We start from the raw sequence: 57,671 nt of genomic DNA, 5'->3' as shown, positions 1-57,671 counted from the left end.
ATGTTCAAGAAGACCCTTCTGGCCAGCGCTCTGGGCGCGGCCATGTTGACGGCTGCCCTGCCTCAGGCGGCAGTTGCTGAGACTACCCTGCGTATGGCCTATGACGCCGATCCGGTGTCATTGGACATCCACGAGCAGCTGTCTGGCGGTATCCTGCAGCTGTCACACATGGTCTTTGACCCGCTGGTGCGCTGGACCAAGGACTTCGAGTTCGAGCCTCGCCTGGCGACCGACTGGGAACAGATCGACGACACCACCATGCGCATCACCCTGCGCGAAGGCGTCACTTTCCACTCCGGTAACCCATTCACCGCGGAAGACGTCGCCTGGACCGTTGATCGCCTGAAGCAAAGCGGCGATTTCAAGGCCATCTTCGAGCCCATCGAAACCGTCAATGTCATTGACGATCATACCGTCGAGATTGTCTCCAAGCGGCCCAACCCGCTGCTCCTCAACATGGCGACCTATATCTTCCCGATGGATAGCCAGTTCTACTCTGGCGAGACAGAGGACGGCAAGGCCAAGGATGAGATCGTCAAGAACGGTAACTCCTATGCCTCGCGCAATGTGTCGGGTACCGGCCCATTCCAGGTGACCAACCGTCAGCAGGGGGTCAGGGTCGACTTCGAGCGCTTTGATGACTACTGGGACAGCGAGTCTCCGGGTAACGTCGATAACATCACGTTGACGCCGATCAGCGAGAATGCCACCCGTGTGGCCGCCCTGCTGTCCGGCGATGTCGACTTCATCGCTCCGGTGCCGCCCAACGATCTCGAGCGCATCGAGAGTGACGAAGACACCAACCTGGTGACCATGTCCGGCACTCGCATCATCCTGTTCCACATGAACCAGGACCGGGTCGAGGCGTTCCAGGACCCCCGCGTGCGCCAGGCCTTCGTCTACGCGATCAACCAGGAAGGCATCGCCGATCGCCTGATGAAAGGCTTTGCCACCCCGGCTGCCCAGTTCTCGCCTGACGGCTATTCCGGCCACAACCCGGAGCTCGAGCCGCGCTTCGACCTGGACCGGGCCAAGGAACTGATGGCCGAAGCAGGCTATGAGGACGGTTTCTCCATCACCATGATGGCGCCCAACAACCGCTACGTGAACGATGCCAAGATCGCCCAGGCGGTTGCCGCCATGCTGGCTCGCATCAACGTCACCGTGGACCTCAAGACCCTGCCCAAAGCCCAGTACTGGGGAGAGTACGACGACCGCGCCGCCGACATGATGATGATTGGCTGGCACTCGGATACCGAGGATTCCGCCAACTTCCACCAGTATCTGACCGAATGCCCCAACGCCGACACCGGGGCGGGTCAGTACAATGCGGGCAACTACTGCAACCCGGAACTCGACCAGCTCATGGTCGACGCCAACCTGGAGCTGGATCTCGAGAAGCGTGGCGAGATGCTGCAACAGCTGGAGCAGGGGTTGTACGACGATGCCGCCTTCATTCCCCTGCACTGGCAGGACCTGGCCTGGGCCTCGGCCGCCAATGTCGACATTGAGCCGGTGGTCAACGTGCTGAACTTCCCCTATCTGGGTGACCTGGTCATCAACGAAGAGTAAGCCTACGGGCACCGCACCCTGGTGCCCTTCGCTCCCATTCAGTGCGCTCAGCTTCGTGACAACCTCGCGGAGCTGAGGGCCTGTACCCTGGTAACGCCAAATGATCGCATTTTTGATCAAGCGCCTTTTTCATGCGCTGCTGGTGATGTTCGTCATCAGCGTGATTGCCTTCGCCATTCAAGACAATCTGGGTGACCCGATCCAGCAGATGGTCGGACAATCGGTACCCGAGAGCGAGCGTGAAGCGCTGCGTGAGGAACTGGGCCTCAACGATCCGTTTTTCGTGCAATATCTGCGTTTTGCTGCCAATGCCACCCAGTTTGATTTCGGCTATTCCTACGTCTATAACGAGCCGACCACCGAGGTGATCCTGCGCCACCTTCCAGCCACGCTTGAGCTGGTCTTCGCCGCCACCCTGTTGATCATCGCCCTGTCGGTTCCCATTGGGGTCTACAGCGCCATCAAGCCTCGCGCCTGGCTGTCCCGGTTCTTTATGGGGGTGTCGATCATCGGTATCTCCATCCCGGTGTTTCTCACCGCGATTGTGCTTATTCAACTGTTTGCCATTGGCGTCAGTTTCACCCCCTTTCCGGCCGACACTGGCTGGGGCGCCTGGCTTAACGGGCTAGTGTCTACCGAAGGCGGGATGCCGGCCTATGGACGTGGTGATCCTGTCCATGTGTTCGGTACCTGGAGCACCAACTTCGCTTCCCTGGAAGGCCTGACCTACCTGGTGCTGCCGGCGATTTCCCTGGCGTCGATCATGCTGCCGCTGTTCATTCGCCTGATTCGTGCGGAAATGCTGGAAGTGCTGCAGTCCGAGTACGTCAAGTTCGCCCGTGCCAAGGGAATCTCGATGCGTCGCATCTACTTCCTGCATGCGCTCAAGAACACCATGCTGCCGGTCATCACCGTTGGTGGCGTGCAGATCGGTACCTTGGTGGCCTACACCATTCTGACCGAGACGGTGTTCCAGTGGCCCGGCATGGGCCTGATGTTCCTCGATGCCATCGAGCGCTCGGACATCCCATTGATCGTGACCTACCTGATGATCGTCGGCCTGATCTTCGTGATCACCAATACTCTGGTCGATCTGGTCTACGGCCTGGTCAACCCCACCGTCAAGCTGACAGGTAAGCCCGCATGAGCACCCACAGCACTGCGACCAGCACTCGGTGGGAGCGGTTTCGCGACTCCTACCTCTTGTACAGTTTCAAACGCGATGTGATCGCCCAGGTCAGCCTGCTGGTGTTCGTCGTCATGGTCCTCGCCGCCCTGCTGGCTCCATGGCTGGCCCCGGCCAACCCCTATGACCTGGCCCAGATCGATATTCTGGCCTCAGAACTACCGCCTTTCTGGATCGATGGCGCCGACCCCCAGTATCTGATGGGTACCGACTCCCAGGGCCGCGACATGCTGTCCACCATTCTCTATGGCATGCGGGTATCGCTGGTCATTGGTTTCGGTGCGGTGGCCTTGCAGGCAGCTTTGGGCGTGTGTTTCGGGCTGTTGGCCGGCTATCTGGGAGGACGTGTCGACGCCTTCCTGATGCGCCTGGCGGATATTCAGCTGTCCTTCTCCACGCTGATGGTGGCCATCGTGGTTGGCGCCTTGTTCAAGGCGATCTTTGGCGGTGCCACCTACTCGGACTACGCCATGTGGCTGCTGGTGCTGATCATCGGCCTCGCGGAATGGCCACAATATGCGCGTACCGTGCGTGCCTCGGTGCTGGCGGAGAAGTCCAAGGAATATGTGGATGCAGCGCGTGTCATGGGCTTGCGCAGTCGACGCATCATGTTCCGCCATATCCTGCCCAACACCCTGTCACCGATCTTCGTCATCTCAACGGTCCAGGTGGCCAATGCCATCATCTCCGAAGCTGCGCTGTCCTTTCTTGGGCTTGGCATGCCCGAGACGCAGCCTTCCCTTGGCTCGCTGATCAAGTCCGGTTTCGATTATATCCAGTCGGGATCCTGGTGGATCACCCTGATCCCCGGCCTGGTACTTGTGGTGCTGGTGCTGGTCATCAACCTGCTCGGCGATTGGCTGCGTGACGTGCTCAATCCACGACTGTACAAGGGCTAGGAGGACAACCATGGCACTACTCGACGTCAATCATCTCGACGTGCGCTTCGCCCTTCGTCAGGGCGACGTCAAGGCGCTGCGCGACGTCTGCTTCAGCCTGGACCGTGGTGAACGCCTGGGCATCGTGGGGGAATCAGGTGCTGGCAAGTCCGTTGCCGCCTTCAGCCTACTGAATCTGATTGCCAAGCCCGGCTACATTGCGGGGGGCAGCATCACCTTTGACGGGCTCGAGCTGACGGGACTCAGTGACCGCCAGCTACGCAAGGTTCGTGGCCACCGGATCTCGATGATCTTTCAGGATCCGATGATGACCCTCAACCCGGTGCTGTCGATCGGCGAGCAGATGGTGGAGTGCTTGAAGGCCCACCGCCGTATCTCCAGCCGCGAGGCTCGCGCCATTTCCCTGCGCAAGCTCGAACAGGTACAGATCCCTTCTCCAGAGAAACGGCTGGATCAATATCCCCACGAACTGTCTGGGGGCATGCGTCAGCGCATCATTATTGCCATCGCCCTGCTGCTGGACCCGGACATCATCATCGCGGATGAGCCGACAACGGCACTGGATGTCACGATCCAGGCAGAGATCATGGCGCTGCTGCTCGAGCTTTGCGAAAAGCATAACGTCGGCCTGATCCTGATTACTCATGATCTGGGGGTGGTCAGCCAGGTCACGCAGCGCATGCTGGTCATGTATGCCGGGCGTGTCATTGAGCAAGGCCCGACCCGAGAAATCATCAACGACCCCCAGCATCCCTACACCCAGGGTCTGATCAATGCCTTGCCGCAAATGGCGACGCCGGGAGAACGGCTCAACCAGATTCGCGGCAGCATGCCGTCGTTGAGCCAGCTGCCGAGCGGCTGCCCGTTTCATCCACGCTGTGACTTTGCAACACGTCAGGACGGCAGCGAGCGCAGTCGCTGCAAGACTGAGGTACCGGCCTTCGTCAGCTCCGGCAACTGTCAGGTGGCCTGCCACATGGTGGCCGAGATGCAGGATGCCGAGCGCATCGAGGTCAGGGAGGAAAACTCATGAGCCAGACGACTCAAGCCGCCATGGCGCCGATGCATCAGGATGCGTCGACTCAGCGTGAACCCGCCCCAGGCTGTGATAGCCTGCTCGAGATCCGGGGGCTGGAGAAGCGTTTCTCGCTGTCCGGTGACTTTCTTGAACAGCTCAAGTTCCGGCGAGGGCGTATTGTGCGTGAACAGCATCACGTGCATGCCATCAACGGCGTTGACCTCGATATTCGCCGCGGTGAGTCCCTGTGCGTGGTCGGCGAGTCGGGCTGCGGCAAGTCCACCGTGGCACGCACGGTCATGGGACTGCTGTCACCCAGCGCCGGTGAGATTCGCTACGCCGGAGAGCGTATCGACCATCTGGATAGCAAGGCACTGCTGCCCTACCGCCAGCGCATGCAGATGATCTTCCAGAACCCCTACGCCTCGCTGAACCCGCGCATGACCATTCAGCAGACCTTGGAAGAGCCCATCCGCCTGCATCATCCCGACTGGAAGCCGGCTCAGGTGGTCGAGAAGGTCCACGAGGTCATGTCATCGGTCGGCATCGCCCCGGATTGGGGTTCCCGTTATGGGCATGAGTTTTCCGGAGGCCAGCGACAGCGTATTGCCATTGCTCGGGCACTGGCGGTGGATCCTGAGTTCATCGTTGCCGATGAGCCGATCTCCGCGCTGGATGTCTCGATCCAGGCTCAGGTGCTCAATCTGTTGATGGAGGCACAGCGCGAGCATCATCTCACCTATCTGTTCATTACCCACGACCTGGCAGTGGTGGAACATTTCGGCACTCGGGTGGCCGTGATGTATCTGGGCCGGGTCTGTGAGGTAGCACCTACGGCGACGCTGTTTGCTCGCCCACGTCACCCCTACACCCAGGCCCTGATGTCGGCGATTCCACGACTGGAAGACGACCGTCCCCAGCACCTGCGGTTGCAGGGGGAAGTGCCGACGCCGGTCAATCTGCCCTCGGGGTGCGTGTTCCACGGCCGCTGTCCCCATGCCAATGATCGCTGCCGTCGGGAAATCCCGACGTTGATCGCCACGGATGACGGCGGGCAAGTGGCCTGCCATGGTGTCGAGGAAGGTCGTCTTACGTGATGCCCGCCTTTTGCTATGACGTCTGTGGCAGTCGTAGTACCTCCGTTTTCGTCATGCCGGGTACGCCCGGCATGACGTTATCTGGCACAATCGTCGCATTGCTGGACAGGTGACCCTTCCATGGAAATACGTTGGCTGGAAGATTTTCTCGCCTTGGCCCGTACGCGACACTTTTCTCGCGCCGCCGAAGAGCAAAATGTGACCCAACCTACCTTCTCTCGCCGCATCAAGTTGCTGGAAGAGGAGATGGGCACGACGCTGATCAATCGCCAGACCCTACCGCTATCACTGACGCCCGCGGGTGAGGCCTTTCTCGGCATGTGCCACGACGTGACCCGTCGCGTCGACCAGACTCGTCAGAGACTGGCACAGATGGCGGAGGAGCAGGCAGGACAGCTGCGTCTCGGTGCGCCCCAGAGCCTACTTGCCCAATTCCTGCCACAATGGCTTCAGCACTGGCGCGAACCACCGCCCATACAGCCTTATCTGCGTGCCACCGCCTGGCTGGTGGGTGACTACTTCCAGGGCTTGGCCTCCGGAGAAATCGACCTGGCGTTATGCTACTGGCCGACCACGGGCAGCCCGCTGGAACTGGCCAATGAGGATACCGACTACTGCGTCATCGGGCGTGAACGCTTCATTCCCGTCAGCCTTGCCGATGACCGAGGCCAGCCCAGGTTCGCTCTCGGAGGCGGCAACGACGCGGGTAAAGGGATCGGCAAGGAGTCTGGTAAGGGGCGTTCCTTGCCATTGATCGCCTATCATCCTCGAGGCATGATCGATGCGGCGATACGCGCCCACCTTGATCGACTGGGAGATTCCCCCACCCTGACAGTGCTCAACGAGAGCATCCAGAGTGGCAATATCCGAGAACTGGTCAGCCTTGGCTATGGCCTAGGGTGGTTGCCAGAACGCAGCTTGTCCCAGGCCCTCGCGAGCGGCGAGTTGGTGCCTGCAGGAGATGAGCGCTGGGTCGTGAGCTTTGATATTCGACTCTACCGACATCTCACGACACGACGTGCAGCGGTCGATACCGCGTGGCAAGTCCTGCGCGCACGGGCGCTGGTGCCCTAGTCTTCTGATGTAGCCTTCCTGATGTAGTCTTACTGATTCCTGGCAGGTAAATGATCGTTGGGTTACTGCCAGGACTTTAGCCACAGGACACCTTGACGTGAATGTCAGCGGTCACTGCAGCGCCGCTGGCTGACTGGAGATATTCCTTTGCCCCAACCCACAGCCGACCCTGCGTCGATCAACGCCGATGGCTCGGCAAGCCTGGTACCCTCTCGTTTTCGTGCCGCTCGATGGCTATCCAACCCCCATGTACAGACGCTGTTACCCCGCCTGCTGCGACCGCAACGGGTTGAGTGGCGCCAGGAATTCTTCACGCTGCCGGACGGTGATGAAGTTGAGTTGGCATGGGTGACGCCTGAACCGCCGGATGTGCAGGCCCCTCTGTTTGTGCTGTTCCATGGCCTTGAGGGAGGCATGGGCTCCCCCTATGCCCACGATCTGCTGGCGGCGGCCAGAGACCAGGGCTATCGCCCGCTGCTGATGCACTTCAGAGGCTGTGGGAGTCGACCCAACCGCCTGCCCAGGGCGTATCACAGCGGCGACACCGGGGATGCTAGGGTTTTACTGGATAGCCTATCTCGGCGCTTTCCCGGGGCGCCCAAGGTCGTTGCCGGCGTCTCCTTGGGCGGGAACATGCTACTGCGGCTATTGGCCGAACCAGAGTGTGATGCACTGGGTCTTCATGCGGCCTTGGTCATCAGCGCGCCGCTGGACCTTGCCGCATGCGCACAACGATTGGGTGAAGGCTTCTCGCGGGTCTACGAACGCCATCTGCTCGGATCACTGAAGCGCAAGGTATTGCCTCGACTGGAGCGCGGGGAGCTTCCCCTTGTCGCGACGGCGGAACAAGTAAGAAAGCTCAAGCGCCTGCGCGACTATGACGACCTGATCACGGCACCGCTGCACGGCTTTCGTGATGCCGAGGACTACTACACCAGGGCCTCCAGCGGTCCCGTGCTGGATCGCATTCAAGTGCCGACGCTGCTGCTCCACGCCAAGGATGATCCGTTCATGCCGGCGGATCTGATCGATCGTTTTCCGCAGCGCTCCCCCATGGTCACCATGGAGCTGGCGGAGCAAGGGGGGCATGTGGGGTTCATGGCGCCCGGAGACGGCTACCGCCCCGATTACTGGTTAGGCAAGCGACTGGAACGTTATCTGCAGGAGCTGTCCCTGACCTGAAACAGCAGAAGCCCCGACCTTGGTCGGGGCTTCTGCTGGGTTGTTGCACAGCGCTTACTGCAGCTCCGGCGGGTTGCCCGGCAGGCTCCAGGTGTAGATCAGGTCAACCGCCTGGGCAGCACCGGATACCGCCTCCAGGTACAGGCTTCGCCACAGCTGGTAGGTCAGCGTCAGTTCGGCGATGGGCGAGAAGATGCCCACGCCATAGCCCACCTCAAGACGATCGGTCAGGCGGCCACTGACGACCACCTGGCTGGTTTCACCACTACCGGAGGTATCCAGTGACAGGTCCTGGATGCCGAAGGCCTCACCCATGGCGCCGACGGCGCCACCTGTCTTACCCAAGGTCAAGCCGATCAGTGCCGAGGTCAGCGCACCGCTGGCGTCACCGCTGTCATCAGGGGCGCGTCCGCGAAGCACGTAGGACAGAGCACGGGACTCGTCCATGGCGGGTTCGGAGAAGATCTCCAGGTCCGGCTGGCTGGCAGTCCCGGTCACCTTGAGACCTGCCACCACGCCGTCCTCGGTGCTGGCTGGATTGCGAATGGCCTCAAAGTCCAGCGTCGGCACGCTAGGCGGTCCGGCGAAGATCACCTTACCCTGGCGGATCTGCAGATCCTGGCCGTAGGCCCGGAAGCGCCCATCGACCAGGCTGACATCCCCAAACAGCTGCAGCGGGCCGGCGTTCTGACGCACTTCCAGGTCGCCGGCCAGCTCCGTCTGCAAGCCATAGGCACTTAAACGGGCGTCAGGACCCAGCAGCAGTCTGATACGGATATCGATGGCCATACCCGCTTCCGCCATGGCCTGGGCGGTGGAGGCACCCACCGGGTCTTCTTCGGCCTGACGCTCGGCCTCTCTGGCCTGCTCGTCCATTTCGCGAGTGATGATGATCTCGTCACTGCTTGGGGACACTGCCGACGGTGGCACCTCACCGACGTCGAGGCGGGCCCAGGGGATACGCACCTCACCGCGAATACGCAGGCGGGTGGGGTTGGCCGTTATCGTCAGGTCAGGAGCCAGCTTGAGCCGGCCATAGGCAGGCATTGCGGCCAGCAACGGGTCCTGGACCGCGGACAGCGCCACATTGGCTTCCCAGCTACCGCCTGGCCAGGCGGCGTTACCGGTGATGTTGAGGCGCCCTTCTTCACCATCGACATAGCCAGAGATACGTGCGCTGTCGCCGGTCAGATCGATATTGAGGCGACCATCCGTCACCGCGACAGGGATGTCTCCTCCGTGAGCCTTGAGACCCGTCAAGCTCAGCTCCCCGCTGAGATCCGGTGCCTCGCGGCTGCCCGCAATACGAATGTTGCCGGCCAAGGTGCCTTCCAATTGATCTAGTCCCGCTGCCAGGGGGCGATACGGTGACAAGCTGACGCCGTCTATCGACAGGTTGCCGTCCAGTCCACCACGACCCACGGGATCGTCGATCGTCAGGGCCAGAGTGATGTCACCGCTCTGGGCCAGGGAAAGATCGACGTTGAGATCGACGCGGGCGTCGCTGGCGTCAGCATTCAATGACAGCCGTGTGGCAGGCACCGACCAGGGCTGGCCATAGGCATCCACACCGGTCACGCTGACTTCACTGTCGAGCTGCGCATCTGCCTGCCAGCGGCTGCCGCCCGCTGACCATCCTGCCACCACACGCGCACCGGTATCGCCATCGATGGCCCAGCCTTCGGGCAGCGCCTCATTGACCAGGTCCATGGGCAGTTCGTTGATGTCGAGGGTCAGCTTGCCGGCATCTGCCGAGGCGCTGAGCGGTTCGCTGATACAGATCGCCCCACCTTGTTGGCGGGCGAGGCAGAAAGGATCGGTGCGCACAGAGCCCTGGGCCAGATTGGCATCGAAGGCCAGAGGCCCATCCAGTGCAATATCGCCCTGGGGCAAGGTAATCTCCAGCGGCGTCAGTGTCCCCCGGTAGCGATCGCGGGCATCGTTCATGGCACCGTCCAGGGCCAGCACAAGGCGGTTGAGCGGGCCTTCGTCACTGCCGTCGACGGTGAGTTCCAGCCGATGCTGGGACAGGCGACCATCCAGGTCGAGGGCGATATCCTCGAAACGCTGGCCACCAGCGTCTACCTGACGTGCGGACAGCCCTACATCCAGCTGGGGGTCATCGAGGCCGCGGACACGACCGGCCAGGGCGAGCTCGCCAACACGATTTTCCTGATAGCCGACACCGCTCCCTTCGATGGCGAGCTCCAGCTGTGGTGAACGAAGACTGCCTCGTGCCTGGATATTGCCAGACAGACGCCCCGACAGCCCAGGATACAGGCTGGCCATGTCGGGTAAGGCAAGCTCTGCATCCACGTTCAGGCGGGCTTCACTGACCTGGCCCTTGGCCTCAATCTGGTTGTCCCCTTGGCGGAAATCGAGGCGATCGATATCCCAGCGCATGGCACTGTTGCCGGCAAGCGCGGCCTCCAAGGACAAGGGGCGATCATCCAGCGTTCCCTGGATATCGATATCAGGAACATCGACTTCCCAACCTTCGTCCTGCTGGGTGAAGGCGACGTCCAGGGTGCCGCTCAGATTACCCTTCAAACCCTCGACAAAAGGCTCAGGATTAAGGTTGTCCAGAGCGGCCGTGGCGGTCAAGGCTACGCCATCCGACCAGTCGACATTGCCCTGCGTGCTCAGCTGCCCTGCTCCCTCCAGCGCGAGTTCAAGCGGTGCCCAGGAGAAGTGTGACAGATCGCCCTGACCATCGACGGCCAGGGTGGTTCTCGGCAGATCAGGCCCCTCGGCCGCGAGGGCCAGCTTCAGCTGATATCCGGTCAGGGAGCCGTCGACGGACAGATCGATATCCTCAGCGACCCAAGGATCGACATCGGTGGCTTCGGTCTCGTCCCCTTCGGCGTCCGCCTGGGCCGGCTGCATGCCCGGCAACGGCCATTGCAGACGTGGGCTGGAAAAGGCCGCGGTGAACGGTAGCGTCGGGTCGAGGGCATCCAGGCGGGCGACCAGCTGCGTGGAGACGGGGCCAGTCGTGGTCAAATTGAGCTCCAGCTCGGCAAGACTGCCAGTGGCGGAAAGCTCGACACGCTCGCCATCAAGAGCGGGAAACAACTCGGGCAGGAACAGGTCCGCGGCAAAGCGAACCTCTAGCGGGTAGTCGCCGCTGAGCGTGGCCTTGGCCTGGAGCTCTGCATCGGCGTCCTGGGTGGCCACGGCCAGCGGCTCAATCGTGACATCCTGTCCCCGTGCCTGCAGGCTCAGGTCCAGTCGCTCTACCTGGTAGTCAAAGGCGCCATCGATTGTAGTGTCCTCCACCACCAGCTCCGGCACTTCGATGGCCAGGGGCAGAGTGACCTCGGGCAGGACAAGCCGTTCACGCTGATCCAGAGGAATGTCATCGGCCTTGGAGGCGGCACCTTCCAGCTCTGCCGCAGCGCTGCTAGGCAACGGAGAACGAACGGCGATCGCCGCATCAATGGCGTCGGCGCTTACCTTCGGACCGTCGTGCTCCGCATCGCTGAGGGCCAGCATGGCCCCAGGCGTCAATGGCAGCGTCAGGTGCAGACCCGCCAGACGCGTGGGACTGACGGACAGCGTATCGCCTTCGGCTACTGCCGCAGTGGTAAAGCTCTCCCAGGCCAGCTGCGTCCCATCCGCCAGGTGAACCGCAACGTCGCTCACCGTCAGCTCGCGAATCTCGACCGGAAAGGGCAACGATAGCGGCGCCGCTGGTTCGTTGGACGGCACTGGCTCCGGTTCAGGCTCGGCGACCGTATCACTCTCGCCCAGGCGCACATCGGTGCCTGACACGCGCAAGTGGTCGAGACACAGCCGACCATTGAGCAGGCAGTCCTCCGCCCACGCCAGGGACAGGGAGTCGACGCTCACCCGTACACTGCCCGCTTCCAGTCGAAAACCCTCAAGATCAAAGCTGTCGAGCAACGCTCCCTGGACCGACGAATACTCCAGCACGCCCATGCGACTGCCCTGATCCAGGGCCATCCGTGTCCCCCACGGACTTAGCACCAGGCCGACAATCAGCAGCACCAGACCTATCAGGCTGAACGGCAGCCAGATCAATAATCGTGTCAAGGCCCAGAGGGCGCGTCCTTTTCTCATTGAAGCCTCATTGCAGGGGCTGGCGCCCTCCTGTCAGGGGCTGGCGCCGGCTGGCCTTAAAATTCTGGTCCGATGGCGAAGTGCAGGCGGAAATTATCGTCCTCGTCATCGAAGGGATGCGCGATATCAAAACGTATCGGCCCCACCGGAGAGATCCATCTCACACCCACCCCAGCGCTCTTCTTGAGGTCATTGGGCCACCACTCCGAAAAGGCATCGCCAATGTCGACAAAGGTGGCCCCCCACCACTTGCCGGTGATCCGGCGCAGGGCCTCGACGCTGGCGGTAAATTCGTGCTGCCCGCCTTCCAGGTCGCCGTTCTCATCCTCTGGGGACAGGGATTCGTAGCTGTAACCACGCACGCTGGTATCGCCACCGGTAAAGAAGCGCAGTGATGGCGGGATCTTGTCGAAATCATCGGTGTTGATCGCGCCTACGCCCAGACGGCCGATAAAGCGGTTGTCGTCACCCAGCTTGCGAATCCAGGCGGTGTCACCGGTCATGCGAAAGAATTCCGCGTCCGACCCCCAGGACTCATGTGAATACTGAAGCTCCAGGTTCTGGCGGTCGCCCCAGGTCGGAAACTGGGGATTGCGGGTGCGCACCCGGGACCATTTCACCCCGGGGTACAACAGCAGCACCTGATCGGACTGCTCGCCCTGGGTGAAGTCCTCATAGGTGGTACGCACGTAGATCGTCTGTTCCCAGTCGTTTTCAAAGACCCAGTGGCGCCCGAAGTCCACGGTGCTCTCGAAACTCTCGGTATCCTCGATATCCTGATTACGCAGACCGTACTGCAGCCGATAGCTGTCATTGAGGGGGTCTTCCAGGGGGATGCGATAGGTACCGCTGAACTGCTGGTCGGGTGCAGACAGATAGACCTGGTTGTCCCAGCTATGGCCGTAGCGGTTGACCCACGGTTGCTCCCAGGAGAACTGAAGCCGGGGCCCTACATCCGTGGCAAAGCCGATACCCGCCTCAAACTGATGTCGATCAGCGGGGGTAACGGTGACATCCACGGGCATTGTGGGTAGCGCAGGCGGGTAGAGGGAAAGTGCGCTGGCCAAGGCTTTGCGGCTAATCCGAGGACCAGAGAACGGTGCCGGGATCTCGGCAACATCGACCGAGTACCACCAGCCATCGTGCTCCGGCAGAGCAAGACTGCCTTTCTGGCGTTCCAACCGAGGGCGAACCGTAAGCGAGCCGAACCACTCGGTCGAGCTCAGTCGGTTGTTCAGTTCAGCCACATCGCTGGCCAGGTAGGGATCACCGTAGTCAAAGGGCACCAGATTGCGCAGGCGATCTTCGACGATGTGACTGCCTTTGATGTAGACGTTGCCGAAGCGATAGCGAGGGCCGCTGTCCATGCCCAGGTAAATGCGTGCACTATCCGCCCAGGGGCGTATCTCCATACGCTCGTCAGTAAACTGCCAGTCGAAGTACCCGCGCTCGATGGTCAGCCCCTGGAGTCGGCTTTTAAGGCTGTCATAGGGAGCATGCTCGAGGATGTCGCCGAACTCTTGCGGGTAGGCGTCGATCGCCAGTTGGAAGGGCGCATCGTCCTTCGCGTCCCCTTCCAACGTGAAGTCGATGACCTCCAGGCGCACCGGATCTCCCTTGTCGATGGTCAGGAAGACTTCCTGTGGCTCTTCATCACGATCGAAGCGCATCTCGATGGACGGCTCATAGTAGCCGTACACCCTCATGGCTTCCTGGGTCAGGCGCGCCACTTCGTTGCGCAGGCGCTCGACGCGGTACTGGCTGCCATCCAGTCCCTCGAGGTAGACCTCGACGTTGTCAGCGATTCGTCCTTCGATACCCTGGACCTCGGCATCCATGGCGAACGTCGGCAGTGCCACCAGCAGCAGCAGGCCCGGTCCCAAGGCAACAGCACCCAGTCTCCGGCGAGCGGGAGCACGATGTTCCATCATGTTGTAGCGTTCCTGACGTGGGTACTGGATCAACGCAGCGCTTCCAGTTGTGCGCTGAAGGCGAGTTGAGCTTGGCGCAGGTCGCGCAGATCGGCGGCCAGCGACGCCATATTGTCTTCCATGGCGTCGATTCGCTGTCCGATCCTGGCCTCCAGCGCCTGCTGCTCCTCGGCCACATCTTGGCGTGATTGGCGCAAGCCTTCAACGTCACGCGTCACCTCGGACAGGCGATTTTCAGCGCTTTCTACCCGTGGCAGCATCTCGCCGAGACGAGTATCCAGTCGGCTGACCACTTCATCTACCCGGGTAGTGACGGACGCCAGCCGTCCAGCAAATGACTCGCGGGCGTCGTCGAACCTGTCCATGCGCGCCTCGAGGGCACCTCTGGCGCTGTCGCCGGCCCGTTCTACCGCTGCCAGTGACGAGCGGGCCGATGCCAGGGTGTCGCTGAGAGTGGACAGCCTCTCATCTAGATCCTGCAAAGTTTCTGCGTTCACTTCCTGGCGGTCCAGCGATGCCTGTGCCTGTTCGGCAAGTGCGTCCTCCACTCCAGCAAGGCCTTCCCCTAGCCGTTGGTCGAGAGTCGCATTGGCGCTCTCCAACCCATCCAGACGGCGCTCGAACTCTGCTATCAGGTCGCCCTCCCCTTGTTCGGCCTCGAAGCGAGCGTGAACGTTGGAGAGTTCTCCGCGCAGACGGTTCAATTCCTGATCAAGCCGCTGGCGTTCCTGCCACAGCCACCAGCTACCCGCCGCCAGGCCACCTACGACCAACAGCATCAGCAGCCACAAAGGCCACAGCCTGGGCGCTGGTGCTTGCCGATAACGGGTAGCGGACACGCTTTCGCCCGGATCCGGCACGATACTGCCCGGGCGTCCGATGTCTGGGGGGTGAGCCATAGGGGTCTCCTGATCTGCATGAGGAGCTGGCGCGAACACAACCCGTAGCGATTCGAGAACCGTACGTCACGTCGCTGGCAGCCAACAGTTGGCTGATAGTGTAAGGTTTTTTACCACCATTACGCACGGCGCTGCGCGCTTCTCTGCTGGCAACATGCTATTGACGCCGCTATCGGACCCCGTGGCAAGACCTGTTCAGGAGCTATCATGTCCTTCGAATTACCCGCACTACCCTACGACAGCCATCTATTGGAGCCTCGGCTTGCCAAGAGCTGGATCGAACACCGCTACATGGGCGATCATCTCGATCATCTGCGGGTTCTCAACCGCTGGGCGGCCGTGCAAGGGCAAGCAGCGCTGTCACTTGACGACGGGCTGCGAGCGGCCAGTGAAGAGGTGCGTCATCACGCTCAGGAGGCGTGGAACCTGACCCTGTTCTGGCACTGCCTGACACCGCGCCCGGAGCCTTTGGTGGAGCCACTGGCGACGATGATTCAGCGTCAGTACGGGAGTGTCGAGGGAATGAAGGAGGCCTGCATCAGGATATTGGGCAAGGCCGGAGAGAGCGCCGCTTGGGTGTGGGTTCTGCGTCAGGACGATTCCCTTGTCATCGCCACCACCGGGACAGGTGAGCCCATGACGACAGCGGGTGAACCCCTTTTGGTACTGGACGTCCTGGGCGACAGTGAGGCGCTGGAGCGGCTGTGGCCTCTGATCAATTGGCCGTTTGCCGCTCGCAACGCTCAGGATTGAGGAAGACTCAACAGACGGGGTCTGCACGCCTGCCGATGCCGCGGTAGTGGAAGCCCTGCCCCGCGACATACGCGGGGTCAAAGATGTTGCGCCCGTCGAGGATCAGCTTTTCGTTCAGGCGCTGGTGCAGGAGCTGCCAATCCGGGTTCCAGTAAGCCTTCCACTCGGTCACCAGCAACAGCGCATCTACCTGCTGACAGGCGTCGAGGGGGTCTCCATAGTGCAGTGTCAGCAGCGGATGATCACCCACCGCTGCCTGCACCTCCGGCAGCGCTGCCGGGTCGTGCAGATGCACGTGTACGCCCTGGGCCCACAGGGCACGCAGCAGCGTCAGCACCGGAGCGTGATCGATCCGCGCCGTTCCGGGCTTGAAGGCGGCGCCCCAGATCGCCACACGGCGGCCTTCCAGACGACCCTGAAAATGGGTCCACAGCTTGCGGAACAACGTCTCTTTCTTGTGCTCGTTGATCTCGAGGACCTGATCGAGCAATTCAGAGTGGCGACCGCTGGCCGACTGTACATCTGCCAGCCCCACCAGATCGCGGCTGAAATTGGGACCGCCAAAACCGCAGCCAGGGTACAGGTACTCATAGCCAATACGGGGGTCTGCCCCCATGCCCTGGCGCACGTACTCGACGTCGACACCAAGGGTGTCCGCCAGTCCGGCCATCTCGTTCATATAGCTGATCCGCGTCGCCAACATGCCGTTGATGGCCAGCTTGGTCAGCTCGGCGGCGCGCCGAGGCATGCGCTTGAACACCTCATGCCGACGGTTGAACGCCCGCATCAGTTCACGGACCTGGCGCTCTGCACGATCATCGTCGCAGCCCAGCAGCCAGCTTCTTGCCCGAGTGAAGGTGTCCCAGGCGCGGCCTTCCTCAAGGGTGTCGGGCAACGCCACCGACATGACGTCCTTATCGGGCAGCAGCGCTTCGAAACGCTCGGTATCGCCTACCGGGAAGGTAGCATTGTTGATAATCACTGCCCCGTTGGCCAACATCTCGGCCGCATCCTTGACCAGTCGTGCCGCCTCATCACGCTGGGTGGGCGACAGCGCAAGCCATAAGACGTCCACGGCGGCGTACGGCGGCGGGTCGTCGTGATCTACCTTGAGGTGCCCGGCCTCCATGGCCGCTGTCAGATGCGCGAGCACGGATGGCTCACGAGTGAGCCATCCGCTGTCCTTCAGCTCGTCCCAGCGACGGTCCAGAGGACGCCAGACGACATCATGACCCACCCAGGACAAGGCAGCGGCGGCGGTGGCGGCTGACAGTTCACTTCCATGTATCACCACTTTCATGGCATCAGTCCTCGGCAGCGTAGCGTTTCAACAGCTCCGTGAAGCCCTCGCCATAGCGAGCATGTCGGCGACCGTAAGCCAGAATCGCCTCAAGATAGCCGAGTTGGTGACCGCAGTCATACGTCGTGCCCTGCATACGGTAGGCGTCAACGCCTTCAGCGTTGCGCAGCTCCTCGATGGCGTCTGTCAGCTGAATCTCATTGCCGGCGCCCGGCTTGGTGCGGGCCAGCATCGGAAAGATCCGTCCCGGGAGCAGGTAACGACCGATCACCGAAAGGTTGGAAGGCGCTTCTTCCACCTTGGGCTTCTCTACCAGACCATCGAGCTGGCAGGATTCGCCCGGCTGGGGCGGTTCGCCCTTGGGTGCCACAATGCCGTACTTGTAGGTCAGCTCGCGGGGGACTTCCTCGACCATCAGCTGGGAGCGCCCGGTCTGTTCAAACGCCTCGATCATGCCGGCCAGGTCATTGCGGCTGAGACCATCGTCATCCACCAGCACGTCCGGCAGCAGCACGGCAAAGGGTTCGTCGTCGCCGATCACTGGGCGCGCGCATAGCACGGCGTGTCCCAGACCCAGCGGTTCGGGCTGGCGCACGCTGATGATATTGACGTCGGCAGGCACGATGGCCCGCAGCTCTTCGAGCAATTCGGTCTTGCCCTTGGCCTCAAGCCCGGCTTCCAGCTCGAAGTGCTTGTCAAAGTGGTTTTCAATGGCACTCTTGGTGCCATGAGTCACCAGGACGATGTCACGAATACCTGCCGCAACGGCCTCCTGGACCACGTATTGAATAACCGGGCGATCCACGATGGTGATCATTTCCTTGGGGATGGCCTTGGACGCAGGCAGGCAGCGGGTGCCAAAACCAGCGACAGGGAGAACGGCCTTGCGGATCATGGAGACTTCCTTCTTGTCGAAAACAGGAGGTTCTAGTGTCATCCATGGCGACGTGCACCATGGGACTTGGAACAGGGAATGCGTAGAATAGCGTATCAGACGAATGTGGTCTGCTGACATTGGCAGCTTGCCTTGGAGAACCTAATGAACATGTCCGATACCCCTTCCGCCAACGTTGACCACACTGAGATCGACAAGTTCTCTGCGCTGGCGGATCGCTGGTGGGATCCCGAAGGGGAATTCAAGCCGCTGCATGCCATCAATCCGCTGCGCCTGGACTTTATCGACGCCAGGGTTGGGCTGGCTGGTCGCAAGGTCATCGATGTGGGCTGTGGCGGTGGCATCCTGGCCGAGGCCATGGCACGACGCGGTGCCCGAGTCACCGGTATTGACCTCGCCGACGCCTCGCTGGAGGTCGCTCGACAGCATGCCCGGGAGCACGACGTAGATGTCGACTACCGGCTGGTCAGCGTCGAGGATCTGGCGAGCGAAGCTCCGGCAAGTGCCGATGTCGTCACCTGCCTGGAGATGCTGGAGCATGTCCCCGATCCCGAAGCGATCATCCGGGCCTGCGCCTCACTGTTGAAGCCGGGGGGGCAACTGGTGCTGTCGACGATCAATCGCAACCCCAAGTCCTACGCTTTGGCCATCCTGGGAGCAGAATATCTGCTCAAGATGGTGCCCCGCGGCACCCATGACTATGCGCGCTTCATCCGCCCATCGGAACTGGCTCGCTGGTGCCGTGACGCTGGGCTCAAGGTCTGCGAACAGACAGGGCTGGTCTACCATCCGGTGACCCGCCGCTTCTCGCTCTCTGCCGATGATGTCTCGGTCAACTATCTGATGCATTGCCGCAAGGAGGTGGCATGAGTCAGTCATCGCCCCAGGCCCTGCTGTTTGATCTCGATGGCACCCTGGTCGATACGGCACCTGATCTGGCGATGGCCACCAATCGACTGCGCCAACTGCATGGTCAGGAGGCGCTGCCCTACCCGCGCATCCGCGCTCAAGTCTCCAATGGCGGAAGTGCCCTGGTGACCCTCGCCCTGGGACTGGAACCGTCGCACCCTGATCACGCCGCAGCACGCCAGACATTGCTCGACTTCTATGCGGAAGCTGTCGCCGACCACAGCCAGGTGTTTCCGCCCCTCGACCGCCTGTTATTGCACTGGAGCGATCGCTCGCGTCCCTGGGGAATCGTCACCAACAAGCCGCGCCTGTACGCTGAGCCCTTGGTCGAGGCGCTGGGACTGCAGCCTGGAGCCTTGCTGTGTGCCGATGACCTACCCCACAAGAAGCCCCATCCGGAACCATTGCTCGAGGCAGCACGGCGCCTGTCAGTAGCCCCGCAAGAGTGCTGGTATCTGGGCGACCACGTGCGCGACATGCAAGCCGCCAGAGCGGCCGGCATGACCGCTATCGCAGTGGGATACGGTTATATCGCAGAGGAAGACGACATTCGGCAGTGGCCAGCGGATCGCTGGTTCGACACTGCTGAGGCGGTCGTGGAAGCGCTCAGCCTGCCCTGACACGACGGCAGTGGAGAGACCGACTACGGCCACGCCGTCGTCACTACACTCAGGCCCACGCTGCCATTGCCTTGCATCTTGCACCACCTGAGGCAGCTCAAGGCAATGGCAGTAAGTCACACTCAACGCTTTGGTGGTTGAGCGTCGAAGGCCTGACCATTGCAGCCCCTGCTATCCGGTCCCATCAGCCACAGGTAGGTAGGCATGATGTCTTCCGGTGTACGCAGGGTCATCGGATCTTCTCCGGGATAAGCCCCTTTGCGCATGGCCGTGCGTGTCGCACCAGGGTTCAGCGTATTGACCCTGAGCGTCCCGAGGTGCTCAATTTCTTGGGCCAGCACCTGCGAGAACCCTTCGGTGGCGAACTTTGACACCGAATAGGCTCCCCAGTAGGCCCGCCCTTTGCGACCGACGCTGGAGGAGGTAAAGATGACGGAGGCATCCTGAGACTGGGTCAGCAATGGCAACAGGGCCTGGGTCATCCAGATCGGCCCTTGCAGGTTGACCTGCATCACCTGGTCCCAGAGCTCAGGATTGTACTGCTCGAAGGGTGTGATCTTGCCCAGAAGCCCGGCGTTGTGCAGGATGCCGTCGAGACGGCCGAACTCCTTGTTCAACGCCTCAGCCATGTCGTGATAGTCCTTGAGCGTTGCCCCCTCGAAGTTCAGCGGGAAGATCGCCGGCTGTGGTCCTCCCGACGCTTCTATCTCGTCATACACCTTTTCAAGCTTGGACGTGGTGCGACCCAGCAGAATCACGGTGGCACCATGGCGAGCGTATTCGATCGCGGCAACTCGACCAATGCCGTCTCCGGCGCCGGTTACCAGAACGATGCGATCGTTAAGCAAGTCACTGGGCGCTTGATAGTCGATCTTGCAGGCGGTCTCATGGTCACTCATGGCGATTCCTCGATCAGGCCCCGCTCTGGCGCATGTAGTCATCGGCCAGCGATGCGGCATTGCTGTCAGGATAGTCTTCCTGCACCGACTTCAGCAGCGCATGTCCCGCATCCGTATCCCCCTGGCGCGCTTTCAGCAATCCCAGCTTGTACATCGCATCGGGAACCTTGCTGCTGTCGGGGAATCTCTCCAGCACCGTGTCAAAGGCCTTCTCGGCATCGCCAAACGACGATTGGGCCGAATGCAACTCACCCAGCCAGTAGTAGGCATTGCCGGTCAGACTGCTGTCGGGATAGCGATCCACGAAGGTATCGAAATCACTGATGGCCTGATCGAAATTGCGTGACTGGACCTTGGAGAAAGCGGCCTGATACGCCTCGCGAGCCTGATCACTCGCGCCGCTTCCCCGTTCCGAGGATGCGTCACTGGCCGCCTCGCCCTTCGGCTCGGAAGTGTCGGCAGCGGCCGCTGAGGATGAGGCTTGCGGCGCCTGGGCAGGCAGCTCGCTGAGGCGCTGATCCAGATCCATGTACTGCTGGCGGCTCTGCTGCTTCAGCTGATCAAGCTGATAGCGCAGCTCCTCGATCTGCCCGCGCAGCTCTCTCAGCTCCCGTTGGTGCTGTTCGACCTGGTTGAACAAGGCCAGGTTACCGCTGGCTTGGGCCTGGGTGGCCGTCTGATCATAAAAGCTGTTGCTGCCTCCAAGATCCCTGACAACCGGTTGCTGGGCCAGCGCTGGTGACATGATGGCGGGTACTATGACGGACAACGGGAGCACCAGGGCTCCCGCGCCGCACAGTCCCTTAAGACTGTGTCTCATTGACTTCTCCCACGTCCGACGTCAGTGACCTTCAGTAAGCAAAGACCACGCGGCGGTTCTGTGCAAAGGCATCCTCGTTGCTACCGCGAGCCGCCGGGCGCTCTTCACCGTAGCTGACGACTTCCACCTGGGACGGATTGACGCCTTGCAGGCGCAGGTAGCGCTCGACAGATCCGGCACGACGCTCACCCAGTGCCAGGTTGTATTCGCGGGTACCACGCTCGTCGGTGTGGCCCTGCAACACGACAGAGGCATTCGGATTGCGGCTGAGGTACTGAGCGTGGGCATTGACCACTGACTCGAACTCAGGGCGAATCGCGTCGCTGTCATAGTTGAAGTAGATGGTGCGCACTTCCGGGATGCGTGCATCGGACATCTGGCCGGAGCCATCGGTGCCGTAGCCGCTTACCTGGCCGCTGCCTGCGGTGCCGGTGCCGACACCGGATCCGCCCATGGTGCCGGAACCACTTCCGGCGGCGCTGCCGTCCTGGGTGCCGCCAGTGCTGGAACAGCCAGCCAGCACGGCCAGGGAAGCGGCGATTGCCAGCGAACGGGCGTAGGGCTTCAGAAACATCGTGTCACTCTCCTTGCTTGATGCATCAAAGTCGATTCGTGGGCCGAGGCTACCAACGAATCAGTTGAGGAACGGGGACCAGGACGGCTCACGCACATCACCCTGGGCGGCTGGCAGGCGGAACTGCGCACGTCCATCGGCGGTGACCGCCCCCAGCACCCCCGTACTACCCTGCTGGGTGGCGAAGATTACCATGGTGCCATTGGGCGCGATACTGGGAGATTCAGCTTGTTGTGCATCGCTAATTTCCACCAGGCGCCCACTGTCCAGATCCTGCTTCGCCACCTGATAACCATTGTTGCCACGGTGGATCAAGAACAGCGTCTTGCCGTCCGGAGACAGGCGTCCACGCGCGTTGTAGCTACCGGTGTAGGTCAGACGCTCGGCGTTGCCGCCGTTGACGCTCTGACGATAGATCTGTGGACCTCCAGAGCGGTCAGAGGTAAAGATCAGGCTGCTGCCGTCGGGGCTCCAGGCCGGTTCGGTCTCGATGCTGCTGGAGTTGGTCACACGCTGCAGGTTACGAGAACCGATATCCATCACGTAGATTTCAGGCTGGCCATCGCGGGACAGCGCCATGGCCAGACGACGGCCATCCGGGGACCAGCTCGGCGCGCTATTGAGACCTTCAAAGTCGGTCAACTTGGCCCGCTGTCCGGTAGCCAGGTTCTGAACATAGATCGCCGGACGCTCGGTCTCGAAGGATACGTACGCCAGCTTGCCGCCGTCAGGAGACCAGGCCGGTGACATGATCGGCTCATCGGATGTCAGCACCTGCTGGCTGTTGCGACCGTCGGCATCCGCCACATAAAGACCATACTGGGTGTTATCACCCACGCCTTGGGACGTGACATAGGCAATACGGGTTGAAAACGCGCCGCGAATACCGGTGATCTCTTCGAAGATCTGGTCACTGATATAGTGGGCCGCCCCACGCAGGTCGGAGCTTGAGGCCGTCACAGTCTCTCCGAGCAGACGACTTTCGCCGCTGACGTCGAGCAGTTCGTAACGCACCTTGACCTGTCCACCTTCCTGGCTGGTGCTGCCTACGACCAGATAGCGGGAGTCCAGGCTACGCCAGTCGCCATAGGTGACGTCGTCACTGCTGGAGGGCTGGTTGAACATCGCCGAGCGAGGCAGAGGCTCGAAGTAGCCGCTGCGCTCCAGATCGTCGGAGACGACCTGGGCGATGTCCTCGGGCAAGCCACCGGCCTGATCAGCGAAGGGAACCACGGCGATGGGCGTGGCGCGCTCGTTACCCCGCGTAATATCGATGGTGAGGTCTGCAGAAGCCACGGGGCCAACCAGCCACAGCATGGCGCCGGTCACGACCGAAGCCAGTCCTTTGCAGAGCGCACGTCGATGACCACCGGATCGACGCTCTGTTCCTGCCCACCAACTCGCGTTCAATGCTCTCATCAGCGAATGTCTCCTGGTCTGAACCGCAGATTGAATTGACGATAGTCGCGTTGCACGCCGCTGGGAAGGTCCCGCAGCTCGGAAAATGGCGCGGCCGACTCCACCGCCTGAATCGCCGAATTATCAAAGGCGGCATCGCCACTGGAGCGACGGATGCTCACCGCGAACACTTCCCCGGAGGGACCAAGCCGAACTTCAACTTCGGCCGTGGTGCCATTGCCGACATTAGGCGGGATGACCCAGGCTTGCTCTACGGCACGTCGCACCAGTTGAATGAAGCCATTGGCGGCCTCGGCGCCCTGCTCGGCATTGGAGACGGCATCGGAATCGCCTTCGATAATGCGCTGCAACTGCCGCTCGGCCTCCTCCCGTGCCTGGCGCTCAGCCTCCTCCCGGGCCTTGCGTTCGGCTTCCTCTTTGGCCCTCTGCTCGGCTTCCTCTCTGGCCTTTCGCTCGGCTTCCTCGCGGGCCTGGCGCTCAGCGTCTTCTCTGGCCTTTTGCTCGGCCTCCTCGCGGGCCTGGCGCTCAGCGTCTTCTCTGGCCTTTTGCTCGGCTTCCTCGCGGGCCTGACGCTCGGCTTCCTCTCTGGCCTTTCGCTCGGCTTCTTCGCGGGCTTGGCGCTCGGCCTCCTCTCTTGCTTTCTGCTCGGCCTCCTCGCGGGCCTGGCGTTCGGCTTCCTGCTGACGAGCGGCCTCTTCCTGACGTCTGCGCTCGGCTTCCGCCTGGCGCTCCTGCTCGGCCTGCTCACGTGCCGCTTCACGCTCAGCCTCCTGCTGCGCCCGCTGCTGTTCGGCAGCTTCCGCTTCAGCCGCGCGACGCTCTGCTTCAGCACGTGCTTGCTCCGCCGCTTCCGCCTGGGCCTGCCGTTCCGCTTCTTCCTGAGCTTGCCGTTCCGCTTCCTGCTGCGCTGCACGCTCAGCCTCTTCCTGGGCCTTGCGTTCAGCCTCTTGCTCGGCTTGCCGCTCGGCGTCACGCTTGGCCTCTTCCTCTGCCTGACGTTCCGCCGCACGGGTACGTGCCTCCGCAGCCTGCTGCGCCTGATCCGTCCGTGTTTCGGTGCTGATCAGCGTTGCCTGCACGATAGCGTTATTGGGCGTCTCAGGCTCGCTGGTCGGCCACTTGATCACGCTCAGGATAAGCAGCCCCAGGTGCAATGCCACGGCCAGCACTGTCGGCAGGCCGTAGCCGACGTTTCCGGCGCGCTTGCTGGTCGTTCGCCGTTGTGGTTTCGCCATGAGCTCTCCTAGCCTTCCTGGGGCGGGGGCTCGGAAATCAGCCCTACGTTGGCGACGCCAGCCACCTGCAGCGTGCTCATCAGGGTCACTATCTGGCCATATGCCACATTGCGGTCACCACGCACCATCACCGGCGTGCCGGGTTTGCGCTCCAGCAGAATAATGACGCGATCACTGAGCTCATCCAGGCTGACCTGCGTCTCGTCTCCACCAAGACTGATGAAATACTGGCCTTCCTTGTCGACCGACACGATGATCGGTTCGCTGTTCTCGACATCCTCGATCGGCTCGGACGTCACCTGTGGCAAATCGACCTTCACCCCCTGGGTCAGCATGGGTGCGGTAATCATGAAGATCACCAGCAGCACCAGCATGACGTCGATGAAGGGCACGACGTTGATTTCCCCCATGGGCTTGCTGCGCCCACGGCGATTGAAGGGTCCTAGCATGGAGGGTCTCCTTCCTCAGGCCGCACTTGCGTCGGGACGGCCCTGCAGGTTGCGGTGCAGGATGGAGTGAAACTCCTCGGCAAAGTCTTCGTACTTGCCCAGCAAGCGTGACGACTCGGCAGAAAGGCGGTTGTAGAAGATAACCGCAGGAATGGCCGCAAACAGGCCCATCGCGGTAGCGACCAGCGCTTCGGCAATCCACGGTGCCACCGTGGCCAAGGTCGCTTGCTGGGCCATGGACAGCGACTGGAAGGAGCCCATGATGCCCCACACGGTACCGAACAGACCGATATAGGGACTGGCCGAGGCGACGGTGGCCAGAAAGACCAGATGAAGGTTCAAGCGCTCTTCTTCGCGGGACCAGGCCACCCGCATGCTGCGCTGAACGCCGTCAAGGATCGCCTGTGGGCTGCGCGTCTTGGGCATCAGCCGATTGAATTCACGGAAACCCGCACGAAAGATGTGCTCAGCGCCCTGGCTATCGCCTTCGGCCGGAGCATTCTTGTACAGCTCGTTGAGGTCGACGCCGGACCAGAACCGATCTTCGAACGCGCGGTGAGCCTTGCGGGCACGCCGCATGACGAAGCTGCGCTGAAACACCACGATCCAGGACAGCACGGAACCGATCATCAGCAACAGCATGACGAACTGGACCACGCCGCTGGCGTTCATGATCAAGTGGGGAATGGACATGGAGTCGTTCACGGAAATCCTCGTCTCAAATCAGTCGTTGGAAGCGTCAAGGGCCCGGTCGTCCGGGGCCATGCCAAAATGGGTCCAGGCCTGGCGGGTAACCACCCGGCCTCTTGCGGTTCGCATCATCAGACCCTGCTGAATCAGATAGGGTTCGATGACATCTTCAATGGTGTCGCGCTCTTCTCCGATGGCTGCGGACAGAGAGTCCACGCCTACCGGACCACCCTCGAACTTTTCGATCATCGCCAGCAGCAGTCGGCGGTCCATATGATCCAGTCCATGGTGGTCCACATGCAGCATGTTCAGGGCCTGGTCGGCCACGTCGGCGGTGATATGACCTCCCGCCTTCACTTCGGCAAAGTCACGCACCCGACGCAGCAGGCGATTGGCAATTCGGGGGGTGCCCCGAGACCGCCTCGCCACCTCTCTGGCACCGGCGAGGTCGGCTTCTACCTCGAGTAAACGCGCAGAACGCGCCACGATCTCGGTCAGCTCGTCGATGGCATAGAATTCCAGGCGCTGAACAATGCCAAAGCGATCGCGTAGTGGTGAGGTCAGCCGGCCTGCCCGGGTCGTGGCGCCGACCAGGGTAAAAGGAGGCAGATCGAGCTTGATCGAGCGTGCTGCCGGCCCTTCACCAATCACGATATCCAGCTGAAAATCTTCCATCGCCGGATAGAGGATCTCTTCGACCACAGGAGAGAGCCGGTGTATCTCATCGATGAACAGCACATCGCCGGCCTTCAGGTTGGTCAGCATGGCAGCCAGATCTCCGGCTCTCTCCAGCACCGGACCAGACGTCGAGGTCAGCCCAACCCCCATCTCCGTGGCGATGATGTTCGCCAGCGTCGTCTTGCCGAGACCAGGAGGACCGAATACCAAGGTATGATCCAGGCTCTCGTCTCTGGCTCTGGCCGCATGGATGAAAATCTCGAGCTGTTCGCGCACTCGCGGCTGACCGATGTAATCGGCGAGACGCTTGGGACGAATGGCATGATCCACCCGACCCTCGCCTTCCAGGGTGTCTCCGGCGATAAGGCGATCCGTTTCAATCATGTCAGCCCGCCATGCGGCGTGTCAGTGCCGCCTTGATCATGGCTTCAGTACTGCCTTCCCCTTCGAGTCCCGACAGCATGCGGCTCGCCTCCGTAGGCTTGTAGCCGAGACTGACCAATGCTGCTTCCGCATCCGCCAGCAAAGACGTGGAGGACGTGGGTGCCGCAGGCTGTCCCTCCAGCGGGAGACTGTCGGGATGCTGCCAATGGGGGAAGCGGTCTCGCATCTCGATGACCAGGCGTTCAGCGGTCTTCTTGCCCACGCCAGGTAGACGTGTCAGAGCCTTCACGTCGTCCTCCATGACGCAGCGCACGAAGGCGTCCTCCTCCATGCCCGAGAGAATCGCCAATGCCAGTTTCGGCCCGATGCCGTTGACCTTGATCAGGGCCCGAAACAACGCCCGCTCCTGCTCGCGAGCAAAGGCGTACAAAAGATGAGCGTCATCGCGTACGGTCAAATGGGTGTACAACGACACCTTCTCACCACTACCGGGCAGCGCGACCAGGGTCGTCATTGAGGCTTCCATTTCGTAGCCGACCCCTCCCACATCCACCACGAGCCAGGGGGGCTGAGTCTCGAGCAATGTGCCTGTGATGCGTCCAATCATGGCGCTATAACTTCCTTGAACATTCGGTGTAGGTGACCACCAGTGTAACCGAGACCGGGGCCGGAGTTCGCTGGCGCAACGCCGTAACATGCCACCGGACTACCCCTTGGCTGCGCCCACTATACGGCTACCAGATAGCCATCGCTAGCGTGACAAACACTGTTCGAAAATCAAGGTGTCTGCATAAAGAGACGCTCATCCAAGGGCACGGCTCCAACGCTATCGTCAGGGACGGTACTGCCGCCAGGATTGTCCGCGACCACGGCCGCGACGCCCGCCATAATTGCCTTCATTGACCAGTCCTCGGGACGCGTAGAGGTGCGTCAAGGCAATCGCCAATGCATCTGCAGCGTCTGCCTGAGGAGTGCCCGACAGCCCAAGGGTGGCGGTGATCATATGCTGCACCTGGGTCTTTTCTGCGCCACCGGAACCGGTCACCGCCTGCTTGATCTGTCGTGGACCATACTCGTTGACGGTAAGACCGTGGTTAGCGGCACACACAATCGCAGTCCCTCGGGCCTGTCCCAATTTCAACGCGGAGTCGGCATTTTTCGACATGAACACCTGCTCAATGGCAAAGGCGGCTGGGCGGTAGAGGCCAATCAACTCGCTGATGCCGGCGTAGACCTGGGCGAGCCGTTGCGCAAGGGCGTCGTCTTTGAGGCGAATACAGCCACTGGCCACATAGCGTGGCTGTCGCTCGCTGGCGTCAAGTACACCGTAGCCTGTCACACGTGAACCAGGGTCAATGCCCAGCACAATCATCCCTGTCTCTCCTGTGCCGCGTACTGGACACACGTGCCACGGCCGTTGTCATCGCCCGCAAGAATGGCATGGCCTTGGCCTGAATTGGTGGAAAAATCTAGCATTTATGTCCTTAGGGTCGTGGCGCTGCCATCCTTGACCAGATCAAGATAACCGCACAATGCAGACGAAAGCGTCTGAGGCTGTGCTAGCGTAATGCGCACCATTCTATCGTTCCTTCAAATGACCAGCGAATCCGACACAGGAGTCAGGTATGAAAGATGTGGCCATCGTAGGCGCGGGGCCTGTTGGCATCTGCTTGGCGCGTGCACTGGCGGGCGCTGGAATGGACGTGGCGCTAATTGAGCGCGCGCGCCAGGACCAGCTCTCCACCCCCCAACCAGATGGCCGCGAGATCGCCGTCACCCGAGCGTCTGCGGGTCTGCTGGAAACGCTAGGCGTATGGCAGCGGATTCCCCAGCAGCAGGTGTATCCACTGGCGAGCGCAAGAATTTTCAATGGTGCATCGCAGTTCTCGATGAAGGTGGATCCACACGATCCCGATCATCCCCTCGGCGTGATGGTCTCCAACCATCTGATCCGCCAGGCGGCCTACGATGAGGCAAGTCGAATCGATGGCATCGAGTGGCACTTCTCTTCCCTGAAGCAGATTGACACAGATGCTCAGTGCGCGCGGCTTCGTCTAGAGACTGGTGAGGAAGTGACAGCGCGGCTGGCGGTCGCCGCCGACAGCCGCTTTTCCGAGACTCGCCGTCAAATGGGGATCGCCGCACGCATGCGGGACAATGGACGCAGCATGATGGTGTGCCGCGTTCACCACGAACGCGCTCACGACCAGTCTGCCTGGGAGTGGTTTGATCACGGCCAGACACTGGCGCTACTACCGTTGACCTCTCATCTATCCTCCGCGGTAGTCACCCTGCCCAGCCGGCAGATGGCAGAACTGTCGTCACTTCCCTCAGCAGCGCTTTCCGCTGCCTTGACACAGCGCTACGCCAACCGACTGGGAGCGATGACCGTCGACGGTGAAGCTCACGTCTACCCCTTGGTCAGCGCTTATGCGGAACGCTTTGTCGGCACTCGCCTGGCGTTGGTCGGCGATGCGGCGGTGGGCATGCATCCTGTCACCGCCCATGGCTTCAACTTCGGGATACATAGCCAATACCGCCTGGCCCGACGGTTGATCGACGCCTATCAGCAGGGTAAGGATATCGCCGCCCCCCATCTGCTGGTCGGCTATGAACGGGAGCATCGTCTCGCCACTTGGCCGCTGTATCAGGCGACCCAGGCCATCGTCGGGCTATATACCGATGAACGCCCCCATGCTCGCATCCTGCGACACCTTGGTTTACGAGCGGGAGAGCGACTGTCTCCTGCCCGCCATTGGCTAGCGCAGCAGCTTGCTCAGACCGCGCCCAATCGAGCAGGGCCGATTCCACTCCCTGGGCTGCCGTCACTGCCCCTGCCACCTGCGCCCTTTCCTTCCCTGTTGTTTTCAGGGGCGCCCTCTCGCCAGCAGTAAGCAGAAATGACCGCTATATAAACGCAGAACCCCCGCCATATGGCGGGGGTTCTGCGTCATTCATGCGCCAGACGGACCTGTCGAAACAAGCCCCTGGTGCAAGCGCCCAGGTGACGGCCTGGGCGGCTTGCCTCACTCGGCGCTGTCGGCCTTGGCCTTCTGACGAAGACGAATGTTCAGCTCCTTGAGCTGATCGGCGCTGACATCGCCCGGTGCGTCCGTCATCAAGCACGCGGCACTCTGCGTCTTCGGGAAGGCAATGACTTCACGAATGGTGCGCGCACCGGTCATCAGCATGACCAGACGGTCGAGACCGAATGCCAGGCCACCGTGGGGCGGCGCGCCATAGTGCAGGGCGTCGAGCAGGAAGCCAAACTTCTCACGGGCCTCTTCTTCACCGATCCCGAGAATCTCGAACACCACGCTCTGCATGGCCTGATCGTGAATACGAATGGAGCCGCCACCCAGCTCGGTACCGTTCAGCACCATGTCATAGGCGCGTGAAAGGGCCCCCGCCGGATTGGCCTTGAGCTCTTCCGGGCTGCAGGCTGGTGACGTGAACGGGTGGTGCAGCGGACTCAGACGCCCGTTGTCATCCGCCTCGAACATCGGGAAGTCGACGACCCACAGCGGTGCCCAGGCCTGGGTGTAGAGATTGAGATCCTCGCCCAGCTTGACCCGCAGCGCTCCCAGTGCCTCGTTGACGATGCGCGCCTTGTCGGCGCCGAAGAAGATGATGTCGCCATCTTCCGCACCGACACGGTCAAGCAGCGTCTCGATCACGTCTTCCATGAACTTGACGATCGGCGACTGCAGACCTTCGATACCCTTCGCACGCTCGTTGACCTTGATCCAGGCCAGACCGCGCGCTCCGTAGATACCGACGAACTTGGTGTATTCGTCAATTTCCTTGCGTGACAGCTTGGCACCGCCACTCACCTTGAGCGCTGCCACACGACCGTCTTCGGCGTTGGCAGGACCAGAGAAGACCTTGAAGTCGACGTCTTTCATCAGATCGTCGACATCGGTCAGCTCGAGCGGAATACGCAGATCAGGCTTGTCAGAGCCGAAGCGATGCATCGCCTCATGCCAGGTCATCCGCGGGAAGTCGCCAAGTTCGACATCCAGCACATCCTTGAACAGGCCCTGAATCATGGATTCGGTAATACCCATGATGTCGGACTCGTCGACAAAGGATGCCTCGAGGTCGATCTGAGTGAATTCAGGCTGACGATCCGCTCGCAGGTCCTCGTCGCGGAAACACTTGGCAATCTGGTAGTAACGATCGAAGCCCGCCACCATCAACAGCTGCTTGAACAGCTGTGGGGACTGCGGCAACGCAAAGAAGTTGCCAGCATGGGTACGGCTAGGCACCAGGTAGTCGCGGGCACCCTCAGGGGTGGCGCGGGTCAGTACCGGGGTCTCGATATCCAGAAAGCCTTCGCCTTCGAGGAAGGCGCGTACGCTGTGGGAGATGCGAGAACGCAGACGCAGCTTCTCGATCATCTCAGGGCGACGCAGATCGATGTAGCGGTGCTTGAGGCGAATTTCCTCACCGACCTTGCCATGCTCGTCCAGCTGGAACGGCGGCGTTGCGGCGGTGTTGAGCACCTCTACTTCTTTGGCCAGCACCTCGATCAGGCCTGTCGGCATGTTCGGGTTCTGGGTGCCTTCGGGACGCATGCGCACACGGCCCTGAATGCGCAGCACGTACTCGCTGCGGGCGCGGTCGGCATTGGCGAAGGCCTCGGCAGTGTCAGGGTCGACCACAACCTGGGCGATGCCATCACGATCGCGAAGGTCTAGGAAGATCACCCCACCGTGGTCACGGCGGCGATGCACCCAGCCGCACAGGCTGACCGTCTGGTCTACCAGGGTTTCGTTGAGCTGGCCGCAATAATGGCTGCGCATGTTGATTCCTGTCATGTTGCGTGAAGGTTGGACGGATCGAGACTCAGGCGGCGGCGCCGTCTCCGGAGGACGAGCTACCGGAGCCACTGCTGCCACTCGAGGCACCACTGTCGCCCGCCAGGTTTTTCTTGCTGCCGCCGGTCTTGAAATCGGTTTCGTACCAGCCACCGCCGGCAAGACGAAAGCCTGCGGCAGATACCAGACGATTCAGCTCGGGGGCTTCACAGGCTGGACAATCGCTCAAGGGAGCGGCGCTCATTCGCTGCAGCTTCTCGAGACGGTGGCCACAGGCCTTGCACTGATATTCGTAGATGGGCATGGTTTGAGGTCTCCGTTCGCATCAACCCTAAAAGTAGGAACAGAGACGCCACAGCGGCACATCTTCCGCAGCTCTCTGTCCCGACATGCGATATAGGGCCGGCCAAAAGCAATTCCAAGCCCAGATCAAGGGGCCGTATTATAGCGCGCTGAACCCCATGAGGCACAGCCCTGTGCGATCAAACCGCTCAAACTCGGCCATGCTACCCCCAATGACAAGAGGAGCCGTGATGAAAGCCGTTCTACTCGATGCCGACAGCCTGGGCGACGACATTGACCTGACCCCCCTGCGCGAGCAGCTCGACAGCCTGGACGTCCACCCCACCAGCACCACCGCCGAGGCCCGCGCGCGCCTCGACGGTGCTGATGTTGCGATCGTCAACAAGGTCGTGCTGGACGCCGATACGCTGAACGCCCTGCCCTCGCTGAAGCATATCTGCGTGCTGGCAACGGGCACCAACAACATCGATATGGAGGTCGCCCGGCAACGCGGCATTCGGGTCGACAACGTCAGCGCCTATGGTACCGCCAGCGTCGCCCAGCACACCCTGATGCTGATCCTGTCGCTGGCCACTCGCCTGCCACAGTACACCAGCGATGTTGCTGAAGGACGCTGGGGTGAGAGCCCCTTCTTCTGCATGATGGGGCATCCCACGGTACAGCTCGAAGGAAAGCATCTGGTGCTGGTCGGCCAGGGTGAGCTTGGGTCTCGCGTCGCCTCTCTGGCCGAGGCGTTCGGCATGCGGGTGACGTTCAGTGCACGTCCAGGTAATGAAGCCAACGACCATCGCCCCGCCCTGGCCGAGCTGTTGCCGGAGGCCGATGTGGTCAGCCTGCACTGTCCCCTGACCGAACACAGCCGCCACTTGATCAACGCCGACAACCTTGCACGCATGAAGGCCGGCGCGCTGCTGGTGAATTGCGCCCGCGGTGGTGTCATCGACGAGGAAGCCGCATTGGCGGCGCTTCGTGATGGCCGTCTGGCCGGCCTGGCCGTGGATGTCTTGCCGGTAGAGCCACCCCGCGATGGTCATGCGCTGATTGACGCGCTCAACGAGACGCCTCGGCTCAATCTACTGGTGACGCCGCACAGTGCGTGGATCACCCCGGAAGCGCGACAGAACATCGTGCGGCTGACCGCCGAGAACTTGCGAAACGCCTGACGACCTAGCGTCGTGTCCTTGTGCCCTCGTCTGACCTTGATGTTAATCGAGGGCACCTCAATAAGGTGTTTGCCTATGGAGATAACGGTATAAACACGAATCTACCGTTGATACGCTTGCACACACCGGCCTTCACTCCGATACTTCGCGCTAACGCCGTATCACCAGGCGCAGGCACTTTTCGTACAAGCCCTAAGCCCATACCGTCATCGGACACCCTATGTTGTATAACTACGGGTCGATCAACCTCGACCATGTCTACCGCGTCTCTCATCTGGTGCGTCCTGGAGAAACCCTTGCCAGCCACGAACACCGTGTCGGCCTTGGCGGCAAGGGCGCCAATCAATCATTGGCCCTTGCCAAAGCGGGAGGCCAGGTCCAGCACTGGGGCTGCCTCAACGCACAGGATGGCTGGGCTCGCGAGTTACTGCAGGATGCCGGCGTCGACGTTGCCGGCGTCAAGCAGGTACCAGGCCCTTCCGGACAGGCCATCATTCAGGTGGACGACAGCGCGGAGAATGCCATTCTGCTCTTCCCCGGCGCCAATCATCACTTCAAGGCGGAGGATATCGCCGAACTGATGCAGGCTTGCTCAGCCGGTGATTGGCTGTTGCTGCAAAATGAGTGCAGCGTACTCGCCGACAGCATCCAGCTGGCACATCAGCGCGGCGTCCAGATCGCCTTCAACCCTGCGCCGATGAGCGATGACGTCAAGCGTCTGCCGCTGCATCTGGTCGATCTGCTGTTCGTCAATCGCGGCGAAGCCGCCTGGCTCGCCGAATGTGAGGATGACGCCTCTGCCGAGACCTTGCTGGACGCCCTGGCGCAACAGCTTCCAACAACGGCACTGGTGTTGACTCTGGGAGCCGAAGGCGCCTGGTACCAGCACGGCGATCAGCGGCACTTTCAGCCCGCCAGCAGCGTCAAGGCCGTCGACACTACAGCAGCCGGCGACACCTTCATTGGCTACTATCTGGCCGCCATGCAGGAGCAGGCAAGCGTTGCCGAGTGCCTGGCCCTCGCTTCCACCGCAGCCGCCTTGGGTGTTCAACGCCAAGGCGCTGCCACCAGCGTTCCCGCGCGCCATGAAGTGGACAGCGCCCTTTCATCCGGTCAGCACCAGATCCGCTGAGCCATTCTTCTTCAGCGTAGGCGTGGCACCACGCCACGCCTGCTGCACAGGAGCTATCGTGAAGTATCCGATCATCTTTGATACCGATCCTGGCGTTGATGACGCCCAGGCCATCGCCATCGCCCTGCGTCATCCCGACATTGACCTGCTGGGCATGACCACCACCTTCGGCAATGTCGATATCGATACCGCCACCCACAATGCGCTGTTGCTCGGTGAGTTGGCGGGCCAGCCCGTGCCAGTGGCCCAGGGCTCGGCATGCCCAATGGTCAAACCGCGACACCCGGCACCGAAACATATTCACGGCGATAATGGGCTTGGCAACATTCCGCTGCCACCAGTCACCGGCCAGGCGGAGTCACGCAACGCGGCTCAATTCATCGTGGATACGGTGCGTGCACGTCCAGGTGAGGTGTCACTTGTCGCCGTGGGCCCCCTGGGCAATCTGGCCGCAGCACTTCAGCTGGCGCCAGAGATTGTCACTCTGGTTCGCCAAGTGGTCGTCATGGGCGGCTCCATCCGCGAAGGGGGCAATGTCACTCCGGTGGCGGAGGCCAACATCTTCAATGACGCCCACGCCGCGCAAAAGGTACTGACCGCGGGCTGGCCGCTGACCCTGGTGGGACTCGACGTCACCCATCGCTGCATCCTCACCCCCGAGCACATGTCCCGCATTGAAGCTGCCCAGGGGAATCTCGGTCGCGTCCTCGCCGGCAGCTATGACTTCTACCGCGCCTTCTACCGTGATGCCCTGGGTATCGACGGCTGCTGCCCTCACGACAGTGTGGCATTGGCCTGGCTGGTACGCCCGGAGCTGTTCAAGACCACCCGGGGCCACCTCAGCGTGGTCACCGAGGGCGCTGCGGAGGGCCAGACCATTCTTGCCGCGGAGGGTCGCCAGTTCATCGAGCCTCGCTGGTCCGGCACTCCTCTTGCGCAGGTGTGTCTCGAGGTAGACGGCGCTGCGGTCAGCCAATGGATCGCAGATACGCTCGGCTAACCCAGCACGCCGCTGGCGTCGACGCATCTTGCACTAGCTCGTTGCCCCGTTGATCTAGCAAGGGGCAACGCCGCATGGCGCCCAAGCAAAGGGGGCGGCCACCGACCGCTCGGTGACCGCCCCCTGTCGCTGTCGCCTTCGCGTCAGCCCGTCGTGAATGCCTCGGGCATCGACGAGAGCATCACCTCTTGACGCGTCACTCGGGTCACCGTGGCCTGGGGCGGACCCTGCTCCAGCCACTCAGCGACCTGCTCGACCTCATGGCGAGGGCCGCACAGCAGTACCTCCACGCTGCCGTCAGGTTGATTATGCGCGTGCCCAACCAGCCCATGCGCCTGGGCCTGCTGCTGAGTCGACCAGCGAAAACTCACGCCTTGTACTTGCCCTTCGACAACGGCCTCCAGGCACATCATGTCACTCTCCATATTGTCCTCCCGCGCCTGATCGTGCTGCTTGGCGGTGGCTGCATGGCCTGTGCCGCTCACTTCATCCTCGGACATCCCATCGACGCGCTCAAGCGTGTCGACCTCTTGCTGACGCTGTTGCGCCTCCTGTTCGAATTCACGCTGCTCTTCAGCGCTCCACTGGGCCTTCACGCTTTGCTGATCCATCAACTCCTGCTTGACCAGCACGGCACTGTTACGAGGAATAATCGGCTTGTGGCGGGCGACCAGGTGCACCTTGGTAAAGGCGGCGCCGAACAGCAGGATCAAGGAGGAGTAGTAGACCCACAGCAACACCACCACCACAGAGCCCGCTGCGCCGTAAGTCGATGCAGTGGCGTTGTAGGCAAGGTACAGCGCAATACCTGAGCGTCCTACCGAGAACAGCAACGCGGTGACCACGGCCCCGACAATGACATCACGCCAGCGCAACACCACGTCCGGCAAGACCTTGAAGATGGTGGCGAACAAGGCGGCAATGACCCCCACCGACACGGCAAACTCAATGCCCCTGGTCAGTAGACTGACATAGGGAAGAAGGTCATCAGCGGCCTTCAATGCCGCCCTTACAAAGACCCCAAGACCTACCGAAACCAACAGAATGAAGCCGATCGCGAGCACGATGGTCAACGACAGCATCCGGTTCTTCACGAAGATCCAGGCACTGTTACTGGTGGGACGGGCCGCTACTCCCCAGATGGTGTTCAGTGAAAACTGCATCTGACCGAACACGGTGGTGGCACCAACGATCAAGGCGCCAAAGCCCAGCAAGGTCGGCAACAGCCCGGACTCCTGAATCCGCGACTGAGCCACGGCCTGTTCGATGGCAGAGGCGGCGTCGGGTCCCATGGTGCCCTGCAGCTGGGCAAAGATCTGTCCCTGGGCCGCCTCTTCACCGAGCACTACCCCAATCACCGTCACCGCAATGATTACCGTGGGGGCCAGGGAGAACAGCGTGTAAAACGCCAGGGACCCTGCATAGCTGAAAGCATTGCGCTCTAGCCAGAGCGCCACGGACCGCCGCAGTACTCCCCACCAGAAGGCGAAGAATGGAATGATCATAACGTTCCCTCGTCATTTTCTTTGCTGTCAGCATACCGAAGAGCGCGAGACAACGCAGAATCGATGTTCAACACCCTGTCTCAAGCAGGGGTTTGCGCGACCTGCCCCACCCCACCATAATGGCGGCGTCTGCGATACAGGAGTCGTTCATGCCCCCCGTCCCGGCCAGCCCATCGTCCCAGGCCAGCTTCGACTGCCTTGTCTTTATTGGCCGCTTCCAGCCGCCGCACCTGGGCCATCTCGCTGTGATCCGGGCGGCATTGAAGCAGGCGCGCCAGGTCATCGTCCTGGTAGGGTCTGCCTGGCAGGCGCGATCTCTACGTAACCCCTGGCGCTTCGACGAGCGCCGCCAGATGTTACGTAGCGCCTTCGACGACGAGGACAACGCCCGACTCGAAATCGTGCCGTTGCTCGACGCACTGTACAACGACGACGTCTGGGTCCACGACGTACAGCGCAAGGTGCGTGATCTGGCGCACCCCGAAAGCGCGCGACTGCCGCGAATCGGTCTGATCGGCGCAAGCAGAGGACAGTCAAGCTACTACCTGTCGCTGTTTCCCCAGTGGGAGTCCGTCAGCGTGCCGCTGGTAGAAGCGATCTCTGCCAGCCAGATTCGTGAGCGGCTGTTCCGCTCACAGGGCTCCGCAGTGGAATATCTCTCCACTAACGCCAGCCATGACCTTCCACCCGGTGTGGTTGAGCACGTCCATGAGTTCATGGACAGCAAACCCTACCGCCAGTTGGGAGAGGAACAACAGCTACTTGATCAATATCGCGCAGCCTGGGCCCAGGCGCCCTATCCGCCGATCTTTGTCACCGTATGCGCCGTAGTGGTGCAGTCGGGTCATGTGCTGTTGGCAAGGCGCACCTCGGCCCCGGGCAAGGGCTTGTATGCCCTGCCAGGGGGGTTTATCAGCGCCCAGGAGCGTTTGATGGATGCTTGTCTGCGAGAGTTGCGGGAGCGCATCCGCTTGAAAGTGCCGGAGCCGGTGCTGAAGGGATCACTGAGGGGACAACGCCTGTTCGACGAGCCCCATCGCAGCTGGCGTGGCAGGACCCTGGCCGAGGCCTTCTATTTTGCGCTGCGCCCTGACCAGAACCTTCCTCGGATCAAACCCGTCAAGGGCGGAGATCATGCTCGCTGGGTACCGTTGGCCGAACTGGAGCCGGAGAGTCTGTTCGAAGATCACTTCTTCATCATTCAGAACTTTCTGGGCCTGCCTGCTGACCGGCGCTCCTGATCACGAGCACCATCTCACCCACCACCGAGGCCTGGCCAGTATCAGGCCTCCAGGAAGTCCCGTGGCAGCTTCATCATCTGACGCCACAGCTTCTCGACGCCCGGCTTGTGCACCAGCGAACAGCGGTACAGGCGAATCTCCAGCGGGACATCCCATTTCTCACCGCCAGCCCTGACCACGGTGCCGTTTTTCAGCTCCTGGCGCAGGCAGAAATCGGGAATCCATGCCATCCCTACCCCCTGCATCACCATAGCCTTCAAGCCCTCGGCCATCGCCGTCTCGTATACGGTGCGCAAGCGCAGCCGCAAGGGGTCATTCTTCAGCAGCATACGCACGCTGCGGCCAAGGAAGGCACCCTGGGTATAGGCCAGATAGGGCAGCGACGCATCGCCGTCAAGCGAGAAGCGTGGCTCGCCATTGGCGTCCGGCTGACACACCGGAATCATCTTGACGCTGCCGATCGAGAACGATGGGAAGACCTCCCCATCCAACTGCATGCTGGCATAGGGATCATAGTAGGCCAGCATCAAGTCGCAATTGCCTTCGCGCAGCACGTGAATGGCCTCCCCCACGTTCATCGCGACCAGTCGGGTGGGCAGCTCACCCAACCCCTTCTGCAGCCGGGAAATCCACTGCGGAAAGAAGCTCAGGGCCAGAGAGTGCGCGGCCACCACATCGAGCGCCTCATTGGCCATGGCCAGGCCACGCAGGTGGCCCAACGACTCATTGAGCTGCTCGACGATGTTGCGCGCCGTGACCAGAAACAGCTGCCCCTGGGGGGTCAGGTCGATCGGCGTGGTAGAGCGGTCTACCAGTGTGACCCCTACCGCCTGCTCAAGAGAGCGAATCCTGCGACTGAAAGCGGGCTGCGTGACGTGGCGTTGACGCGCTGAGGCCGAGAAGCTCCGAGTGTTGGACAGGGCAACGAAGTCCTCGAGCCATTTCGTTTCTAGATTCACCGGTACTCCTTGAACTGTTGCCCCGTCCAACGTCGCCCTCTTCGACTAACGCTCTCGAGAGGGCAAATGGCTGTGATGGATGCCAAAGCGGCTCAATGTACCCGAAACCAGGCCCATGCCCAAGCATCGTCCCAGACTTTGTGTCGGGACCGCCGCACTTTCACCGTTGCCGTACCTTGAAGCCGTACCTTGCAGCCATGCCTTGAAGCCATGCCTTGCTGCAACAAAACCGGCCCCTACTGCACCGGCGCCAACAGATACGCGGCGCGGGACACCAGCTTGCGCCACAGAGGGCGTGCACGCATCTCCTCGAGCGTCACCTCACGGCAATTGGCGAAGTCCTGTTGCAGCATGGCTTCCACTTCACTGGCGAACCCGCGGTGAGGGACCAGTGCAGTGATCTCGAAATTCAGCCTGAAGGATCGATTATCGAGATTCACGGTGCCCACACTGGCGGCTTCGTCATCGATCAACATCACTTTCTGATGCAAAAAACCAGGTTGATAGCGGAACACTCGAATACCGGCCTTGATCATGTCCGGCAGAAAGGCAAAGGCCGACAGGAACACCAGCAGATGATCCGGACGCTCCGGCATCATGATACGTACATCGACGCCGCGCATGGCCGCCAGTCGTAGCGCCCCCTGCACCCCCTCGTCCGGCACGAAATAGGGGCTGGTCACCCACAGCCGATGATGCGCGCTGTGAATCTGATGCTGCACCATGAGGCTGGCCGTCTCCTGAGGATCGGCGGGACCAGAGGGCACGATCACCACCTGACGGTCACTGTCGTCAGTGGCGTCGTGATGATCGACAGCCGGCGCCCACGACAGGCTGAGCATGGTCCCCGTGGCCCAGTGCCAATCTTCCCAAAAGGCCTCCTGAAGACCCAGCACGCTGGGGCCGGTCAACTTGAGGTGGGTATCTCGCCAGGCGCCGTGTCGCGGATTTTCTCCGAGGTACTCGACGCCGACATTGAGCCCTCCGAGCCAGCCCTCGCGGCCGTCCACCACCAGAATCTTGCGGTGATTGCGGAAATTCAGCTGGAACCGGTGACGCCAGCCTCGCGATGAATGGAAGGCGCTGACGTTGATCCCAGCGTCGCGCAAGTCCCGCAGGTAACCCTCGCTTAATTGGCGACTACCGATCTCGTCATACAGGAAGTAGACCCGTACCTGACGCTCGGCGGCACGCATCAGGTGCTGCTGCAGGCGTCGCCCCAGGGCATCATCTCGCACAATGAAAAACTGGATGAGGATGTAGGAGCGAGCGGCATCGATACCCGCGAACAGGCTATCGAAGGTTTGCTCACCATCTATCAGTAGTTCGGTGCGGTTGCCGCTGGTCAACGGCATCATGGCCAGCTTCTCGACCGCCTTGACATCGGCATGGCTTGAACTGACCAGATAGGAGTCGAACCGATCTCGGTAGCGCAGCAGCACGCGTCTCAGCAAGGTGTCGCGCTGCCCACGAGCGGATACGTAGCCGTAGAAGCGTGGACGCCCAAATACCCAGTAGGCGGGCAAGGCCAGATAGGGCATCGTCAGCAGCGAGATGATCCAGGCAATCGCGCCCTGGGAGGTACGGCTCGACATCAGCGCCATGACAGCGGAAATGGCGCCGCCGACATGTATCAAAAAGATGGCCACACCAATCAACCATGAGGTCATCGCGGGTCTCCGTCCATGTGACAAGGCACCGTATTGCATCCTCGTGCCGGCACCAGCATACCGGTAACGACGACGGCCCCGCCAGGTGGCGGAGCCGTCGTATCTCGTCAGCGCGTGAGCCGCGCATCGCCAGAGGCGACGTTGGGATCACGCCACTGCCTCCCCGGCCGTCGTAGCGGCAGGGTCACACCGCTTCGGCGATGATTTCCTTCCACTTGGCCGGGCCGGTCTGATGCACCGACGTGCCCTGGCTGTCCACGGCCACGGTCACCGGCATGTCTTCCACTTCAAACTCGTAGATGGCTTCCATGCCAAGGTCTTCAAAGCCCACCACGCGGGATGCCTTGATCGCCTGGGACACCAGGTAAGCGGCGCCGCCAACGGCCATCAGGTACACCGCCTGATGATCGCGAATGGCATCGATCGCAAGCTGTCCCCGCTCGGCCTTGCCAACCATGCCCAGCAGGCCAGTCTGCTCAAGCATGGTGCGGGTGAACTTGTCCATGCGGGTCGCAGTTGTCGGTCCTGCAGGTCCGACGACCTCATCACCCACCGGATCCACCGGCCCGACGTAGTAGATGAAGCGCCCCTTCAGATCCACGGGCAGGCTTTCGCCCTTGGCCAGCATATCGACCATGCGCTTGTGAGCCGCATCGCGCCCGGTCAACAGCTTGCCGTTCAGCAGCAACGTATCACCCGGCTGCCAGCTCTGGACGTCCTCGGCGGTCACCTCATCGAGATTCACGCGCTTGACGTTGGCACCCGCCTCGCGCGTGATCTCGGGCCAGTCCTCAAGCTTGGGCGCCTTGAGCGCAGCAGGCCCGGAACCATCCAGGGTGAAATGGGCATGACGAGTGGCGGCGCAGTTGGGGATGATCGCCACCGGCTTGTTGGCCGCGTGGGTCGGGTAATCCTTGACCTTGATGTCCAGCACCGTGGTCAGTCCACCCAGACCTTGGGCGCCGATACCACTCTTGTTGACCTTGTCGAACAACTCCAGACGCAGCTCCTCGGCGCGGCTGGACGCTCCGCGGGCCTGAAGATCCTGAATATCGATCGGATCCAGCAGCGCTTCCTTGGCAAGCTCCATGGCCTTTTCAGCGGTCCCGCCGATACCAATACCCAGCATGCCCGGCGGGCACCAGCCAGCCCCCATCTTGGGCAACTGCTCCATTACCCAGTCCACCACGGAATCGGACGGGTTGAGCATGGCGAACTTGGACTTGGCCTCGCTGCCGCCGCCCTTGGCCGCGACGTGGACTTCTACCTTGTCACCCGGCACCAGCTTGTGGTGGATGACCGCGGGGGTGTTGTCCTTGGTGTTCTGGCGCTTGCCATCAGGATCAGCCAGAACCGAGGCGCGCAGCACGTTGTCAGGAAAGTTGTAGGCACGCCGCACGCCCTCGTTGATCATGTCGTCGAGGCTCATGTCCGCTTCGAAGCGGACATTCATGCCGACGTGGACGAACACGGTCACGATCCCGGTGTCCTGGCAGATCGGGCGGTGCCCCGTGGCACACATGCGCGAGTTGATCAGGATCTGGGCGATGGCATCCTTCGCTGCCGGGTTCTCCTCACGCTCGTAGGCGGCCGCCATGGCGTCGATGAAGTCCTTCGGGTGATAGTAGGAGATGTACTGGAGGGCATCGGCGACACTCGTGATGAGGTCGTCCTGGCGAATCACGGTCATGGCAGACTCCTTGGCTGGGTCGGTACGCCCGCTCTCTTGGCCACGCGGAGGCAGCACGGCAGGCTTGCGAGGGGCGCTAGTGTAGCGCAATGCGCTGCGCTAGGCAGCCACTCCCCGAACCAGACTGGCGTGAAAGACGGTTCAGCGCTGGCAGCGCGGGCAGTGATACAGCCGACGCGAGGCCATGCTGATGCGTTCTATCTCGCCGCCGCAGGCGTGGCATGGCTTGCCATCCCGCTCGAACACCGCAAACCGCCACCCCCGCCGCGTGGCTCCCTGCTGCCGGGCCAGGGACACCCACTCAGCGCGGTTGGTGACCCCGGCCTGCCGGTAGGCCTGCTGCGTGATGTCAAGGATGGTGCGCGCCAGTCGCTGGCGCTCTTGAGTCGACAGATCCCGGGGGCGCCGCCCCGGAGCGACGCCGGCGAAGAACAGGATCTCTGAGCGAAGATAGTTGCCGATACCGGCCAGCAGCCCCTGGTCAAGCAGACTGTTTCCCAGCGCCCGACCGCGCCACTGCGGGGCGTCGAGACGCTCTTCGATATCCTCAGGACTGACCTGGTGGGTGAGCAGATCTGGCCCCAATCGGCTAAGAAACGGGTGATCGGCTAGTGCATCGTGCTGCCACAGGGAGACATCAGATGCACTATAGAGACTGGCGGCGTGCTGCCCCGCTGCCAGCGATACCCGCAGCGAACGCCGCGTGGACGGGGGACGATCACGCCGGTGCAGCTTCCACACACCGTACAATTGGTTGTGTGAATACAGCGTTCGTTGATCGTCAAAGTGAATCAGCAGCGCCTTGCCCCAGCAGTCCACCGATGACACCTTGCGCCCTATCAGCGACGACGCCTGGACCTGAAGTTCAGAGAACGAAAACCATACATGATCGAGCCGGCGACCTTGCAACTGCTGTCCCAACCGGTCGGCGACGCGTCGAATCTCGGGACCTTCTGGCATTCTGCCTCCTGTCGGACACCGGGGGCGGCAACCATTGGCCATCAAGCGAATCGTGAGGGGCGCTACCTGCCAACGGCAGGCGACAGCGTCGCCTCATCCCTCGCCATCATGCCGGCCCCGCAGGCTGCCCTACATCGCCCCCAGGGCAAGCTGACGCTCGCGCAACTCGTGCAAGCGATCGCGCAAACGCGCAGCCTCTTCGAATTCGAGGTTGGCAGCGGCCTCGCTCATGGCGTCCTCGACCCGCGTCATTTCCTTGCGCAATTCATCCCCCGACAGGCTGGACACGTCGTAGGTGGCTTCCGGCTCGGCCACCTTGCGATCCTTGCCCCGCCCCTTGCTCTTGCGGCTACCGGGAGCCTGGGCAGCCTCCAGAATATCGGCCACGGAGCGCGTGACCGTCTGGGGCGTGATGCCGTGCTCCTCGTTGTGGGCCATCTGCTTGGCGCGACGACGCTCGGTCTCGTCGATGGTCTTGCGCATCGAGTCGGTGATGCGATCGCCATAGAGGATGGCCTTGCCGTTGGCGTTACGCGCGGCTCGCCCGACCGTCTGAATCAGCGAACGCTCGGCACGCAGGAAGCCTTCCTTGTCCGCATCCAGAATGGCGACCAGAGACACCTCTGGTATGTCGAGGCCTTCTCGCAGCAGGTTGATGCCCACCAGCACATCGAACTTGCCCAGTCGCAGATCACGAATGATCTCGACCCGTTCGACCGTATCGATGTCGGAATGCAGGTAGCGAACCTTGACGTCATGTTCGTCCAGATACTCCGTCAGATCTTCTGCCATGCGCTTGGTCAGGGTCGTGACCAGCACCCTTTCACCGACGCCGGTACGCAACCGAATTTCGGACAGCAGATCATCCACCTGGGTCGACGCCGGCCTGACCTCGATCTGTGGATCCAGCAGTCCAGTGGGTCGCACCACCTGCTCGACGACCTGTCCGGCGTGTTCGGCCTCGTAAGGGCCGGGCGTCGCGGACACGAAGATCGTCTGAGGGCAGATCCGCTCCCACTCCTCGAAGGTCATGGGACGGTTGTCCAACGCCGAGGGCAGGCGGAAGCCATACTCCACCAGGGTTTCCTTGCGCGAGCGGTCACCCCGATACATGCCTCCTACCTGGGGCACGCTCACGTGGGACTCATCGATGAACAGCAGTGCATCGGACGGCAGATAGTCGAAGAAGGTGGGCGGCGGCTCACCGGGATTCCTTCCAGACAGGTAGCGGGAATAGTTCTCGATGCCGTTGCAGTAGCCCAACTCAAGCATCATCTCGATATCGTAGAGCGTGCGCTGCTCCAGGCGCTGAGCCTCGACCAGTCGATCTTCCTTACGCAGGAAGGCCAGACGCTCCACCAGCTCTTCCTTGATCCGGTCCACCGCCGCCAGGATGGTTTCCCTGGGGGTCACGTAGTGGCTCTTGGGATAGATGGTCATGCGCGGGACCTTGCCACGCACTTCACCAGTCAACGGATCAAACAGGCTGATCGAGTCGATCTCGTCATCGAACAGTTCGACCCGGACCGCCTCGTCTTCGGCATCCGCCGGGAAGATATCGATGACATCGCCTCTCACCCGGTAGGTACCGCGCTTGAAGTCCATGTCGTTACGGGTGTACTGAAGTTCCGCCAGACGCCGCAGGAACCCCCGCTGGTCGATCAACTCGCCACGAGTGAAGTGCAGGCGCATCTTCAGGTACTGATCCGGGTCCCCAAGGCCATAAATCGCCGAGACCGAGACGACGATCAACGCATCACGGCGCTCCAGCAGTGCCTTGGTGGCGGACAGACGCATCTGCTCGATATGGTCGTTGATCGAGGCGTCCTTCTCGATGAAGGTGTCCGACGATGGCACGTAGGCTTCAGGCTGATAATAGTCGTAGTAGGAGACGAAATACTCGACCGCGTTATCGGGGAAAAACGCCTTGAACTCGCCGTAAAGCTGGGCGGCCAACGTCTTGTTGGGTGCCATGACGATCGTCGGCCGCTGGAGCCGCTCGACGATATTGGCCATGGTGAAGGTCTTGCCTGAGCCGGTAACCCCCAGCAGGGTCTGGTGGGCCAGGCCTGCATCGAGACCACCGACCAACCCGGAGATGGCGTTGGGCTGGTCGCCGGCGGGCTTGAACTTGGATGAAAGACGGAACGACTTGCTCATCGTGACTCCTGCAGAGGGATATTCAACAGGTCGGGGCGAAGCGACCATCCTTCAAGCCCCACCACCATCGCCAAGTCTCCGACACTAGCTACACACCATCGCTGCCATGACCAACGTGCCTTAAAGCGGTACACCGAAAGCCAGGGTGCGGCGGAAGCCAGGCAATAGCGGCGCCCTAACGCGCTCACTCTGCCAGGGTGCGCGTGGTGATCTCGACCGTGGAGCTGGTCATCAGCCGATGAATGGGACACTTGTGGCTGATCTCTTCCAGCCGTGCCTGCATCTGAGCGTCGGCAACTCCGTGAAACGTCATCGCCACATCGAGCCGGTAGATCCCCTTGCGTTCATCGCGCTCATCGCGGGTGACCACCACGCTGACCCCCTCCAGGGGCCATTCCTTGCGGCGAGCGTACATCTGGGCGGTGATGGCCTTGCAAGCGCCTAACGACAGGTCGAAGTAGTCGTGTGGGTCCGGTGCCAGGCCGTCTCCGCCATAGGGCACTGGCACGTCGACCAGAATGTCGTCGAAGCTCTCGATGGAAACGCGCTGCCTCAGCTTGCCGTCTTTCTCGGTGGTGACATGGATGGTCATCACTTCACCTCGATGCCGAGCTTGAGGCGCTTGATCGCCTCAATCAGTGCCTCTCGACGCGCTCTCCCCTCCACCTCGGCCCCGTGCCGACCGACTTCTACGCTGTCGACACCATCGAGCATCATCAGCGCGGTGGTGATCTGGTTGACCTGCTCGGCGCTATCCACGCCCTTAAACTCAAGAGAATATTGAGCCATCGAATATCACTTCCTGAACGCTGTGGACGAACCCGAAAGCTTAGCATGGGCAGCCATGACTGACAGCGGCGCAATCGTCCGGCCTCGACCGTTCGAGTACAGGAAGGGACAAGACGGCGTCCCGACAGGCGGCGGTCGCGTGCTTGCAAAACGCTGGGTCCGCCCTCACATTGCACGCATGCGCATAACATGCATGATGCTCACATGCTGCGCCCACTTCTTACCGCCGGACAGGACGGTCTCATGACGGATTGGATCACCGCGCTAGGCGGTCATATCAGCGGCCCGGATCAGGTCGAGTTTACTACCCCCGACGGGCCTCGACAGGCCCTCGACGGCACCGTGGTCACACCGCTGGTGCACCTGGGTGCTCTGGACATCACCGGCGCCGATGCCAGCGCTTTTCTGCAAGGGCAGACCAGTGCCCAGGTCCAGCATGCCAACTGTGACTTCGCGCCATTGACCTGCTTCTGCACGCCCAAGGGACGCATGCTCGCCAATGGCCAGCTCATGCAGGTGGCGCCGGACCACTATCGCCTGCTGATGCATCGCAGCCTGATCGCCCCAATGGCCAACCATCTTGGCAAGTTTGCCGCCTTCTACAAGGTATCCCTAGAGCAACGGGATGATCTGGCCATGATCGGACTGATCGGGCAGGAGGCCGCCGCGCTGGCAGAGGTCGACTGTGACCTTAAAGCGCCAGCCGTATGGCATCAGGCCACCCAGGACACCTTGATGGTACTGGCGCACCCGGGCCAACGGGATCGCTACGTCATCATGCTTCAGGAGGAAGATGCCAGGTCCCTGCTCGAGCGCTTGGCGCAGCAATGCAGCATTGTCGGCAATGACGTCTGGCGACTGTCGGATATTCAGGCGGGGCTGCATTTCATTGACGCCAACCAGCAGGACAGCTTCTTGCCCCAGATGCTCAACTGGGAGGGGCTGGCCGGCATCAGCTTCAAGAAAGGCTGCTACACCGGACAGGAGGTCGTCGCCCGAGCGCACTTCCGTGGCCAGGTAAAGAAGCGTCTCTACCGGGCCCAGCTTGAAGGCACTCAATTACCGGCTGCAGGCTCCGACGTGCTGGATGCAGAAGGAAAGCGACAGGGTGAGGTCATCGCAAGCGCCTTGGATGCCTACGCACAGGTAGAGGTGTTGGCCGTCCTCAACACCAAGGCGGAGGAGATGGCGCTTGAGGCCGAGGGCCAGAAGTGCAAGTTGCTGCATTTGCCCTATGCGGTGGAACGGCTTGATCCGGAGACGCTGGTCTAGGTCTCAGAACCCTACAGCGAGGCTGCCATCATCCGGGTGGCAGCCGAAACAACCTGCGGGCGTTAGCGCTGCTGCAGTCTGCCACCCGCTCGATGGTCTGCCGTCGCAGCTCGGCTACGCAGTCGCATACCTGGGCCACCCTGGCAGGCTCGTTGCGCTGCCCCTGATGGCCGCATAGCGGCATGTCTGGACTGTCGCTCTCCAGCAGGAAACCGTCATCAGGTAGCGATACGACGGCCCGCCTTAGCCTCGCCGCGCGCGGATAGGTCACCGCTCCCCCCAGGCCCAGCACGAAACCCAGGTCCAGGAACCGGCTCGCCTGCTGCGCGGACCCGGAAAAGGCATGAATGACGCCACCGGCCGGCAGCGCCAGCTGACGCAGCCGCTTGGCCACCTCGTCATTGGCCCGCACGCAATGCACCACCACCGGCAAGTCGCGTTCCTTGGCCAGCGCCAGCTGGGCATCGAACAGTCGCCACTGCTGCTCGAGAGTATCGCCGAAGCGGGCATCGATACCGCATTCACCCAGGGCGACACACTCGGGATGCTGATCCAGGGCCCGTGCCAGCGCCGCCAGATCGTCGTCACCACCGCTCAGGTGATGATGGGCAAGAAACACCGGGTGTAACCCCAGACAGACATGCACACGATCGCGATGGCTCTGCTGCAGGGTTGCCTGCCATCCTTGGCGATGGGTGCCCGCCACCACCAGTTGATCGACGCCGGCGTGACGCGCCCTGGCCAGGACAGCGTCACGATCGGGATCAAATGCCGCGTTGTCCAGATGACAATGGGCGTCGATCAACATGTCAGTGCTCGCGGGTCTCGCGGAATCGAATGTCCGGCCAGCGCTCCTGGGTCATCTGCAGGTTGACCCGGGTCGGCGCGATATAGGTGAGATAACCACCGCCATCGATGGCCAGGTTGGCACTAGCCTTGCGCTTGAATTCCTCAAGCATCTTGGCATCGTCGCAGTAGACCCAGCGCGCCGTATTGACGTTCACGCCCTCGTAGATGCAATCGACCTTGTACTCTTCCTTCAGGCGATGGGCGACCACATCGAACTGCAAGGTACCCACCGCGCCAAGGATCAGGTCATTGTTGTCCACCGGCATGAACACCTGGGTCGCCCCCTCTTCCGACAGCTGCTGCAGGCCTTTCTGCAGGGCCTTCATCTTCAGCGGATCCTTCAGCCGCACGCGCTTGAACAGCTCAGGTGCGAAGTGCGGAATCCCGGTGAAGCGCATATCCTCACCTTGCGTGAAGGTATCGCCGATCTGAATCGTGCCGTGGTTGTGCAGACCGATGATGTCACCCGGCCAGGCCTCTTCCACATGCGCACGGTCTGCCGCCATGAAGGTCAGGGCGTCGGCAATCTTGACGTCCTTCTTGATACGCACGTGGCGCATCTTCATGTTCTTCTCGTACTTGCCCGAGCATACCCGCAGGAAGGCAATGCGATCGCGGTGGTTGGGATCCATGTTGGCCTGGATCTTGAACACGAACCCAGTGAAGCGCTCGTCTTCCGCGGGCACCTCGCGCACATCGGTCTCCCGCGATTGGGGCGGCGGCGCGTACTCGACAAAGCCATCGAGCATCTCGCGCACACCAAAGTTACCCATCGCTGTACCAAAGTACACCGGCGTCAGCTCCCCACGGCGGTACGCCTCAAGGTCGAACGTATGGGAAGCACCGCGCACCAGCTCTACCTCCATGCGCAGTTCTTCAGCCACATCTTCCCCGAGCACGGCGTCGACCTCGGGGCTGTCCAATCCCTCGATGCGCTTGTCATCGGGGATTCGGTTGCCCTGCCCCTGGGTGTAGAGGTGAATGACATCATTGTAGAGGTGATAGACGCCCTTGAACTGGCGCCCCATCCCGATCGGCCAGGTCATGGGCGCGCACTGGATGTTCAGCACGGTCTCGACCTCATCCATCACCTCGATGGGATCACGGATATCGCGGTCCATCTTGTTGACGAAGGTCAGGATCGGGGTGGTACGCAGGCGGCAGACCTCCATCAGCTTGATGGTGCGATCCTCGACCCCCTTGGCGCCATCGATGACCATCAGGGCAGAGTCCACCGCGGTCAGGGTGCGATAGGTATCTTCAGAGAAGTCTTCGTGCCCGGGAGTGTCGAGCAGGTTGACCATGCGTCCGCCATAGGGGAACTGCATGACCGAGGTCGTCACCGAGATCCCCCGCTCCTGCTCCATTTTCATCCAGTCCGAGGTGGCATGACGATCATCACGCTTGCTCTTCACCGACCCCGCCATCTGGATGGCATTTCCGAACAGCAGCATTTTTTCGGTGATGGTGGTCTTACCCGCATCCGGGTGACTGATGATGGCAAAGGTACGCCGAAGCCCGGTTTCCTGGGCCTGCTTGGGGTTGGACATGAAGACTTACGCCTGCTTGCTCGTCGAGTGGGGACACGGGCACTTAGGCGCCGTGTGCAAAGTCGCCATGATACCGCGACGAGGCCCCTGCCTGCATCCACCCGGACGGGACATTCGCTGCCGCCCCTCCCCAGCCTGAGCCTGAATGGATATCCGGGAAACCTCCACGGGCCAGTCCAGTTTCCCTTGAGTTGGCCGAAAACGCCCAGGAGCTAGGCGCAGGCACTTTTCAGACGAGCCCTAGGCCAGACTCTCCTCTATATGCTCCGCCAGATAGTCAATAAACACGCGCACCTTGGGTGGCAGCCCACTACGACTGGGAAACACCGCGTGAAATTCCAGCGTCGGGCCACGCCAGGACGGCAGTACGGCCTCCAGGGCCCCTTCCGCGAGGTGGGGCCTGGCCATCAGCGAGGTCCCAAAATAGATACCATGCCCCCCAAGAGCAGTGTTCAGCGCCGACAGCGGTTCATTGGAGACCAGCGCAGGCCTTAGCTGCACACGCAGGGCTTCATGCTCCGGCTGCCAGAGCTGCCACACCACCCGCTCTCTCTCGGGGTTGGGCGACTGGGCAAGCGTTACGTGGTTGACCAGTTCGTCCGGGTGTCTAGGCCGTCCATGACGGTCCAGATACGTGGGGCTTGCGTAGAGCCGCATCACTGCTTCACCCAGTTTGCGAAAGCGATAGCCCCCCTGCTCCACCGGCCCCACATGAAGCGCGATATCCGTTCCCTCGGCAAGCAGGTCCACCGAGGTATCGTTCAAGGTCAGTTGCAGGCGGATATCTGGATACTGCTGCAGAAAACCTCCCAACAGCGGCGCCAGGTACTGAGAACCAAAGGTGTAGAGCGACGCCACCTTCAGCACACCACTCGGGGTCGACTGCAGCTGGCCCACGGCCAGCTGTGCATCTTCGACTTCCCGCCGCATGGCCACACAGTGTTGATAGAACACCGCGCCGGCCTCGGTCAGGTGCATACGCCGAGTAGTGCGCTCCAGCAGCCGTATCCCCAGGTTGCGTTCCAGCTCCCTCAACTTGCGACTCAAGGTGCTGGAGGGTATTCCGAGCCGCTCAGAGGCTTGCCCGAAGCTTCCTAGATCCACGATGCAGGCGAACCACAGCATGCTGTTGGCATTCGGGTAGGTCATGACGCTCGCTTCCTTGTTCCATGGACACCCACGATTAGAGCCGATCCTGGCTATCGTCACCTTGCTCAGCGCCAGCAAAACCGTCGCTCAGCTGACGCCTTGTCTCCTGCGGGGCTCTCTTAAGGGCTCTCTTAAGGGCTCTCTTGAGGGCCATCTCAGACACGACTCCAGCCACTATCCCATCGACGCAATTATTTTCTCCAATATCCGCGTTTTTCTCGTGGTCGGGGCTTCCTACAGTGGAGTCAGCCGTGATGCCAAGAGAGGAAACAATAATGCCAACCGCAGAGACTCGCCTCACACTGACCGTACGCCGGATTCGCCAGCTGACCCCCACCATCAAAGCCTTCGAGCTGGTATCCCCTGACGGCCAGGCGCTGCCAGCCTTCACTCCCGGCGCACACCTGAAAGTAGAGGTCCAGCTAGCTGACGGCAGCCGAGATGAGCGTGCCTACTCCCTGGTCAATAGCCAGGATCCCACCTCTCACTACGAGATTGCCGTGCAGCTGGAGCCAGAAAGCCGCGGCGGTTCCGCCTACATGCATGGTTTGAAGGAAGGTGTCACTGTTGGCGCATCCTGTCCACGCAACGACTTCCCTCTGGCACAGGATGGCACGCACCACGTCCTGATCGCCGGCGGCATCGGTATCACCCCCATACTCTCGATGGCCACACAGTTGCAGGCACAGGGCGCTTCTTATGAGATGCATGTCGGCGCTCGAGCGCCGGGGCTTATGGCCTATCGAGCACATATCGAAAGCCTGTGCGGACAGCATGCTCACCTGTGCTTCGACGGTGGAGACCCGAGCAAAGGCCTGCAGCTCGCTACCCTGATGGGCCCCCCAGCCCCCGGCAAGCACCTCTATGTCTGTGGCCCTCGCGGACTGATCGACGCCGTCATTGCAACGGCCAAGGCCAACGGTTGGGAAGCGGAACAGGTGCATTTTGAACTGTTTGCGAGTACCGCACAGCAGACAGGTGACACCGGCTTCCAGGTTGAACTGACCGAATCCGGCATGACCCTCGAGGTGCCGCCCGACAAGACCATTCTCGAAGTGATGATCGCCGCCGGCCTGGACCCCTTGTACGACTGCAATCGCGGTGAGTGCGGGGTCTGCGCGGTGGACGTCATCGACGGCACCCCAGAGCACCGCGACTACTGCCTGAGCGAAGAAGACCACGAGTCAAATAGTTCCATGTGCATCTGCGTATCGCGATCCACAACCCCCAGTCTGTCACTCAAAGCGTAACCCCCTTGATCCATTGATAGCCCCATCGAGTAGATACCACCGAAAAACACGACCGAATAACAAGAGAGGAGAAACACCATGGCTCAATTCATTCGCAATGCCTGGTACGTCGCCGCCTGGAGCGAAGAAGTGCAGCGCAAGCTACTGCCACGCACCATTCTCAATGAACCCGTGGTCATGTATCGCCGCGAGAACGGCGAACCCGCCGCCCTTCTCGACAGCTGCCCTCACAAGCTGGCGCCACTATCGTTGGGCGAGTTGAAAGGCGACGAGGTCGAATGTGGTTACCACGGCATGATGTTCGACTGCACAGGCAAGTGTTCGCGCATCCCTGGACAGCCCAATATTCCGCCCAGCGCCAAGGTGCGAGCCTTCCCGGTCGTGGAACGCTACAACGCCGTATGGATCTGGATGGGTGAACCAGAGCTTGCCGACCCCTCGCAGATTGTGGAGGTGCCCCACTACGGTGAAGACGGCTGGGGACTGGTGGATGGCCAGTATCTGCACTTCAAGTCGAACTATCTGAACATCACCGACAACCTGGTGGATCCAGCCCATACGACCTATGTGCACAAGCGTACTATTGGTGGTGCCAGCGCCAGCGACGTCAGCGTCAAGGTAGAACAGGGTGACAGCCACGTGCTGGCCTACCGCTGGATCAAGGATGAGCCGCCAGTACCGCTGTTTGAAAAGATGGGTAACTTCAAGGGGAATACCGACCGCTGGCAGTACTATTACCTGCACATGCCGTCGGTGTCCTACGTCGATTTCGGCGGCATCGATACCGGCGTCGAACCTACCGAGGACAACAAGGACAAGGGACTACGCTCCTACAGTTTCAATTTCCTGACGCCTGAAAGCGACTCGACCACCCACTACTTCTGGCTGCACGTGCGCAACTATCACCCCACCAACGACGACGTAGATCGCGACGTGGAGCACTTGATGACCCTGACCTTCAACGAGGACCTCGACATTCTTGAGGAAATTCAGAAGGAACAGGATCGCACCGGCATTCGCGAGCGAGTCCGTCTGGGTATCGACAACGCCCCTGCCAGGATCCGCAAGATGGTCGAGCGCCGGGTCGCGGCAGAACAACCCACCGACTCTGCCTGATCCTTCATCGCTGCCATGGCGCCCGCTCACGGGCGCGTACACCCACCAGCGCCACCCGGGAGCCTCGTCTGCCGGGTGGCGCCGGCGGTTAGCGCCTGCACGCAAGCCTCCTTCGGAAGCCTCCCTTGGACGCCACCGACTAACGGTACTGTCATCGCCACGGGCACCAGACACCGTAGTGACATATCTCTGCGATCAGTTTGTCACGCGCCGGCACGACACTATTTCCCGTCGTCAGCGCTCGGTTTGACCCACTCCACGCTATCCAGGCCACGCTATCCACGCCTGGCTGCACGTCCAATCAGTGAGCAGCACAGAGGGGACAAAACAGAAGGGCTCTGAGCAGCAACGCTTAAGACGGGTTGCCGCCTCAGGTCGCCACCCTGATACGCAACCGATTGCCCACGCCAGGCACCTGATCTGGGAAGTCGACAACGTCTCTTGATAGTCCCTATCGGTAGTTTCTCTCGATAGCCCCTATCAATAGCCCCTGTCGAAAGCCCCCTGTCGATAGCCCCCTGTCGCGACCTCTGCCCGCTGACGACAGCATCCCCCGGACCGTATGACAAGGAGAGCCCCATGTTTACCACACGACGCCAGTTTCTCGGCCTAGGCCTCAAGGCCGGCGCGGGACTAGGATTGATGACCGCAGCACCAGGCATTGTGCTAGCCGAGGCACGCCGCCCCCTGCTGACCTCAGGGGTGATGACCGGCGATGTTACCCAGGACCGCGCCATTCTCTGGTCCCGTGTAGACCGTCCCGCCCAGATGCTGGTGGAGATCGCGGACAACCCGACATTTGCCAACGCCCGCACGTTACAGGGTCCTACCGCCCTGCCCACCAGTGGCCTGACCACGAAGCTGGATATCACCGGGCTGGGCGACATGGAAGAAGTGCATTACCGCGTGCGCTACGCAGCGCTCGGCGATGCCCGAGCCCTGAGCGAGCCCACAGTGGGCCGATTGGTCATGCCAGGCCAGCGCCCACGCTCGGTGCGCTTCGTGTGGTCCGGGGATACCGTCGGTCAGGGCTGGGGCATCGATGAGTCACGGGGCGGCATGCGCATCTACGACACCATGCTCAAGCAGTCTCCGGACTTCTTCCTGCACTCCGGGGACACTATCTACGCCGACGGCCCGCTCGAGGAAACGGTCAATCTGGAAGACGGTAGCGTCTGGCGCAATCGCATGACCGAAGCCAAGAGCAAGGTTGCCGAGACCCTGGAAGAGTACCGCGGCCAGTATGTCTACAACCTGCTGGATGACAACCTCAAGCGCTTCAATGCACGGGTGCCGATGTTTGCCCAATGGGATGATCACGAGACGGTAAACAACTGGTACCCCGGGGAAATCCTGGATGATCCCCGCTACAGCGAAAAGAACGTCTCCCTGCTGGCGGCACGAGCGCGTCGTGCCTTCCTGGAACACATGCCGATTCGTCAGCGGCCAGAAGCCCCGGAGATGATCCGCCGGCGTTTCCACTATGGGCCAGAGCTCGAGATGTTCATGCTCGACATGCGCACCCATCGCGCCGCCAACAGCACCAATCAGCAGGCCGCCACGGACCCGGCATCGGCCTTGATGGGGCAGCGCCAGGTGGATGAGCTGATCGAGGCATTGAAGGCGTCCACGGCCACCTGGAAGATCATTGCCTCGGACATGCCAGTAGGCCTGGTGGTCGGTGATGGCGACAACTTTGAAGCGGTCGCCAACGCAGATGACGGGTTGCCGTCCGGCCGTGAGCATGAGATCGCGCGTTTGCTCAAGGCTATCGCCGACCACCGCATTACCAATGTGGTCTGGCTGACCGCCGACGTGCACTATACCGCCGCTCACCATTACGCACCCGAGCGCGCCAGCTTCAAGCACTTCACCCCGTTCTGGGAGTTCGTCAGCGGACCGCTTCACGCTGGCACCTTTGGCCCCAACACACTGGACGGCACCTTCGGGCCGCAAGTGGTGTTCCAGAAGGCCCCCGCCGATGGTCGCGTCAACCTGCCGCCAAGCGAGGGGTACCAGTTCTTCGGCCAGGTCGACCTGGACGGTGACAGCCTGGCCCTGACCGTTACCCTCAAGGACGTGGAAGGCGCCACCCTGCATCAGCAAGTCCTGACACCTGAGACGGCATAAGCCGCTGGATCAGCCCACCTTTCAGGTGCGCAGAGCAGGCGCCTGATGAGACTGCGGGCAGGTGATGCTGGAATCGATTACCTGCCCGCTTGATGGACGTGCACCTGCCGTCTGCTTTTCCCAGCACGTACCTTTCCCAGAACGACCCTATCGGATGCCGACGATCGCTGACCTGTCGGGCATCAAGCATCAAGGTTCCTGTGGCTGATCTGGCGATGGCTGCCCTGGCGATCTGTGGCGGCGGGCATAAAGCCACTCTCTCAGGTGCTCAAGGTAGCTGAGCAGCACTGGAATCACCGCCAGTACCAGCAAGGTCGACACCCCAAGGCCAAAGGCGATCGTGACCGCCATGGGAATCAGGAACTGGGCCTGAAGCGATGTCTCGAACAGCAGTGGCGTCAAGCCGCCGATGGTCGTCAGTGAGGTCAGGAAGACCGCGCGAACCCGCTGCACTACCGCCTCGTTCAACGCCGCGTCGATGCCAAGCCCTTTTTCTCGCTGAATGCGATAGAACGCGACCAGAATGATGGCGTTGTTGACGACAATGCCGGACAGTCCAAACAGGCCGAAGATCGACAGGATCGTCAGGTCGAGCCCCATGAACCAGTGACCCAGCAGCGCACCGGTCAGCGCCAGCGGAATCGTTGCCATCACGATCAGGGGCAGGCTCCAGGACGCGAACACCCAGGTCAGCACCACGTACATGAGGCCAAGACCGATGATCAGCCCGGTCTGCATATCCGCAAAGGTCTCCCGCTGGTCCGCGGCCAAGCCCTCGTAGCTGTAGCGCAGGTGGTAGCGTTCAGACAGCGCCGGGAGCACCGACGCCTCAAGCGCCGCAATCACTTCCTCGGTGTTGGTGACTTCGCTGTCGAGATCGGCCCCTACCTCGATGGCCAACTGACCATCCGCATGCCTCAGCGCCTCGAAACCCTGCCGGTGCTTCAGCGTCATGACCTGGTCCAGGGGCACCAGACGTCCATCATCAACCCGAATCATCAGCCGCGGTAGCGTTGCCAGGTGATCACGCTGCTGCTTCGGCAACAGCACCCTGACTTCGATTTCATCGGCACCGTCCTGATAGGTCTGAACCAGCACCCCGTCGAAGGCAGCCCGCAGCTGATCCCCCAGCTCCCGTGTCGAAAGGCCCAAGGCCTGGCCATAGTCGTTGACGGAGTAGATCAGCTGCTCGCGCCCCCAGGGCATGTCATCCTCGGGCTCCAGCACGCCGGGTATCTGTTCCAGGCTCAGCGCCAGCGACTCGGCCGCGCGCTTGAGCTCCTCGGCAGATTCACCGGTCAGGCGAACGTTGACGTCCTTGCCGGGCGGACCACTGGTCTGCTCGACGATGGTCAGGGTATCCAGCCCAGGACGTTCTGTCAGCCGTTCACGCCAGGCACGAATGAAGGCCAGGTTGCGCACATCTCGCTGATCCGATGGCACCAGCTCCACCAGAATGCTGCCGACGTTATCCCCCGTACGACCGCTACCGTCCACCGCAAGGGTGCTGCCAATGCGCACCACGGCGTGTTTGACCAGATTCCCGCCGAGCGCTTGCTCGGTGTCGTCGAGGGCGTCGACCATGTCCTCCAGATATTCCTCCACCTGATCCCTGGCGGTACCCGTCACAAAACTGAGGTTGGCATACAGCACACTGGGTTCCGGGGCGGGAAAGAAGTTGAAGGCGAGGCGTCCCCCTGCCAGCAGACCAATCGTGAGTATCACCAGGGCGGTGGCGGCAGAGAGGGTCACGGCCCGATGGCGCAGCGTCGTCTGGGAGAAGCGCCGAAACGGCCCCTCTCGAAAACGATCGAAGCCACGATCGAACCGCGCCCTAAGGCGGTTAAGCCACCCCTCGCCAGCCTTCTCGGCAGTCGCGCCAAAGGCATTTCGAAGATGGGCCGGGAGCACCACGAAACACTCCAGCAACGAGGCCACCAGAACGCAGATCATGACCACCGGGATATCGCGCAGGATATTGCCGATGATGCCCCCCACCATCAGCAGTGGCATGAAGGCTGCTACGGTGGTCAAGGATGAGGCGACCACCGGCCATAACATGCGGTTAGCGGCCCCCGATGAGGCCAGCCGCGCGGGTTCACCGGCCCGGAAGTGGGCATCAGCGTCCTCACCGACGACGATGGCATCATCCACGATCACCCCCAGCGCCATGATCAGCGCAAACAGTGACATCATGTTGACGGATCCACCGATCAGCCAGAACACGGCCATGGCGCCAAGAAACGCCGTCGGAATGCCAATGGCGACCCACAGGGCCACCCTGGCGGGAAGAAATAGATAGAGCAGGCCCAGGACCAGGACCAGGCCGCCCAGACCATTGTTGATCAACAGCCCAATACGTTCGGAGAGGAACTGCCAGCTCTCATCGTAGACATC

48 protein-coding genes and 1 pseudogene (1 of these 49 only partly in view) are annotated in these 57,671 nt (G+C 61.6%); 19 read left to right on the top strand and 30 right to left on the bottom strand.

Going from position 1 to position 57,671, the window contains the following annotated elements; genetic code table 11:
- The 7 genes from KUV86_RS00520 (at position 1) to KUV86_RS00490 (ending at position 8,028) form a co-directional block, all read left to right on the top strand.
- Complete coding sequence (locus KUV86_RS00520; protein WP_206938699.1) at positions 1 to 1,572, top strand: ABC transporter substrate-binding protein; 1,572 nt, start codon at positions 1 to 3, stop codon at positions 1,570 to 1,572.
- A 100-nt stretch (positions 1,573 to 1,672) separates the two neighbouring features.
- The gene (locus KUV86_RS00515; RefSeq protein WP_206938698.1) at positions 1,673 to 2,719 is read left to right on the top strand and encodes an ABC transporter permease; all 1,047 of its coding nucleotides are present in this window, start codon (positions 1,673 to 1,675) and stop codon (positions 2,717 to 2,719) included.
- Positions 2,716 to 3,657 (top strand): ABC transporter permease, encoded by a 942-nt coding sequence (locus KUV86_RS00510; RefSeq protein WP_206938697.1) that lies wholly within the window; start codon positions 2,716 to 2,718, stop codon positions 3,655 to 3,657. Before KUV86_RS00515 ends, KUV86_RS00510 begins: the two co-directional genes overlap by 4 nt.
- A gap of 10 nt (positions 3,658 to 3,667) precedes the next feature.
- Complete coding sequence (locus KUV86_RS00505; protein WP_206938694.1) at positions 3,668 to 4,690, top strand: ABC transporter ATP-binding protein; 1,023 nt, start codon at positions 3,668 to 3,670, stop codon at positions 4,688 to 4,690.
- Positions 4,691 to 4,710: 20 nt separating this feature from the next.
- Positions 4,711 to 5,772: an ABC transporter ATP-binding protein gene (locus KUV86_RS00500; protein WP_222483361.1), complete on the top strand. Its 1,062-nt coding sequence runs from the start codon at positions 4,711 to 4,713 to the stop codon at positions 5,770 to 5,772.
- 120 nt (positions 5,773 to 5,892) lie between these two features.
- Entirely contained in the window at positions 5,893 to 6,846 is a 954-nt protein-coding gene (locus tag KUV86_RS00495; RefSeq protein WP_206938692.1) for a LysR family transcriptional regulator, read from the top strand.
- Between the two features lie 147 nt (positions 6,847 to 6,993).
- Positions 6,994 to 8,028, top strand: coding sequence for a hydrolase (locus tag KUV86_RS00490; RefSeq protein WP_224907669.1), 1,035 nt, complete (start codon positions 6,994 to 6,996; stop codon positions 8,026 to 8,028).
- A gap of 54 nt (positions 8,029 to 8,082) precedes the next feature.
- On the opposite strand, the gene KUV86_RS00485 is transcribed toward KUV86_RS00490, so the two are convergent.
- From KUV86_RS00485 to KUV86_RS00475, 3 genes are all read right to left on the bottom strand, one after another.
- Entirely contained in the window at positions 8,083 to 12,084 is a 4,002-nt protein-coding gene (locus KUV86_RS00485; RefSeq protein ID WP_261397504.1) for a translocation/assembly module TamB domain-containing protein, read from the bottom strand.
- Between the two features lie 83 nt (positions 12,085 to 12,167).
- Positions 12,168 to 14,042, bottom strand: a complete 1,875-nt coding sequence (locus KUV86_RS00480) for an autotransporter assembly complex family protein (RefSeq protein ID WP_315900949.1) — start codon at positions 14,040 to 14,042, stop codon at positions 12,168 to 12,170.
- A 29-nt stretch (positions 14,043 to 14,071) separates the two neighbouring features.
- Positions 14,072 to 14,941, bottom strand: coding sequence for a hypothetical protein (locus KUV86_RS00475; RefSeq protein WP_222483250.1), 870 nt, complete (start codon positions 14,939 to 14,941; stop codon positions 14,072 to 14,074).
- 207 nt (positions 14,942 to 15,148) lie between these two features.
- Here KUV86_RS00475 and KUV86_RS00470 point away from each other — a divergent pair, with 207 nt between their 5' ends.
- Entirely contained in the window at positions 15,149 to 15,694 is a 546-nt protein-coding gene (locus KUV86_RS00470) for a Fe-Mn family superoxide dismutase (protein ID WP_222483249.1), read from the top strand.
- Between the two features lie 7 nt (positions 15,695 to 15,701).
- On the opposite strand, the gene KUV86_RS00465 is transcribed toward KUV86_RS00470, so the two are convergent.
- Both KUV86_RS00465 and galU read right to left on the bottom strand, forming a co-directional pair.
- Complete coding sequence (locus KUV86_RS00465) at positions 15,702 to 16,994, bottom strand: nucleotide sugar dehydrogenase (RefSeq protein ID WP_206938684.1); 1,293 nt, start codon at positions 16,992 to 16,994, stop codon at positions 15,702 to 15,704.
- A gap of 4 nt (positions 16,995 to 16,998) precedes the next feature.
- Positions 16,999 to 17,889 carry a UTP--glucose-1-phosphate uridylyltransferase GalU gene (gene galU, locus KUV86_RS00460; protein ID WP_206938682.1) on the bottom strand — a complete coding sequence of 297 codons (891 nt, stop codon included), beginning with the start codon at positions 17,887 to 17,889 and terminating at the stop codon, positions 16,999 to 17,001.
- Positions 17,890 to 18,039: 150 nt separating this feature from the next.
- Here galU and ubiG point away from each other — a divergent pair, with 150 nt between their 5' ends.
- Together ubiG and KUV86_RS00450 are read left to right on the top strand one after the other, a co-directional pair.
- Positions 18,040 to 18,759 (top strand): bifunctional 2-polyprenyl-6-hydroxyphenol methylase/3-demethylubiquinol 3-O-methyltransferase UbiG, encoded by a 720-nt coding sequence (gene ubiG, locus KUV86_RS00455; RefSeq protein ID WP_409995526.1) that lies wholly within the window; start codon positions 18,040 to 18,042, stop codon positions 18,757 to 18,759.
- On the top strand, positions 18,756 to 19,418 hold the full coding sequence (locus tag KUV86_RS00450; protein WP_222163831.1) for an HAD-IA family hydrolase: 663 nt from the start codon (positions 18,756 to 18,758) through the stop codon (positions 19,416 to 19,418). The genes ubiG and KUV86_RS00450 overlap by 4 nt, the downstream gene beginning before the upstream one ends.
- 122 nt (positions 19,419 to 19,540) lie before the next feature.
- Here the strand turns inward: KUV86_RS00450 and KUV86_RS00445 are convergent, their stop codons facing one another.
- From KUV86_RS00445 to ruvC, 10 genes are all read right to left on the bottom strand, one after another.
- Positions 19,541 to 20,317 carry a YciK family oxidoreductase gene (locus tag KUV86_RS00445; protein ID WP_222483248.1) on the bottom strand — a complete coding sequence of 259 codons (777 nt, stop codon included), beginning with the start codon at positions 20,315 to 20,317 and terminating at the stop codon, positions 19,541 to 19,543.
- 13 nt (positions 20,318 to 20,330) lie between these two features.
- Entirely contained in the window at positions 20,331 to 21,137 is an 807-nt protein-coding gene (ybgF, locus tag KUV86_RS00440) for a tol-pal system protein YbgF (RefSeq protein WP_222483247.1), read from the bottom strand.
- Between the two features lie 31 nt (positions 21,138 to 21,168).
- Positions 21,169 to 21,711: a peptidoglycan-associated lipoprotein Pal gene (gene pal, locus KUV86_RS00435; protein WP_206938672.1), complete on the bottom strand. Its 543-nt coding sequence runs from the start codon at positions 21,709 to 21,711 to the stop codon at positions 21,169 to 21,171.
- A gap of 60 nt (positions 21,712 to 21,771) precedes the next feature.
- On the bottom strand, positions 21,772 to 23,028 hold the full coding sequence (tolB, locus tag KUV86_RS00430; RefSeq protein WP_222163897.1) for a Tol-Pal system beta propeller repeat protein TolB: 1,257 nt from the start codon (positions 23,026 to 23,028) through the stop codon (positions 21,772 to 21,774).
- A 101-nt stretch (positions 23,029 to 23,129) separates the two neighbouring features.
- Positions 23,130 to 24,365 (bottom strand): cell envelope integrity protein TolA, encoded by a 1,236-nt coding sequence (tolA, locus tag KUV86_RS00425; protein ID WP_222483246.1) that lies wholly within the window; start codon positions 24,363 to 24,365, stop codon positions 23,130 to 23,132.
- Between the two features lie 8 nt (positions 24,366 to 24,373).
- Positions 24,374 to 24,814 (bottom strand): protein TolR, encoded by a 441-nt coding sequence (tolR, locus tag KUV86_RS00420; protein WP_206938666.1) that lies wholly within the window; start codon positions 24,812 to 24,814, stop codon positions 24,374 to 24,376.
- A gap of 15 nt (positions 24,815 to 24,829) precedes the next feature.
- The gene (gene tolQ / locus KUV86_RS00415) at positions 24,830 to 25,519 is read right to left on the bottom strand and encodes a protein TolQ (protein ID WP_224852098.1); all 690 of its coding nucleotides are present in this window, start codon (positions 25,517 to 25,519) and stop codon (positions 24,830 to 24,832) included.
- A gap of 18 nt (positions 25,520 to 25,537) precedes the next feature.
- Positions 25,538 to 26,566: a Holliday junction branch migration DNA helicase RuvB gene (gene ruvB / locus KUV86_RS00410; RefSeq protein WP_206938665.1), complete on the bottom strand. Its 1,029-nt coding sequence runs from the start codon at positions 26,564 to 26,566 to the stop codon at positions 25,538 to 25,540.
- Position 26,567: 1 nt separating this feature from the next.
- Positions 26,568 to 27,173, bottom strand: coding sequence for a Holliday junction branch migration protein RuvA (gene ruvA / locus KUV86_RS00405; protein ID WP_206938656.1), 606 nt, complete (start codon positions 27,171 to 27,173; stop codon positions 26,568 to 26,570).
- Positions 27,174 to 27,398: 225 nt separating this feature from the next.
- A complete protein-coding gene (ruvC, locus tag KUV86_RS00400; RefSeq protein WP_222483245.1) occupies positions 27,399 to 27,938 on the bottom strand; it encodes a crossover junction endodeoxyribonuclease RuvC in 540 nt (179 codons plus the stop codon).
- A gap of 253 nt (positions 27,939 to 28,191) precedes the next feature.
- Between ruvC and ubiM the strand changes: the two genes are divergently transcribed.
- A complete protein-coding gene (ubiM, locus tag KUV86_RS00395; protein ID WP_222483244.1) occupies positions 28,192 to 29,460 on the top strand; it encodes a 5-demethoxyubiquinol-8 5-hydroxylase UbiM in 1,269 nt (422 codons plus the stop codon).
- Positions 29,461 to 29,592: 132 nt separating this feature from the next.
- Here ubiM and aspS read toward each other — a convergent pair whose 3' ends face one another.
- Positions 29,593 to 31,371 carry an aspartate--tRNA ligase gene (gene aspS, locus KUV86_RS00390; RefSeq protein WP_206938644.1) on the bottom strand — a complete coding sequence of 593 codons (1,779 nt, stop codon included), beginning with the start codon at positions 31,369 to 31,371 and terminating at the stop codon, positions 29,593 to 29,595.
- 43 nt (positions 31,372 to 31,414) lie between these two features.
- The gene (locus KUV86_RS00385) at positions 31,415 to 31,690 is read right to left on the bottom strand and encodes an FmdB family zinc ribbon protein (RefSeq protein ID WP_222163836.1); all 276 of its coding nucleotides are present in this window, start codon (positions 31,688 to 31,690) and stop codon (positions 31,415 to 31,417) included.
- A 229-nt stretch (positions 31,691 to 31,919) separates the two neighbouring features.
- On the opposite strand from KUV86_RS00385, the gene KUV86_RS00380 reads away from it, so the two are divergent.
- From KUV86_RS00380 to KUV86_RS00370, 3 genes are all read left to right on the top strand, one after another.
- Entirely contained in the window at positions 31,920 to 32,852 is a 933-nt protein-coding gene (locus KUV86_RS00380) for a D-2-hydroxyacid dehydrogenase (protein WP_222163837.1), read from the top strand.
- A 220-nt stretch (positions 32,853 to 33,072) separates the two neighbouring features.
- Positions 33,073 to 33,984, top strand: a complete 912-nt coding sequence (locus KUV86_RS00375) for a ribokinase (protein ID WP_222483243.1) — start codon at positions 33,073 to 33,075, stop codon at positions 33,982 to 33,984.
- A gap of 58 nt (positions 33,985 to 34,042) precedes the next feature.
- Complete coding sequence (locus tag KUV86_RS00370; RefSeq protein ID WP_222483242.1) at positions 34,043 to 34,984, top strand: nucleoside hydrolase; 942 nt, start codon at positions 34,043 to 34,045, stop codon at positions 34,982 to 34,984.
- A gap of 143 nt (positions 34,985 to 35,127) precedes the next feature.
- On the opposite strand, the gene yccX is transcribed toward KUV86_RS00370, so the two are convergent.
- Together yccX and KUV86_RS00360 are read right to left on the bottom strand one after the other, a co-directional pair.
- Positions 35,128 to 35,394, bottom strand: coding sequence for an acylphosphatase (gene yccX, locus KUV86_RS00365; RefSeq protein ID WP_261317469.1), 267 nt, complete (start codon positions 35,392 to 35,394; stop codon positions 35,128 to 35,130).
- A gap of 198 nt (positions 35,395 to 35,592) precedes the next feature.
- A pseudogene (locus KUV86_RS00360) lies at positions 35,593 to 36,489 on the bottom strand (YihY/virulence factor BrkB family protein); the annotation flags it as partial.
- Positions 36,490 to 36,638: 149 nt separating this feature from the next.
- Between KUV86_RS00360 and KUV86_RS00355 the strand changes: the two are divergent.
- Positions 36,639 to 37,730 (top strand): bifunctional nicotinamide-nucleotide adenylyltransferase/Nudix hydroxylase, encoded by a 1,092-nt coding sequence (locus KUV86_RS00355; RefSeq protein ID WP_206938629.1) that lies wholly within the window; start codon positions 36,639 to 36,641, stop codon positions 37,728 to 37,730.
- A gap of 41 nt (positions 37,731 to 37,771) precedes the next feature.
- Here the strand turns inward: KUV86_RS00355 and KUV86_RS00350 are convergent, their stop codons facing one another.
- The 7 genes from KUV86_RS00350 to KUV86_RS00320 form a co-directional block, all read right to left on the bottom strand.
- Positions 37,772 to 38,689 carry a LysR substrate-binding domain-containing protein gene (locus tag KUV86_RS00350; RefSeq protein WP_206938627.1) on the bottom strand — a complete coding sequence of 306 codons (918 nt, stop codon included), beginning with the start codon at positions 38,687 to 38,689 and terminating at the stop codon, positions 37,772 to 37,774.
- Between the two features lie 236 nt (positions 38,690 to 38,925).
- Positions 38,926 to 40,359: a cardiolipin synthase gene (gene cls / locus KUV86_RS00345; protein ID WP_206938625.1), complete on the bottom strand. Its 1,434-nt coding sequence runs from the start codon at positions 40,357 to 40,359 to the stop codon at positions 38,926 to 38,928.
- Positions 40,360 to 40,543: 184 nt separating this feature from the next.
- The gene (locus tag KUV86_RS00340) at positions 40,544 to 42,049 is read right to left on the bottom strand and encodes a fumarate hydratase (RefSeq protein ID WP_222483241.1); all 1,506 of its coding nucleotides are present in this window, start codon (positions 42,047 to 42,049) and stop codon (positions 40,544 to 40,546) included.
- A gap of 141 nt (positions 42,050 to 42,190) precedes the next feature.
- Complete coding sequence (gene nei / locus KUV86_RS00335) at positions 42,191 to 43,009, bottom strand: endonuclease VIII (protein ID WP_222483240.1); 819 nt, start codon at positions 43,007 to 43,009, stop codon at positions 42,191 to 42,193.
- Positions 43,010 to 43,138: 129 nt separating this feature from the next.
- Entirely contained in the window at positions 43,139 to 45,169 is a 2,031-nt protein-coding gene (gene uvrB / locus KUV86_RS00330; protein ID WP_222163842.1) for an excinuclease ABC subunit UvrB, read from the bottom strand.
- Between the two features lie 184 nt (positions 45,170 to 45,353).
- Entirely contained in the window at positions 45,354 to 45,761 is a 408-nt protein-coding gene (locus KUV86_RS00325) for an OsmC family protein (RefSeq protein ID WP_222163843.1), read from the bottom strand.
- The gene (locus KUV86_RS00320) at positions 45,761 to 45,958 is read right to left on the bottom strand and encodes a hypothetical protein (protein WP_206938615.1); all 198 of its coding nucleotides are present in this window, start codon (positions 45,956 to 45,958) and stop codon (positions 45,761 to 45,763) included. Before KUV86_RS00320 ends, KUV86_RS00325 begins: the two co-directional genes overlap by 1 nt.
- 243 nt (positions 45,959 to 46,201) lie before the next feature.
- Here KUV86_RS00320 and KUV86_RS00315 point away from each other — a divergent pair, with 243 nt between their 5' ends.
- The gene (locus tag KUV86_RS00315) at positions 46,202 to 47,230 is read left to right on the top strand and encodes a YgfZ/GcvT domain-containing protein (protein WP_222483239.1); all 1,029 of its coding nucleotides are present in this window, start codon (positions 46,202 to 46,204) and stop codon (positions 47,228 to 47,230) included.
- 28 nt (positions 47,231 to 47,258) lie between these two features.
- On the opposite strand, the gene KUV86_RS00310 is transcribed toward KUV86_RS00315, so the two are convergent.
- The 3 genes from KUV86_RS00310 to KUV86_RS00300 all read right to left on the bottom strand — a co-directional run bounded on the left by KUV86_RS00310 (position 47,259) and on the right by KUV86_RS00300 (position 50,778).
- A complete protein-coding gene (locus KUV86_RS00310; RefSeq protein ID WP_222483238.1) occupies positions 47,259 to 48,038 on the bottom strand; it encodes a TatD family hydrolase in 780 nt (259 codons plus the stop codon).
- 1 nt (position 48,039) lies between these two features.
- On the bottom strand, positions 48,040 to 49,629 hold the full coding sequence (locus tag KUV86_RS00305; RefSeq protein ID WP_206938603.1) for a peptide chain release factor 3: 1,590 nt from the start codon (positions 49,627 to 49,629) through the stop codon (positions 48,040 to 48,042).
- 240 nt (positions 49,630 to 49,869) lie between these two features.
- A complete protein-coding gene (locus tag KUV86_RS00300; RefSeq protein ID WP_222483237.1) occupies positions 49,870 to 50,778 on the bottom strand; it encodes a LysR family transcriptional regulator in 909 nt (302 codons plus the stop codon).
- A 275-nt stretch (positions 50,779 to 51,053) separates the two neighbouring features.
- Between KUV86_RS00300 and KUV86_RS00295 the strand changes: the two genes are divergently transcribed.
- The 3 genes from KUV86_RS00295 to KUV86_RS00285 all read left to right on the top strand — a co-directional run bounded on the left by KUV86_RS00295 (position 51,054) and on the right by KUV86_RS00285 (position 55,274).
- Positions 51,054 to 52,028 (top strand): PDR/VanB family oxidoreductase, encoded by a 975-nt coding sequence (locus KUV86_RS00295; protein ID WP_222483236.1) that lies wholly within the window; start codon positions 51,054 to 51,056, stop codon positions 52,026 to 52,028.
- A 78-nt stretch (positions 52,029 to 52,106) separates the two neighbouring features.
- A complete protein-coding gene (locus tag KUV86_RS00290) occupies positions 52,107 to 53,144 on the top strand; it encodes an aromatic ring-hydroxylating dioxygenase subunit alpha (RefSeq protein ID WP_206938599.1) in 1,038 nt (345 codons plus the stop codon).
- A gap of 579 nt (positions 53,145 to 53,723) precedes the next feature.
- Positions 53,724 to 55,274 (top strand): alkaline phosphatase D family protein, encoded by a 1,551-nt coding sequence (locus KUV86_RS00285; RefSeq protein ID WP_222483235.1) that lies wholly within the window; start codon positions 53,724 to 53,726, stop codon positions 55,272 to 55,274.
- 189 nt (positions 55,275 to 55,463) lie between these two features.
- Here the strand turns inward: KUV86_RS00285 and KUV86_RS00280 are convergent, their stop codons facing one another.
- Positions 55,464 to 57,671, bottom strand: partial view of an efflux RND transporter permease subunit gene (locus tag KUV86_RS00280; RefSeq protein ID WP_315900948.1) — the 3' portion only. Its footprint extends 954 nt past the window's final position; only the last 2,208 of its 3,162 coding nucleotides appear in the window; the start codon falls outside the window, past its right edge; the stop codon is at positions 55,464 to 55,466.

It is taken from the genome of Halomonas sp. DP8Y7-3, from assembly GCF_019801675.1.
GTDB classification, from domain to species: Bacteria; Pseudomonadota; Gammaproteobacteria; order Pseudomonadales; family Halomonadaceae; genus Halomonas; species Halomonas litopenaei_A.
Note: the sequence above shows the minus strand (reverse complement) of the source record. Positions and strands in the feature narration are given on the sequence as shown.

Excerpts from the sequence above, each read along its gene's own strand:
- KUV86_RS00520 (WP_206938699.1), top strand. The coding sequence starts at position 1 with ATGTTCAAGAAGACCCTTCTGGCCAGCGCTCTGGGCGCGGCCATGTTG.
- KUV86_RS00515 (WP_206938698.1), top strand. The coding sequence starts at position 1,673 with ATGATCGCATTTTTGATCAAGCGCCTTTTTCATGCGCTGCTGGTGATG.
- KUV86_RS00510 (WP_206938697.1), top strand. The coding sequence starts at position 2,716 with ATGAGCACCCACAGCACTGCGACCAGCACTCGGTGGGAGCGGTTTCGC.
- KUV86_RS00505 (WP_206938694.1), top strand. The coding sequence starts at position 3,668 with ATGGCACTACTCGACGTCAATCATCTCGACGTGCGCTTCGCCCTTCGT.
- KUV86_RS00500 (WP_222483361.1), top strand. The coding sequence starts at position 4,711 with ATGGCGCCGATGCATCAGGATGCGTCGACTCAGCGTGAACCCGCCCCA.
- KUV86_RS00495 (WP_206938692.1), top strand. The coding sequence starts at position 5,893 with ATGGAAATACGTTGGCTGGAAGATTTTCTCGCCTTGGCCCGTACGCGA.
- KUV86_RS00480 (WP_315900949.1), bottom strand. The coding sequence starts at position 14,042 with ATGATGGAACATCGTGCTCCCGCTCGCCGGAGACTGGGTGCTGTTGCC.
- KUV86_RS00475 (WP_222483250.1), bottom strand. The coding sequence starts at position 14,941 with ATGGCTCACCCCCCAGACATCGGACGCCCGGGCAGTATCGTGCCGGAT.
- KUV86_RS00470 (WP_222483249.1), top strand. The coding sequence starts at position 15,149 with ATGTCCTTCGAATTACCCGCACTACCCTACGACAGCCATCTATTGGAG.
- KUV86_RS00465 (WP_206938684.1), bottom strand. The coding sequence starts at position 16,994 with ATGAAAGTGGTGATACATGGAAGTGAACTGTCAGCCGCCACCGCCGCC.
- galU (WP_206938682.1), bottom strand. The coding sequence starts at position 17,889 with ATGATCCGCAAGGCCGTTCTCCCTGTCGCTGGTTTTGGCACCCGCTGC.
- ubiG (WP_409995526.1), top strand. The coding sequence starts at position 18,040 with ATGTCCGATACCCCTTCCGCCAACGTTGACCACACTGAGATCGACAAG.
- KUV86_RS00450 (WP_222163831.1), top strand. The coding sequence starts at position 18,756 with ATGAGTCAGTCATCGCCCCAGGCCCTGCTGTTTGATCTCGATGGCACC.
- KUV86_RS00445 (WP_222483248.1), bottom strand. The coding sequence starts at position 20,317 with ATGAGTGACCATGAGACCGCCTGCAAGATCGACTATCAAGCGCCCAGT.
- ybgF (WP_222483247.1), bottom strand. The coding sequence starts at position 21,137 with ATGAGACACAGTCTTAAGGGACTGTGCGGCGCGGGAGCCCTGGTGCTC.
- pal (WP_206938672.1), bottom strand. The coding sequence starts at position 21,711 with ATGTTTCTGAAGCCCTACGCCCGTTCGCTGGCAATCGCCGCTTCCCTG.
- tolB (WP_222163897.1), bottom strand. The coding sequence starts at position 23,028 with ATGCTGTGGCTGGTTGGCCCCGTGGCTTCTGCAGACCTCACCATCGAT.
- tolA (WP_222483246.1), bottom strand. The coding sequence starts at position 24,365 with ATGGCGAAACCACAACGGCGAACGACCAGCAAGCGCGCCGGAAACGTC.
- tolR (WP_206938666.1), bottom strand. The coding sequence starts at position 24,814 with ATGCTAGGACCCTTCAATCGCCGTGGGCGCAGCAAGCCCATGGGGGAA.
- ruvB (WP_206938665.1), bottom strand. The coding sequence starts at position 26,566 with ATGATTGAAACGGATCGCCTTATCGCCGGAGACACCCTGGAAGGCGAG.
- ruvA (WP_206938656.1), bottom strand. The coding sequence starts at position 27,173 with ATGATTGGACGCATCACAGGCACATTGCTCGAGACTCAGCCCCCCTGG.
- ruvC (WP_222483245.1), bottom strand. The coding sequence starts at position 27,938 with ATGATTGTGCTGGGCATTGACCCTGGTTCACGTGTGACAGGCTACGGT.
- ubiM (WP_222483244.1), top strand. The coding sequence starts at position 28,192 with ATGAAAGATGTGGCCATCGTAGGCGCGGGGCCTGTTGGCATCTGCTTG.
- aspS (WP_206938644.1), bottom strand. The coding sequence starts at position 31,371 with ATGCGCAGCCATTATTGCGGCCAGCTCAACGAAACCCTGGTAGACCAG.
- KUV86_RS00385 (WP_222163836.1), bottom strand. The coding sequence starts at position 31,690 with ATGCCCATCTACGAATATCAGTGCAAGGCCTGTGGCCACCGTCTCGAG.
- KUV86_RS00380 (WP_222163837.1), top strand. The coding sequence starts at position 31,920 with ATGAAAGCCGTTCTACTCGATGCCGACAGCCTGGGCGACGACATTGAC.
- KUV86_RS00375 (WP_222483243.1), top strand. The coding sequence starts at position 33,073 with ATGTTGTATAACTACGGGTCGATCAACCTCGACCATGTCTACCGCGTC.
- yccX (WP_261317469.1), bottom strand. The coding sequence starts at position 35,394 with ATGTGCCTGGAGGCCGTTGTCGAAGGGCAAGTACAAGGCGTGAGTTTT.
- KUV86_RS00355 (WP_206938629.1), top strand. The coding sequence starts at position 36,639 with ATGCCCCCCGTCCCGGCCAGCCCATCGTCCCAGGCCAGCTTCGACTGC.
- cls (WP_206938625.1), bottom strand. The coding sequence starts at position 40,359 with ATGACCTCATGGTTGATTGGTGTGGCCATCTTTTTGATACATGTCGGC.
- KUV86_RS00340 (WP_222483241.1), bottom strand. The coding sequence starts at position 42,049 with ATGACCGTGATTCGCCAGGACGACCTCATCACGAGTGTCGCCGATGCC.
- nei (WP_222483240.1), bottom strand. The coding sequence starts at position 43,009 with ATGCCAGAAGGTCCCGAGATTCGACGCGTCGCCGACCGGTTGGGACAG.
- uvrB (WP_222163842.1), bottom strand. The coding sequence starts at position 45,169 with ATGAGCAAGTCGTTCCGTCTTTCATCCAAGTTCAAGCCCGCCGGCGAC.
- KUV86_RS00325 (WP_222163843.1), bottom strand. The coding sequence starts at position 45,761 with ATGACCATCCATGTCACCACCGAGAAAGACGGCAAGCTGAGGCAGCGC.
- KUV86_RS00320 (WP_206938615.1), bottom strand. The coding sequence starts at position 45,958 with ATGGCTCAATATTCTCTTGAGTTTAAGGGCGTGGATAGCGCCGAGCAG.
- KUV86_RS00315 (WP_222483239.1), top strand. The coding sequence starts at position 46,202 with ATGACGGATTGGATCACCGCGCTAGGCGGTCATATCAGCGGCCCGGAT.
- KUV86_RS00310 (WP_222483238.1), bottom strand. The coding sequence starts at position 48,038 with ATGTTGATCGACGCCCATTGTCATCTGGACAACGCGGCATTTGATCCC.
- KUV86_RS00305 (WP_206938603.1), bottom strand. The coding sequence starts at position 49,629 with ATGTCCAACCCCAAGCAGGCCCAGGAAACCGGGCTTCGGCGTACCTTT.
- KUV86_RS00300 (WP_222483237.1), bottom strand. The coding sequence starts at position 50,778 with ATGACCTACCCGAATGCCAACAGCATGCTGTGGTTCGCCTGCATCGTG.
- KUV86_RS00295 (WP_222483236.1), top strand. The coding sequence starts at position 51,054 with ATGCCAACCGCAGAGACTCGCCTCACACTGACCGTACGCCGGATTCGC.
- KUV86_RS00290 (WP_206938599.1), top strand. The coding sequence starts at position 52,107 with ATGGCTCAATTCATTCGCAATGCCTGGTACGTCGCCGCCTGGAGCGAA.
- KUV86_RS00285 (WP_222483235.1), top strand. The coding sequence starts at position 53,724 with ATGTTTACCACACGACGCCAGTTTCTCGGCCTAGGCCTCAAGGCCGGC.